The organism is Legionella navarrensis (genome assembly GCF_052527415.1).
In genome coordinates this window covers 1-57,671 of the sequence record NZ_JBNVZR010000010.1, presented here as the reverse complement: position 1 = coordinate 57,671, position 57,671 = coordinate 1, and the positions used below count along the sequence as shown (strand labels likewise).

Genomic DNA, 57,671 nt, shown 5'->3' with positions numbered 1-57,671 from the left:
AAGTTACTTTCCTGTGTGGGTTTTTCGTTTTATCCGATCGTCTTAGCATGCAGTTAACCTTCCAAATGAAGAGGGCGATGGCCTCGGTTTTATCAAAATGTTTCTAATTATAGCATGTGATTGCTTAATGAATTATGAAGTGGGCACGATTCTACGATTGTGGCCTGTTCCCCGGATTACGCTGGCGCTAATCCGGGCTACAATGGCTGAAACCGAGTAGTATAGAAGCGGATTCCCTGGCCGGATTGATTAAACTTGTTATCCAGGTGTGCAGGGCTTAGACTTTAATGTGATTGTTATTCTGATAATGGCACGTTCAATACAGTAAATGGAGGCAAATTATGCCGGATTTGGAGCAGAGGCGGGAAGCTAATCTTAATGCAATTAAAACCGCCATGCAGGGGCTGGATAGGGTAACATACGATACGGTTTCCGCTTTGCTGCCCAGGCTTTTGCTGGACGGAGCCCTCGTTCTGGATGCGTCCGCCTATCCGCCGGCCGATCCTTCTACTCAGGAGTGCCGGGGGATTGGCCGGTACCTGGTCTATGACCATGCGGATCCAGAGAATCCATTTTCGATTTGGGTTTTTGCGCTGGCCTGCGGGCAAAAAACGCCGATCCATGATCACAAGTATCGGGGTACCGTTACGGTGCTGGATGGCCCGGTGTCTGAAAAATACTACGAAGCGGTTGGTGATAATAAGGCACGGCTGATAAGGCGGGTTGATCGCTATCGGTTTCATAGTAATCGGGATGATCTCGGCGATGCGTTTTTGCATCAGCTTAAGCGTCGCAAGGGGTTGGGGGAAGGCTGTGGTGTCAGTCTTCATATTTACGAAATGAAAGCTCAGCGACTATCTCAGGATGGCGAATGGGTTGATAATCGCAATTTGAATACCATTTACACCAAAGATACCTCTCTGGACGAAAATCAGCTGCCTTATGAAAAAGAGGGCAAGGATGGTGCTTCCATGTCTGTTTGAGGTGGTTTTAATGTTGGGCCAAGGCCCAACCTACGCTGTTCGTTTTATTATTGATTAAGGAACATGGTTGTATGACATTGCGACTTAATATTATTGGTGCAGGTCACCTGGGGCAAAGCATTGCTTATCTGTTGTTCAGGCGGGGTCTTGTTACGGTGGGTGCTGTCTGTAATCAATCAAGGCAGAGTGCGCAGCTGGCGGTTGATTTTATTGGTGCGGGACAGGTTTGTGTTGGCATGGATGCTTTGCCACCCGCTGATCTGACCTTGATTAGCACACCCGATGGCTGTATTGCTGATATTTGTACAGGGCTTGCCAGCCATTCCCGTCTAAAACCTGGCAGTATCGTGTGGCATTGCAGTGGTTCTTTGGGCTCTGATGAATTGATGATTGCAAGAGAAGAGGGGTGTTCTGTTGCCAGTATCCATCCCATGAAAAGCTTTGCCCGGCCCGACCTGAGCGTGTTGAACTTTACCGACACCTATTGTGCTCTGGAAGGCGACTATGAAGCAAAAGAGGTTCTTCGTCCACTCTTTGAAGCCATTGGGGCCATAGTCTATGAGATTTCGAAAGAGAAAAAATCTCTATATCACGCCGCGGGCGTATTTGCGTCCAACTATCTGGTGACTTTATCTGAACAGGCCCTGTCCTGTCTGCAGGAATCCGGTGTAGAGCATGCTTTGGCCATGCGGATCATCACCAGTCTTATGCAGGGGACTGTGTCTAATCTGGCGACGACCCTGTCTCCAGAGCAGTCACTGACGGGGCCGGTTCAACGAGGTGATACATCAACGCTAAGCCGGCATAGGGCAGCGTTGTCTGGTACGGAAAAAGAGGCGTTGTATTCGGCATTGGGCGTCGCTACCCTTCCTTTATCTTCCGTAGCAAAAGAAAAAAAGGCAGAAATGCGAGAAGCCCTTACCTTGTGAGCAGGACACACCTGTTGAAATGTGAACAGATCGTAGCCCGGATTAGGCGCAGCCGTAATCCGGGGGGGCATGGGTGGGAACGGCGTCCCCGATTACGGTGTTACTCCGTTATGCCGGATTTCAATGCGTCCGAAGCCTTCATTTTATGCCTGTTGATCTGAAAACCTTCACGAAAGCCAACCCGGTAACCCAGGTCATGCGCGTCTTCACCATCAAGTGACTTGAGCAGCTCCCGCTCCGATGACAGTAGTTTTTCCGAGTATCGGCATTCGTTTCCTGATTCATCGCGTAACAGTATGGTACCGTTTCGATCGACATCCAGTACCCGGAGTCTGTTCTTGCGTTCCTTGATTGCGCAATCGAGGCGGGTAATGGTTACCGCATCCTGTGGACTCAGGCCCAGCATGGCTTTGGGATCGGCCAGCAGTTCCTCTGCCGTGCAGGTGGGGAACGCATTTTTGCCAACCACCTGCATAACACAAAGCTCATGACCATGTGCCTTGCTATAAATGACGTCGACCAGACGCAGTGTAAATTCTGGTTCCAGTTTACGAACCAGACTACCCATAAAGGCGATAACCTTGTTTTCCCTCATACAACATACTCCTGATACAACGTGATCTTATTAAAATTAACGTGTTGATTGCTCGTGATAATGAAACGGATTGTAATTGATCCCATAGTCAAAAACATCGCAGTGCTCGTGTTTTTTGAGCGCATGCGCCAGAATAGAAACCAGCGGCGCAGCCAAAACAGCAAATATCAGTTTGTAATACCAGATACTGAGCACAATGGCCCATATTTCCCATGGATTTTTCAAGCCGGCATAAAGGCTGACGCTGGTAACCAGGCACAGTATGAATTCACTCATGGAGCTTGAGATAATGGTTCGCATCCAGAAGTGGCGGCCATTCATCCATATTTTTAATTTCGACATAATAAAGACATTGGCAAACATGCCACAGGTGATACCCAGAGTGCCTGTCAGGCTGGTACGGATAATATGCTGAAATGCTTCACTGTAGTGCAGGTTACTCAAATCGCCTTCCGGGCTGGGAGAGTTGACGGCCAGCGTCATGCCGATGGCAAAAATAAACTGGCAGGCCATGGCATTCCAGATAAGTTTGCGTGAAACCGTATAGCCGTATACATCCGCTATCAGATCGCCCAGTGCGAATGCCAGCGGAACGATTAACCCGCTCACCGGAACGGTGGTACCAAACAGCCGGGTCATGCGAAAGGCTGTCGTATCGCAGATTAAAAACAGAGTAATAAACAGCATCATGAGAAAATGGAGATAACGATACTGATGTGCAGGGGCGTTCTGTGTTGTTTGATTGTTCATAATTTACCGCCAGGATTCAATGGACTTGATAATAACACCAAGCAGCTGAAAATGTTCATACTGTTTCATTTCACCAAAGCCCGGATTGACAGGTTTAAAGTAATAGTCGTCTCCATCCATAAACAGCTGTCGAAAGACGGGGCTGGCGTCTGGCCTGTTACCCAGAATGCATAATACGTAATCGGATTCCATGGGTTTCAGATCCGGATCGATAATGACGATGGAGTTATTCTGAAAGGCCGGAGCCAGCCTGTCACTGTTGATGGATACACCAAATACGTTGAGCCCACTGATGCCGGCTGCGGCAATAAACATTGAAACGGTGGCCTGCCCGCGGCCTTTGCCCACTTCGTCCAGGCTGAAGACCGGAATGGAGATCATGTCGCCCATCTTTTTACGGATATGCCAGTCTGGATCCGACATGTCTTCGTACAGGAAGGCGTTGATATCAACCCGGAAAAAATCCAGCAGGGGTTCTATGGATGACAGCGTTGGATTAGTGCCGTCGCGTTTGAGTCTTGCCAGGGTTGCCGTTGGAATGCCGGTTTCAGCCGACAGATGTTTGATGTCCAGGGCATTCTGAGTTAGCAGGTAATTCAGGTTTTTGCCGAGGAACAGTGGTTTTTTCCCTTTGGTAATCATCTTATGTTATCGACCAGTGTTTATTATATGGCGCAAAAAGTATCAGAATACATTAAAACATGCAATAAAATATTTTATGATAAAAATAATTATTTTATGGTTGACGATGGGCGGAAAATGTTATTTAATGCCGCTTATCAGCAGTCATCCAACAAAGACCGGCTGATCATAAGGAAAATCAGACGCCTGGCCACTACATGGAAATGTGGTCAGGTCGTCATCATGGATAGTGAATGGAATGGCAACAAGAGTAAGTCCAGGTCTGTAGTCAGGCGAAAAAGACTGATCATAATCAGTTGCACGATGCCTTGGAGGTGCGGGGATGTCATCCGACGTCATTGAGCTCGACCGCAGCTACAGATGCCCAACAACCTTGAATGGTAATGGAAAATTGCTGTAAACGAGCGTCTCGGAGAGGCGCTCGTTGAGCAACCCGCTTTGCCGGGCCAGAATAGATATCCGTAGCACATCACCCAAACCCAAACCAGTTGCTTGAAGAAGCAGGCTGAGCCGTCAGCGAAAACTGAGTTGTGGGCCTTACAGTCCAAAACATCCGGGCCTTCTCATGGCTGATTGTTCCAAGAGTATTAATTGTCTGTTTGACGTTGTTATTAAGCTCTGTCGCCAGACGTGCCGTCAAACCCTTTGCCTGGGGTTTTGGTAAGTCTTCTGGCATGAGGGTAATCTCGGTGGATTCATTTAAGGCGGTGGCGAAATCGTCAAAATCGCCCCTGCCCCTGCAGGCAAGTGTCAGCAGCGCATGAAACGCTTCATCCCGCCCATCCTGTCTGTATAGATCCAGCAATCGTCGACGATTGTTGATGAATTCATCGCTGTGAGTTCGTAGCCAGACAGAGAACTCATGCTCCTGACCCAGTGAGCTGGCATGCTGAAGCAATCGATTGAACAGATCGTCCAGACGTGGGCGTAACCGGTATTCTTCGTCTCTACCATGTTCCTGACTGTCGAAAACGCGCAGGACCTGATGCCAGTCTGTCCAGATGGATAAGGGCGCGGACACCGCAGGTGCGTTGCTGATATCCGGTGTGTTAACTGCCGTCGGTCGACGTAAAACCTGCAAGGGTATGCTGGAGCCTGGTTGTGGCTGCGCGGCAGGTTCACTGTTAAAAGGCGCAACAAACTGAGGTGGATCAGGGCGGAAAAAACCACTCCAGCCATAAAAACGACAACGTCGAAACCAGATACGCAGGCGCACGAACAAACCGCTTATGTTTTGTAATTCCTGTTCAAAACGCGCTTCATGAATGGCGCGCCAGGCACGGTTTTTCGCTGCATCAGACAGGATTGCCGTATGTTTGCTGTCGTGGCTTTCATCTTGATTCAGGGCGCTTAAGGCAATGGTCTGGAGCTGAGCATATTGTTTAGTCTGGCCAAAATGCCTGAGCAGCCTGCGCGCGTCGTACTGCAGGGCCTCGGCTGCGACCTGACCTTTCAGTACATTGGGCTGTCTGAGTAATTCGTTGAACATAAGCTCACGTTTCTCTTCAGCCAGATCGCCCTGATTCAGCAGCCAGGCGCTGAGCACCAGATCCTCTGGCAGCTGACGTTCATCATGAAGGCTGCCGAAACTCTGAAAATAATCGTGCAGGCAATCGCTCAATGCCTGACTTTTCCCCTCGAAATGGATAAGGAAATAGTTGAATGAGCTGATGCTCTGCATGTAGGACGGCTGTGTTCTGGTCGCGGCAGGCTCGAGGAGATCCTCATCCGTGTCCTGCCGGGGCATCAGGTTCACTAATGGAATTTTGGGTAATAAATAACTCAGCATTGCCCCCGCTTTCTGAAGCAGCCCAGACATCAGAGGGTTGCTGCCAGTGCTTTCCTGTTTCAGCGAAACGCGCCGTGTGACTCTGTGCGGGTTGATTTGAGCATTCTCGTAAAATATCGAGCAGTTACCGTTCATCGCATGGTGTTTAAGATAATCGCCCGTTGCCTTGCCAATGAGATCCTGAGCTGTGCTGAATGCAGGAATGTCTTCAAGCCTTATCAGCAGCCGGGTTGTATCCAGCGTTAAATCGTCAGTTCGTTCCAGTACGGATTTTATCATGGTATGCAGAAGGGTTATCAGGGCCTCGTCCTGTTGATGACCATGCCAGAAGCGAATGATGGCGTATTGCAGATCCTCCTCATCGCAGTGCCTTGCCAAATCGTCAAGCGCCGCAAATGAAAGGTACTGGCTGTTGGCAATCAACAAATGAATCAGGCGTTTGTTTCGAGCCGGTAATTCTGCAATCAGGGTCGTCAAAATCAAATCGGGGTGGTGTTTAACCAGTACCTCTAAAGGGGTATCGCTGCCTGGCATGGCAGAAAACTGACGTATCCACCAACAGACAAAATCGTCGTGCTGCGCCTCCAGCCTGCTTAGCAAGGGCAGCATGCGCTCTTCGTTGAGCAGGGTAAACTGCTTCACAGAGCAAAGCAGCGACGCGGCCGCTTCGGGGAGGCAGCAGGACAGGGCCGCAGGGGGCAGCTGAGCCATGTCAATACGTTGAACCAGCGATCTCAGGCGCGGTTTTGCTGCGTTGTCCAGTTGCTGCAGCAGAGATACGTTTTCACTGTTGAGGCTGACGAGATAATCCTCTCTGCTGAGAACATGCGTCAGCAGCAGGGTTTTCAAGGCTGGATGGATGTTTTGTTCATGCAGACGAATCAGATCATTGGGTGGCAGGTGGCAGTGGTTTAGCAAGGCTAAAAACTCTGATCTGGAGGCTTCGTCCCACAAAATGGAGCGGCAGTGCGTCTCGCATTGCAGGGCCGCCTGCAGCCAGGCCAGTCGATGATCCTCGTTACTCTGAATACGCTGCATCAGCCAGGTCCAGGTGCAGGCCAGACTTATCTCGCGAATCAGACCAGTATTGTCAGGCTGAAGGCGCAGGCTGGTTGTGAACAGCCAGTCGGCCTGATCGTCCTGAGTCAGAGCCTGTTTCTCCAGTTTCTGACACAGCGTATCAAGCAATTGTTCTTCGAGTATCACGCGTAACCATCTCTCCAGCCAGATTTGATTTTTCAACTCACTGGCAGGCAGCCCGCTCAGTCGAGACAGAAAGGTATTGAGCAGCGCCTCGTAGTTATTAGAGATAAACGCCACCAGACACACATAATGATACCAGGCGGCCGGCTGTTGAGCATTCAAGGCCTGACCGGCATCGTAATAGGTAAGAATATGTGATTTGTCCCGAAAGTACTGCAAAATGCTGCCCAGCATGCGCTCAATATAGTCCTTCAAGGCGGGGTCTGACCCCTCATCATCCCGGCTTCTCTTCAGTTGATTCAGTATATGGAATACGCTGGCATCTGCGCAGAGGAAGGCGCGGCTTTTCTCAGGTATGTCTCTGGCATGGTTGCGCCACTCTTTAAGCTCGTCAATTGGGTTAAAAAAATTCAGTAAACGCTGCAAAACCAGCAGAGGTCCAATGTCCTGTTCGGCGAGCGCGCTTAAATCCTTTCGCGTGAGCAGTGCCAGTGTCCGCGGTGCTGTTGGAAGTGTACTCAGGCGCTGCTGTATATGATTCTCAAGCATGTTCCGGTAATATTTGTTTCGATCCATTAATAAAAAATGCCGCAACAGGCCCTCATGTTCCTCGGGATTCTGCAGCGCGCAGGTCATGATGCCGGTGAGCAAATCCGGGTTTAACTGCTTTGGCAGGGAAGAGCCCAGTTCAGGGATGGTCAGTAATTGCGACAGCGTTTTCAGGTATTGTCCGATCAACGCCGGCTTGTTTTGCAGAAAGACGGTCTGATAACTGTTCAGGCAGGTGGGAAGATCGCAAAGGCTCTTGTGGCGCAGCATGCGCACCAGGCGCTCGCCATCGTTGTCGTCATTGCGATAGAGCAGACTTTCTGTCATGGCTTCTTTGCAGCGGTTGAGCCCGGTGATCTGACGCGGTTCGAGCATCACCAGCTCATTACGTAACCAGTCCATTTCCAGATTACGGCCATGGGCGGGATCCAGGCAGGCCCTCAAAACAACATCAACCGATATGCACGACTGGCTGGCCTGCTGAGCCAGTGACAGGAGTGCCTGCAGACAGGGCAATTGCAATAAGCGACTGATTTCAAGGCATTGGGTCAGCGTTTCCTGATCAAGGTGCATCAGGCGGTCAATCAGGGCGGGTAAGGGGGTATCGCTCAGAGATTGTAACAGTTTTAAGGGTATTATCTTCTGCGCATTTTTCTGAGCGCTTTTCTGCAAAAGCAGCGCCAGCAGCTCCAGTTTTTGCGTGAGCCTTTGTAAGGGCAGCAGCGAAATAACCTGATAAAGCTCCCGGCCGTGCCAGTCCGCACTCAGGGGTGAAGGCAGTACGTGCTGCACTATCCAGTCATGCCATGATTCATTACCGGTCGTCCGGGGGTGGCTGGCCATCAGAGACAAAAGATCCTGCAGGCGTTGGCCTGGATTAAGCTGCTCGGCCTGCAGCCTCTCCCTGTGATGTGCCAGAGCATTCGCCAGCACAGGAATATGGCTGTCATCAAGCCGAGGTTTGTCGGGTTGACTGGTTTGAGGATCCACAGCAAACAAATGTCTTAATGGCTGCGAGGCCACGCTTTCCTGTGTCTTACAGGCTTGCAAAAACCGGGTTCGCGCCTTCTCGATGCGTTGGTGGTGAGCTGAGCGCGCATCGGGCAGAGAGGACAGATAGTCGTCAAGCAGAGCCATCCCCTGATCCAGCAGCACGGGCGCGATACGTTTCACCGTCTGGCCGTGCCCCAGGAGCATGGGAGAGAGCAGCTCCCTGTACAGGTTCGTTTGCTCTATCGCCTGTCGCAGCGCCTCGTCCTCGCCATTGCGGTATTCGAGGAGAATGGCAAACAGCGCATCGGCCAGCAGGGGCAGATGCTGTATCCAGCGAGCAGCCAGCAGATGCTCCTCGGCACTGTGTTCACAGCCATTAAGCGGCTCATAAAACGCCGACAGCTGGTCGATAGCCTGCAGGTGTGTAAAATGCGCGAGGACAGCCTGTTGAGCACTGTCTGGATCAAGCGTGACAAAGAGATCAGGATGACAGTGCCGGCCCTGTTCCGGATGCAGCCAGGTGTGATAAAGACGGTTGCAGAGAAAGCCCCTGTCCTGAATGGGCATATCAAGGCTCGGCATTTGCAGATAATCCTGTAAGCCCTGCTGGCACCAGGATTGACTGTCGATCGCTTCCTGAAACGCTCTTTGATCCCGTGGGCTTATGGTGTAATTGGCCAGTGCAGCCAGGGTCTGCGAATCGACGTTCACGCGATTCATCCAGGCCACCAGCGATTGCCCGCTGTGTTCCAGAAACTGGAAAAGGGCATGAACAAATGCCGTTTTGATCGGCGTCGGGCTTTGGCTGTCGAGAATGCGCAGCACCTGACTGGCTGAGGTCAGCCGATGGAGCACGGTGTCTTTTTGTTCGCCCGTCAGCTGTTCAATCCCTTGTGGATGGCGAAACAGCAGATCAATAAATATGAACTGTGTTTTGCTCGTTTCAAACAACTGATACAGGCTGTCAACCGACAGCGCCCGCGACAGCGTTATCAATGAAAACCACTGCACATCGCCAAAACTGGGGCGTTGCAGGATGCTCAGCGCCAGCTGATGCTGCGAGTCCGGATTCAGTCGCGCAAACATCAGCTGGAACTGTACCTCGTCCATGCTGGCTGGAGGAGCGCTGAGCAGACCGTAGATAAAGCGCTGACAGGCCCGGCTGTTAAGCAGATGCGGGTGAACAGGAGTCTGAATGTTGTCCAGCAGAATGGTAGTAAACGGGTGAGACGCCAGTCTGTCTTCCGGCAGCTCAGCCAGCCAGAATAAAACCGAGCGTGCGAAGGTGGCGTTGTTGAGTAAACACGGTGCCCAGGCAGCATCATGTTGCGATAAGGACAAAAAGGTATTTAATACCAGTTGCTCCAGCAGATGATGCACTGCGGCGCGCTGGCTGGCATCCAGATGTCGGTCGTCAGCGATATCTTCGATAAACTGCAGATGGCTGATGACCAGCGCCTGATTGTCCGCATCGCTGGCAGCCTGATTGCCCAGACTCAGCAGCAACATATTCAGAGAGGGGGCCATGATCATGGTCTGGGTCTGAATAATGCGCTGTGCCTGGGTCAGGAACTGACGTTTTGCATCGTCTGTTTCATGGCTTACCTGGTTTATCAGAGCAATCAGATGATGTTCGCCGCCTTCGGGGAGCGGGTCTTGCTGCATCAGTGTCATAAACAGCCCGTGTCGGCGCGGTCTGAGCGTCTCGCGCTGATACAGACGGTTAAGCAGGACTGCGTCACTCGGCAATGATGTTAACAGACGCAGTATACTGCTGTCGTCGAGGCGATTCTGCTCGAGCAGGCGATCCAGCCACAAGGGAAACAGCGTTGTCAGGTGATCAGGCGGGCAATGCTCAACCAGCCAGATCAGATCCGGACAGCTCATCGCCGGTATCAGGTTGTGCGTGCGATCCTGATCGAGAATGAGCTGCCTTGTCCTGTCACAAAGCGAGGGGGGATTCTGGCGTTTCCGCGTCTGCTCGAGCAGTTCGTGCAGGAAAGACAACGAGCGGTCGCCGGCGCATGTGTGCAGATAGACGGCGGCTTTACTCCAGTTGCTCTGCGTATTGTCCTGCTCTGAGTCGAGGAGAATATTGGCCAGTATGGGATCGTCGATAGCGGCAATGGCTTCGGGTTCGATTTGCGTCAGGTAGTGCGCGCTTTGCGTGGTATCGCCGCTTTCACGCACGTTCCCCAGCAAGTGGGTCAGCAGGTAATCAAAGCGATGTGCTTTGTTCAGTTGTGACGTCAGCAGCTTTCGGCATGCATCCTCTTCATAAGCGGCGCCCGGTGGATTCAACAGATTCCAGCAATTCTGCAACAAATTCCGGTAGTAATCCTTTCCTGAATCCCTGAAAAAAGGCCGTGCATCGTAGAGGTTTACAAACAGCGTCTGCAGCTCCCTGGGACGCTGACGATAATGGCTGAGTAAACGGCGTGCCGTGTTTTGAATGCTGTGTTCATCGACAGTCGCGCGATCGATGACACAGGTAATTCTCAGCATGAAATCGAGCTGCGGCCCGCTGGTCAGTACGCCCTGCAGAGGGTTCATCACCCATTTTCCCATGAAGGTTGAGCGCGTGCTCAGGTTGGCAAAACATTCTGGTGTGCCGAGCATGCGGTCTGCGATACCTTGCTGGCTGGGCAGCTCAATCCAGCGGTGCACAGGGTGTTCGGGCTCAAATCCATGCTTCAACAGAAGCTGGCTGAGATAAATCAGGGTCTGTTCGAGAGATCCGGCATAAGCCGGATCGTCTTTTGCCCGATCGGCCAGCTGGCTGGTAATGATGAGCAGGTCGTTTTCATCCACCAGTTGCAGGAGTTGCCGGTGTTGCTCCGGGTTATGGCACGCTGTGTGGCACAACAGATAACACAGTGTTTCCCGGGTGGAGCTGTCTTTGAATAAATCGATAAAAGCTGCCGAATAATGGCCCTGCATGCCATAAAGCTGTAAGAGCAGCGTTTTATCCAGGCTTTTGAGCAGTTTTGTTTTACTGGCTGGTGCTGCCGTATCCAGTAAAATCTGACAGTAGGTCAGCAGTCGGCTATTGTCTTCGCAGGCAGACATCAAAGCCTGAATCCAGGCGGTCTGTAAATTCCTGTGCCCGTCAAAACAGAGAAAAGCCGTATGAATCTGCTCATCCTGTGCTTCTCGCGGCAGCAGGGAAATGCTGTCGGCCCAGGCGGCCATCAGGGCCTCAGGTTGTGGAGCGGCCTGAATTTTTCTGCTGAGAACGCCACAGTATTCCGTTTCCAGGGAAGCGGACTCCCTGCGTAGAATCTGTCGCAGCGCCAGAACATGACCACAGAGCGCGATTAGCTGCTGGCTGTCGAGGCGCTCAAAGAGCCGCTCGATCAACTCAGGGCTGAGAGCGCGGCTCTTGGTGATGAAATTAATGGTCAGCGTTCTGTCGGAGTTATCACAGTCGGCTATGAGCCGCAGCAGCCTGTCCAGGTGCAGGTTATTATCGTAAAAACGCTCCAGCAGATGAAGCAGCTCATCGGGATTATGATCATTAAGCCAGCTGGCGTAGCGGGCGAACAAAGGACAAAACGCATCAATGGCCATACTCAGGCCCTGCTGAAGAAAATGCTCATGGATTAACTCGCTGAATGAGCGGTCATGCCAGTTAAACTGCTGGATGCTCGACAGGAGCTCTTCCGTCAGCAGGGCTTTGCTCTGTGTGGAGGTGGAGGCTTTGATGCGTTTGCTCATCAACAGATTGGCCAGCTCGCTGTTACCAGCGACCAGACGCTGGTATTCGTGAGCGGCGCTGGTGGCTCGGACCGTCAGGGCCATAACCAGGCTGTCGTAGTGGCGGGACCAGATGTTGAAGCGTGTCTGTTCGCGTGCGTTTTCGGTGGGATGACAGGTAGCGGCCAGAGCGCGCAGGCGAAAAACAGTCTGGACCAGTTCTTCGGTGCCCAGGCACAGCGACAGCTCCCGCACATGCTGATCCTGACAGGCGGCGGCAGATAACAGAATACTGCTGGCCAGTTCCTGGGTGGTTTGAGTCTGGGCTTCGTCGTCACTGTGTCGTCCGGGGCTGTTTAATACGAATGACACCAGTGCGTCCAGCAGAGGGGTGTTGCCTTCCATGGTTTCAAACAGGCGTTTATACAATAACAGCAGCGCGTCCGGCGGCATGGACTGCAACAGATGAAACAGCGCCTCGGGTTCGGGGCAGGTGCCAATCCAGCTCTGTATTCGCGCCAGAACATCCGACCAGGCACCCGGATCCGGCGGGAGCTGGCTGATTTCCATTCGCATCGCATCAATGAACACATTGCTCATAACTCTGACCTCCCTGACCGCGGCCACTTATGGCAAGTGGCCGGTGGGAACAGGATATAACGTCCGGGCAGCCTATTTCAAGTTATGCCATGACCGAGCCTTCGTACACAAAGCAGGCCGGGCCGGTAAGAAAAATCGGGCTGCTTTCGTTTTCCCAGGAAATCAGCAGCTTACCCCCGGGCAGAGATACCTGTACCTGGGGGGCCAGCTGATGAAAGAGACGACCGGCCACCGCAGCGGCTACCGCACCACTGCCACAGGCACGTGTTTCACCACAGCCGCGCTCGTAAACACGTAATTCGATATGCGCCGGATCGCGAATCAGCATAAAACCCGCGTTACTCTGCTCAGGAAACAGGGGGTGTTCGCTGATTTCTCTGCCCAGACTTGCCACGGCGGCATGGGTCAGGTCTGATACGACGGTGATGGCATGTGGGTTTCCCACGCTAAGGGCGTGCACCATGTGTATCGAGCCGTCCGCCAGCGGCAGCGGGTAGTACTCGGCCTGGCAGTCCATCTTCAGGGGGATTTGTGCAGGCACCAGCCTCGGCAGACCAAAATCCACGGTGACGCTGTCGTCGTCATTGATCTGCAGGATCATTTCCGTGGTGGGGGTGGCAACCCGGATGCGTTTTTTCTGCGTCAATCCATAATGGGAAACAAAGCGGGCAAGACAGCGTGCGCCGTTTCCGCACTGGCCGACTTCCTGACCATCCGCGTTAAAAATACGATAGTAGAAATCCATGTCCGCGCTTCGCCCTGGCTCGACTATCAGACATTGATCAAAGCCAATTCCTGTGTCGCGCCGGGACAGGGCGCTGATCTCTTTCTGGCTGAGGCGTACCTGCTGATTGACCGCGTCAATCACCATGAAGTCATTACCCAGTCCATGCATTTTAGTGAAGCGCAGCGTCATTGATTTTGTCCTTGCGTAGTGGCAGGTTTGTTTTCAGGCAGATACAGGGGGCCCTTTTGTCCGCAGGCCGTCAGGCTCAGCAGGCATAATAAGGGGAGGAAATAGCCGCGAAGTGGTTTCATGTCGGTGACTCCAAACGATAATGTTGACGAGTATAGCCTGATTTGAGGGCTTTCTGACAATCCTTGGACGATGTCATGACGCTCCCATCCTGCCGCTGATCCATTAAACAGCAACTTAATTTGTATGCCTCCTTGCCATACTCAAAGTCATTGGCGATAATTCGCTATTGTTTCGTTCAGGAAATTGGAGACACGGTGTTAAACACGTATTTAAAAGATCCACAGGAGCCCGCTCAGGCCTGTGTCATATGGATGCACGGTCTGGGGGCTGATGCTTCTGATATGGGTGGTCTGGCCGATCACCCCGCGATTGCTGCTCTGCCCTTACGGCATGTGTTTATTGACGCGCCCGTTCGCCCTGTAACCTTGAATGCTGGAATGCCCATGCGTGCCTGGTACGATATTCTTGGCATGAAGCTCACAGACAGGGAAGACAAGGCTGGTATTAAAGAATCAGAACAGCACATCCTTGACGAAATCAATGCCCAGCTGCAGGCTGGTTTCCGTCCGGAGCAAATTGTGCTGGCAGGCTTTTCTCAGGGCGGCGCCATGGCTTTGTATACGGCACTGCACAGCGAAAAAACCCTCGGTGGTGTAATCGCCATGTCATCCTATCTGCCTCTCGCGCTGCAATGCGAAGCCATTCTCGCGCCTGAAACGCCCTTTTTTCTCGCAGCGGGCAAATTTGATCCTATGGTTTTGCCAGAGTGGTCGCGACTGAGTCAGGACTGGTTAATCGCCAGTGGTTACAAAAACATTACCTGGCGTGAGTATCCCATGGAGCACAATGTGTGTCTCGAGGAGATTCAGGATGTTGCAGCCTGGTTATCCACTCATTTCATTACAGGAGCACAGGGCGCATGACGGTCGTTAATAAATCCCGGGTCGTGCGTTTCAGTTGCGCGCAAATGTTTGAACTGGTGAATGACGTTGAGCATTATGCCGAGTTTTTACCCTATTGTTCACAGACCATCGTGCATCACCGCGATCAGGATGAGGTTCAGGCTACGATGGTAATCAGCGCGGCCGGTATGAGCAAATCGTTCACTACCCGTAACCGCCATCAAATTAATAAAATGATCGAAATTCGTCTGGTAGACGGGCCATTCAGTCATCTCGAGGGATTCTGGCGCTTTGATGAGGTGCCGGAAGGGTGCCGGATTTCTTTTGATCTGGAGTTTGAGTTTGCCGGCCGTATGTTTTCGATGCTGCTGGGGCCGGTATTTGAACAGGTCACCGATAAAATGGTTGATGCGTTTTGCGACAGGGCTGAGAGCCTTTATGTTTCCGCTTGAAATCGTGTATGTAACTGCGCGGCAGGAGCTGGTTCGACTTCACTGTGACGTAGCTGAAGGATGCACTGTTGAGGCGGCTCTCAGTCAAAGCGGCATCTGGAATACTCACCCTGAAACCCGTGACATGGTGACGGGTATTTATTCAAAACGCGTAAGCGCTGATACGGTCTTAAAGCCCGGCGATCGTCTGGAAATTTATCGACCTCTGGTCATCGATCCAAAGGAAAAGCGGCGTCAGCGCGCCGCAAAATCGAAGTCTTAGGGGCGGTGTTCGATAGCCGACAGGCGATCCCCGGTGAAAAACAGACTCAGGTTACGTACTTCGAGCGGGCTGCTGCCTTTGCGCAGGGTGAAGGCATAATCCCAGCGGTTATTGTTAAACGTGGGGCTTAGCAGACTGTTACCCATTAAAATGGCAACGTCCTGGCGACTCATGCCAATATGAAGACGTGCAATTTTTTCCTGAGGAAGCAGGTTACCCTGCTGTGCCACGCGGCGGGAAAAGTCGTAGGAAGCGCAAGCAGCCAGGCTTAAGCACAGGGTGCCAGTCAAGATCAGTTTACCAAATCGCATAAGGTTTTGCCTGTTATCAGAAAATTCGCCATAATACCATGCCGTTAATAGAAACACACCACCGAGGAGCATTTGTGGAAGAAAGCCAGCAGTTGAAAGATGCCGGATTAAAAATTACCATGCCACGCCTGAAGGTGCTGCAGATTCTGGAACAGGCCCGCGATCATCATCTCAGCGCTGAAAACGTCTATAAAGCCTTGCTGGATATGGGCGAAGACGTTGGGCTTGCAACGGTATACCGGGTACTGACCCAGTTTGAAAGTGCAGGTCTTGTTTCCCGTCATAATTTTGAAGGTGGTCATTCTGTGTTTGAATTGATGCAGGGGGAGCATCATGACCATCTGGTCTGCGTCAAATGCGGACGCGTAGAAGAGTTTATGGATGAGCTGATTGAACAGCGTCAGCGCCTGATTGCAGAACAGGCTCGATTTCGCATGACCGATCATGCTCTGACGATTTATGGTCTGTGTCCTGATTGCCAGAAATAATTAACTGCCTATAAAATAATCTTTTTGTGATATTATGGCCAGAATAATCCTGCTAAGAGGTGTTTCATGGCAATTTTTGGACCTTTCTGGTGTCAGCAGCAAAACAGCTGGCTGCGATTTAAAATCGATCAGGGACGGCTGGATGTGCAGCAATCCAGGCGTTCAGCAGACAGCCCAAAGTGGTCGCTGCCCTGGGAATCGCTGGAACTGTCTCCTTCACAGAAATACATCTGGACTGTGCAGGATAAGGGCAAAATAAAAACCTTTGCCTGGAATCAGAGCAAGTTTTTTGAAACCGACTGGGAGTATTCGCGACTTGCCGGGCAAAAGTCATTGGTTGTCAGTGAGTGGAATTCCGACGGCTCCAGCCGGCATCGTTATTCGTTAAACGATCCCCAACATGTGTCCCCCATCAAATCGGACTCGCAACCCGATCCTGGTTTTTATGCCGTTAATGAGGATGACCTGCCTTTGACGCCGGAGATGCAGGCTATGGCCTGTGCGCCACGGAAAGCAATCAATCTTCGAACACCGAGTCCTGTACCTGCCTCGTCCAGTAACGCGTATTCCGATCCCATTTCTTTGGTTGTGGATGATGATGAGGAGGATCGTGGGTTGTTTGAACGAACAGATGAATTGGATTTTGTACCTCAATCCGTGGTGTTGGATGATGAATACGATCAGCAAATCGCGCTTGCCGTGCAAAACTCCATGGATGAAGTGGTACGGCACAATGAGAGCCCGGGATTGATATTGGTTTCAGGCGCAACAGGGGGGCAGCGTGATTCGGACGTATCCTCTGATGACGAGGACGGTCGCGATGTATTGGCACCTTCCCGGCGTGGCCGGGTAGTGCAACGGGAGCCAGAGCTGCTATTGGCTTCAGACAAATCACCTGTCCGGGTCGCTCTTGAACTGGCTGTCAAAATGGCGGTTGCCAGAGCGCAGGGAGAGTATAGCCGCTGGTATAATCTGCCGTTCTTTGGCCAGGAGATCGTTCGTCGTAAAAACGGGTTTTTGTCGAAGATCATCACTCATACGCAGAATGGACAGGATTTTGCGCGCGATTTCAGGCGCCATATTAATGAGTCAGGAGGTGATGATGTCACGGATTTAATCAACAATTTTTTAACCAATCCGGCAACGCATTACCACGTTCATTCTTTCGCCACATTTTTGCTGGACGAATTAAGCCCGCTTAAAGGCACGCCATGGTATGGCCTGCAGGTCGATGGGCGGGGTAAATATGACCGGGAAGACGTTGCAAAGTCTATTCATTCGGCTCGTGAGCTTGATGTTAAGAGCTTCGTTCTGATGTGATAAAGTGAATGGTTCATGGCTATAAAAATGGATTGCTTCGCTGCGCTCGAAACCTTTACTGCATCGGCATTCGCAATAGCACCCTGATGAGTTATAATTAAGATTAATCTTTCCCTGAAACAAGGATGTAGGTTCATGAGCAACGACGATCTGCGTCTTCCTTACCAGGCTGGCGAGCTGCCGGTGCTTGATTTGGGCGGCATTATTCTCGATGGTAAACTGCTGGATAACGCGCCTGTCAATCTGGTGCTCAAATCCTTCAACCGCCATGGCTTAATCGCCGGTGCCACTGGCAGCGGCAAAACCAAAACCATCCAGGTCTTAAGCGAGCAGCTGTCTCAGGCCGGTGTTCCCTGTCTCGTGATGGACATTAAAGGGGATGTTTCCGGTCTGGCTGAGCCAGGTGAGGCCAGTGATTTTTTGATAGCGCGCGGCAAATCTCTGAATATTCCCTACACACCCAAAGCATTCCCTGTGGAAATGCTGACGCTGAACAGCGACAATCCCGGCGTACCCATGCGCGCAACCGTCAGTGATTTTGGGGCTCTGCTGTTTTCGCGTATGCTCGATGTTAACGACACCCAGGCCGGCGTAGTCACTATCGTGTTTGAATACGCCAGAGAAAATCAGCTGCCACTGGTTGATCTGGACGATTTCAAGGCCGTTTTACAGTTTGCCCAGTCCGATGCCGGCAAGGGCGAGATAGAAGCGCGTTATGGCGCCGTGGCCAGCACGTCTATCGGTACCATCATGCGTAAAGTGATCGAGCTGGAAGCCCAGGGCGGCAAAAGCTTTTTTGGTGAGCCTGGTTTTAATGTCCTCGATCTGTTGCGCAGCAGTCGCGACGGGCAGGGGATTATTTCTATTCTGCGTTTGATGGACATGCAGGACAAGCCCAAACTGTTTTCAACTTTCATGCTGAAACTGCTGTCGGATGTGTATCGGACATTGCCCGAGCTGGGTGATCCGGACAAACCAAAGCTGGTGCTTTTTATTGACGAGGCGCATTTGATTTTCAATAACGCCAGCAAAGCCCTGCTGAACCTGCTGGATACCATAGTGAAACTGATTCGCTCCAAAGGCGTAGGGCTGATTTTCTGCACGCAGACGCCCAACGATATCCCCGATGCGGTGCTCAGTCAGCTTGGCCTGAAAATTCAACACGCGCTGCGTGCCTTTACGGCCAAAGATCGCCAGGCCATGAAGCTGGTTGCGCAGAACTTCCCTCCGTCTGATCATTATAACACCGAGCAGTTATTGACCTCGCTTGGTATTGGTGAAGCCCTGCTCAGTGCGCTGGACGGTAAAGGCCAGCCTACCCCATTGATTCAATGCATGATTCGCCCACCGCAATCACGCATGGGGGTGTTGACTGAGACCGAAATCAAAGGTCTGGTTGCGCAGTCCAGCCTTTATTCCCAATATGGTCAGCGCAAATCAACACGCCCGGCCAGTGAGATTCTGGCGGAAAAAAAGAAAGATGCGCCGGCGCAGGCAACGGAGCCCACCGCCAAAACGGCGAAGGCAGAGCCATCAATGGTGACGGTATTAACAAAAAATACCTTGTTCCGTCAGCTGGTACGGCAGTTTTTCCGTCAATTGCTGGATGCGGCATTCAAAGCACTGGGTATCAAACGACGCTGACTGGCAACAGCTGTTTCAGGCTGTTGAAAAGCAGGATGCTGATGCTTTGCTGTTTCGCTTCATCCACGGCCAGGGCCTGATTTACCTCCACCTCCATACCCATGTAATCGTCTTTGCTGAACACCTTGCGCAAAGCCGTGGTAAATCCATCGCTGACGCCGAGATATGGATAGTTACGCCGTGTCCGGGTGTGAGGGTTCAGCAGAGCCTGCCAGCGCCTGGCCAGCGTTTTTTCCACGGGGCGGCGCGGATCGTAGAGCAGGCCAATATCCGTTGTACGGACAGTGCCGTTCCAGACCGGGGTAAAACTGTGGATGGACAGATGCCAGACCTGAAAACCATCGTTGATATAGTCCTGAATCCGTTGCTGAACGGCGGCACGGTAAGGCCGGTAAAAGGTTTCCAGCAGCCGGTTTTTTTCGTCCGTGCTCATGGCGAGAGAAAACTCAGAAAAACAGGCCTGATGGCGCAGGCTGCGGTTGCATTCGATGAGAAGACGACTGACTGTCGCAGAGTACAGCTCGCAATGAAAATGCTGACGGAGTTGCTGAGCAATAGCCAGCGCACCAAAATCAATGCCGCGATGTGAGTTCAGGGCGTCCTCATGGCCTGCGAAATAACGGGCAAAATCCGCGGGAATGTCGTTTACAGCGTGCTCACAGCTAAGCAGTAACTGTACCGGTTTCATGATGGGTTAAACATCTGATTGTTTAACAGGCAATGTCCCAGCTGGCGGTAAATCCGCGCCAGATTCGTCCGGCTGTGATCCGGGCCAGAGGCCCGCAGCAGACGTTCGGCCAGATTGCCCTGGCTGAGCAGATATTCCAGTGTTCGCTGACTGTTGATGTCAAGGCTTGAGCTGACCTGTTCGATTAACAGCGACCATAACTGGCGCATATTCGACACGGATCTATTGATTTGCCACTGGCGCAGCAGCTCTCGATCATCCACGGCCACATCAAAACCATGAACGCGGGTTTGCTCATACAGGGCTTTCAAACGCTGACGTTCGCAGGGTTTTTCCAGATAATAGGCAGACTGTTGCTGCCAGTGCTGCAAAATGGCAAACACGGCCTTAGCCAGAGCGATATCGGCATTGACGCATTCCTGGCTGTCCATAATACGTATTTCCAGAGCATGATAGTCAAATTTGGCGATGACCCCGCGTGAATTGAGCCATTCATGCTGCAGAATACCTTTGGGATCATGAGGGCTTATGTCACGATACATGGGCGCGAGCACTTTGTCCCGGTACTCGCCTTCTGACGATATAAACTCTGGAATAACGCCTCCGCAGATCGACGGAATGGCCTGCTGATTTTTTTCGTAAAAATCAAGGCGTGTATCCAGCATGCCAGTGTATCGGCCATCCAGAAATGGTGTGCTGGCGGCTATGGCGGGCAGCAGAGGCAGAATAAGACGGATGGCATTATGCAGTTGATTAAATTCATCGTCGCTGGCGAAGGGCAGGTTGATGTGCATGCTTTGCAGATTGGACCAGCCGTGCCCCTGGCAATTAAAAATACGATCGAACTGATGGTAAATATCCCGGTTTCCATGAGGCCAGCGCTGCGTTTCCAGAGCAGGATTCATCCAGGGATGCGCACCCGAAGGCAGCAGTTGCAGGCGATGATCGGCGAGCACCGGCTGCAGACGTTCGATGCCCTGTTGAAAATGTTCCGCAATGGGCGCGTCCGGTGCTTTGGGGCCGTTATTTTTTAACTCCAGCACGTGCATCACCAGTTCGTTGCTGACGGCAATGTCATCCAGTTCCACTTCGTTGCAGACAGTGCCTGCCAGTGCCTGCAGAATAAGGTCACTTTCGGGCCGAACATTCAGGGTATCACGGTCGACCAGCATGTATTCAATTTCAATGCCCATAACCGAAAACAGGGGAAAGCTAGACATATCCGTGTTTCCTGCGAATACGTTGTAAAAACACGCTCATGACCTGCTCATAAAGCGACTCACCGAGAATGCGGTCTTCAATGCCAAAATCGATGTTGGGATTGTCATTGATTTCGATGACGTAGTGCTTGTCGCCATGACTCTTCATATCGACCCCATACAGACCGTCTCCAATCAGGCGCGTGCTTTTCATGGCGGTTTTTAAAATGGGATCGGGCACTTCGTGTATCGGGATGGTTTCGTGCCCGCCCTCACGCTGTTCCTGGCTGGCATCCCAGTTGTAGATTTGCCAGTGATTTTCGGCCATATAATAACGGCAGGCAAATATTGGCTTATTATCCAGAATACCAATACGCCAGTCGTACTCCGTCGGAATAAAGGGCTGGATGAGCACCAGATCCGATGTTTTAAAAAACTGCGTCAGATATTTCTGCAGGGTTTTCAGGTCGTCCACTTTAACTACGCCATGAGAAAACGCTGAGTCCGGTCGTTTCAGGACGCAGGGAAAATGGATTTCCGGCAGTTGTTTGTCGTATTTGCTGATGAACTGAGTTGCAGGTGTCAAAATCTGATGTGAGCGTAATAGTTCGGCCAGATAAACTTTGTTGCTGCATTTGATAATCGACTGCGGATCATCAATCACCACCATGTTTTCCTGAGCGGCCCGCCTTGCCATCCGATAGGTGTAGTGATTCACCGAGGTGGTGGCTCTGATGAACAGAGCATCGTACTCAGCTATCGACTTACTGTCGTTCTTTTCAATAAAATCGACGTTCAGGCCCATGTCTTCGCCTATGTGTGCGAAATGATCCAGCGCTTTTTTATTGGACGGCGCATTTAATTCCGTTGGATCGACGAGTATGGCCAGATCATGGTAGCGTTGTTTTTTCCGCCATTGATGAAAGCGTTTTTTGGACAAATAGCTTTCTGCGGATTCCCGCATAAAATCCATATGATGAGCGGGCACGTCGGCCAGTGCGATGGGTACCAGATGCTTGATTCGCCATTGTTTTTTCTTTTCCATGGTGAAGCGAATCATCGGCAGGGGGAAAAGATTATGCAGTTTTTTGGCCAGCGTCGCATGCCGTTTGGCCATGTTTTGCCCGAAATACAGGCTGAACACAAATTCATCGTGCTTGATGTCTTCGAGGCTGTGCTCAATTTCTTCATCCACTTCCTGCGATATCAGCTTGGAAATGCTGGTGTTGAGAACATCCTGAATGCTGTGCACCGATGGAATCGTTTTATGGTCGCGCGCGTGGGCGAGGAGAGAAACGTAATAACCTATGGTCTGGTGATGATAAGACTGACACAGGTTAATGATCCGCAGGGCCTGATTCATGCTGTAATGTTCGCTCGACAGGTATTCCGTAGCGGGTACAATGGCAGCCAGCGGGCTTAAAAACTCCCAGCCAGAAGGGTCATCCGTAACGACGATAGTTTGCATTAGGTTGCCTCAAGGTTATTAATTATTAAATTAGTCGTCATCAGGGGCTTTGTCAAATGCACGCCTGCAGAACAAACACATCTTAGTGCAATCCTTGAGATGGCTACGATCAAGAAGATGGAACAATGTTGACAGAACGCAGGTTAAACTGCGCTCTGTCCTCAAGCGTCAGGGATGAAATCCTCGCAGGCTTTGTTGCAAATCCCCCTGTTTTTCGAGTTTTGACAACTGCTGAACGATAAGTGCAAGGGCAAACAATCTGTCTATGGCAGCTTCCATCTTTGGTTGATAGTTGGTCCTGGCAAACACATACTCGGGTCTGTCTGATCTTCCCGCGTAATGGCGAACAGAAAAAGTTTTTTCAAACGAAGGCTCGGCTTTATCTCGCTTGTCAACTCTTGCAAACGCTTCCTGACAGGTCTTTCGAAAAATATTCTGGAATTGATTGAGCGGAGATGGAGTAACGTAAATATAAACTGGACACTTGACCCTCTGTGGCAGTTGAAACTCCTTAGCGGCTTTCGCTGTGTTAAAAAAGTAATATTGTGCCGGTAAAGGTTCTGCTCTATAGAAATTATATTTGTTTGATGCCAAATTGAATAAATTGCTCCGGGCCTGTCTCTCTTGATTGCTTTGGGAGAACCGGGATCTCGGGGGGGCGGCATACCTTTGTCGAGCTGGAAGAGGCTCTGGCTTTTCTGTCCGGGGAGCGGGTCGAGGTGGCACAGATTGGTGGCTACCGGCATTTGGACGAGGCTGCTTAGCCTGAGCCTCTGGCTGACGTCTCCCTGAATGCTGTCGAGGAGAGGGCTCAGCGCTTTGGCTGGGTTTTGGAGCAACTGCTGGCTCCCCTTTCTCATCAATTTGCCCCGCATCATATTGCCTGCGCTTGTCGGCATCACTCAGAATTTTGTTCGCGTTGTTTATACGCTTGAACATGATTTCTGCTTGTTCCTTATTGTCCGGATTACGATCTGGATGCCATTTCACCGCCAGTTTCCTATACGCTTTTCGAATGCCGGCCTGATCAATACTGGGATCGGATATTTCCAGATGTTCATAGAGTGGTTTGGGCATGATGATCGATTCCTTAAAAGAAAGATTCTGATATATTTTAGCACTATAAGTTTATTTAGCAAACAATTATGGGCAGGAATAGCGCTTCTTTTTATTCAGGCGAGGCCGGGTGCTCGTGAGCCTTGCTCTGTCGACTTACTTCAATTCGCCCTCATGCTGCTCCATCCAGCGCAGCAATTCCTGCATGGGCATGGGGTGGGCGAAATAATAACCCTGAATAATGTTACAACCCCATTGCTCAAGTAAATCCAGTTGCGCCATTTTCTCTACGCCCTCGGCAATGGTGGTGATACCAAGACCATGTGACAGTTGAATGGCGGTCAGTACAATCATGGCATCGTCTGGATTAACGTCGATATCCTTTATAAATGACTGATCGATTTTGATGGAGGACAAGGGGAGTTTTTTCAGTAAATGAATTGATGAGCTGCCTACGCCAAAATCATCCAGTGAAAAGTGTATACCAAGACTTTTTAAACCCATCATCATGTCGACCAGCAGATCAGAATCCTTATTGAAGGAGTTTTCGGTTATTTCAAAAAATATTTTTTTGGGATTGACCTGATACTGCTCAATCAAAGCCTGAATTTTCTCGTTAAACAAGGGATTTTTAAATTGTTTGATGGATACGTTAATGGCAAGCTGCATGCCATTTCGGATGTTGGACAGGTCGCGAAACTCCCTGAAGGCCTGCTCCAGAATCATTATCCCAAGGTCATGAATATAACCTTTGTCTTCTGCGACAAAAATGGAGTCAGTCAGAGGAACGTTTTTAAGAACGTCGTCGCTCCAGCGTAACAGCGCTTCAACGCCCAGTATCTGGTGAGTACCGGCGTGAATCATCGGCTGATAATAGACCTGATAACTCTTTTCCCTGATGGCTGTCTGCAGTGCGGATTCAATCTGATTGTAGATGAGTATTTTTTCGTTGGCTTCCTTGCTGTAAAAGGCAAAGGTTGATTTGCCCATTTTTTTCGCCTGATACATGGCGATATCTGCGTTTTGGAGCAGCGTTTCTATCTGGTGGCCATTGGCGGGATACATGGCGATGCCAATACTGATGGATGCGCTGATTTCGTTATCATCAATGCTGAGTGGTTCTTTAAATGCCTGTAAAATCCGTTCGATTACTTTGGTTAAATCCGTGCTTTTCGGAGTATCTTCAAAAATCAGGCCAAATTCATCTCCACCGATTCTCGCCAGATAATCAATGTCACGCAGGTGAGGCATGATAAGGCCCGGCAAAACGGTCAGGAGCTTATCACCATACAAATGGCCAAATGTGTCATTGATGTACTTGAAATTATCAACGTCTATGAAGCAAATGGCCAGCTGGGATTGATTGCGGCTGGCCCGCCCAAGCGCGTACTCCAGGTGCTCAAAAAAGCTCAGACGGTTAGGCAGTTTGGTCAGCGGATCAAAATGAGCCATTCTCATCAGCTTATTTTCATTGTCCAGTCGCTCGGTAATATCGCTGAAGATGATGGCAGCACCTTTGACCTGATCGCTGATAATAATGGGAATACAGGTATATTCCACCCAAAAACAGGAGTTGTCTTTTCTCCAGAACATGGCTTCCTTGATTTTTATGACCGTTTTTTCCCGGATAGCCTGATAAACAGGTGATTTTTGTATGTAGAAAGAGGGCTTTTCGTGGTTGGCCTCATATAATACCTTCATAATCGATTGATCTTTCAACTCATGGCTGGAATAACCCAGCAGATTTTCAGCTGCCTGATTAATAAAGGTGATGTTATAGTCTGTGTCTATCCAGAATATGCCTTCTCCTGCGGCATTCAGTAACAGCAGGTTCTTGGCTTTTTCCGTGCGCAGCTGGATGGTTTTGGCATCGGCAAGGTATTGAATCAGGTAACGCTGACCATACAGGATAAATAAAATGATATTCATCAGGGCACAAAACAGCAGTGTTGCGGTCAGTGATGACCAGACCAGCCAGGAGTATTCCCGGTTCAGGAAATGCGTGTAGGATGTTGAACTGGTGTCAAGACCGGAATGCATCTGCTGATGGCTCATGATGGAAAATTTTTCATTAACGCGATTCAGTTCGGATTGTCGGTAAAAAAAATGAGCGAAAATAACAACAAAAAAAGTCAGGCATAATGGCATTAAAATGGGGATAATTCGGTTTCGCCATAGTTGTCTGGGCCTGGCAAAGAGGATCAAAAAAACAGGCGTCATGATGAGCACGCCGATAATGTCACCTATCCACCAGGTAATCCAGCTGGCCATAATATTTTCAGGAGGCATGATGCCAATCGCATAAAGTCCTGCGTTACTTACACTCGTCGCCACCACACAGGAAACCGGGCCGCTCAACAACGCAAACATCAGAATATCTTTTGGAATGTGCAGGGGATTATGAAAACCAACGTAGCGTTTGATTAACCACCAGCCGGTCAGTGCCTGTAGTACCGCTCCCGTACCGGTTATGCCCCCCGTGAGCAGTGTTACCAGGCTGAAACCGGCAGGCGCATTAACCAGCGTTACATAAAAATTAAGAAGAAAAGAACCGGCAAAAATCCCCGGCAACGTACGCAGACCCCATACCAGTACGGCTCCCAGAGCGATACCGGAGGGTGCCCAGATAGCGGTGGCATAGCCCGGAGGCACGGCCAGCATCAGTCCCAGATAACCACTGGTTACGTAAAAGAACATAACCGTCAGATTATACAAGGCTGTATTTCCAGATCCGCCTCGTGTTCTCATGTTGGCTGCCGCCTCCACGAAAAAAGACAGGCGTAGATCGATGGTTCGGTTTTAGCCATATTTCCTTATAACAGACGTTAAGCGTTATTTCTGCTTAATTATAGCTCAATATTACGCTATTACCTCTGTACTGGACAAAACTCCGATCGGTCATTCCCGCGCAGGCGGGAAACTATCCTGGTGCTGGCGCCGAGCCTGATATGACCATGGGTCCCCGCCTGCGCGGGGAGGACAAATGAGGCGCTGAGAGGACAAATGAGGCGTTGAGAGGACAACTCATACAAAGATAAAAAATTGTCCGGCACAGAGCGCTATTACCGGTCTGTGGTATATGGGCTGTGTATTCAGATTACGCCTGAACCTTAATGGACAGTTCGAGTAGAAAATCGGCGACCAGCTCGCCGGGTTCTGCCAGGCTGACGAAGTGCGTGTAGGCTTTAATGGGCAACTGTCTGTTGATGCGCAGCCCGGTTTTTTTGGATTCATCCAGCATCGCCTTCACGGCATCACCCTGTTCACAGACAAAATAGACATCTGATTCCGGGCGTTTAAGAAATTGCGCCTGAAATGACTTGAACACCAGCGACGGATTTAATCCCGCCTGTCTGGCATGATAAAAGCCATGCAGACCGCCGGCCAGATCAGCACCCACGGCAAGCGCACCGAAATACATGGACTTAAAATGATTGCGGCTGCGGCGGCGCAGGGGCAGTCTGATTACGATAACCTGATCGTTAAGAGTGATTAATCTGGGGCGTAAATGGCCAATCAAAGGGACCTGGAAATGGCCAAAATACCAGAGAAAAAAACGAAACCGGGTGAATACGCTCATTTATGCGTCCTTGACAACGGTCAGTTGAGAAATGATTTTTTTCACGCCATGTACCGCATTCACGCGTTTGATGATGGCGAGTATCGATTTGTCGTGTTTTACCTTGCCACTCAGGGTGACTTCGCCATTAGTGGTTCTGGCGTTAATGCCTACCAGCGGGATCGATTCATCATCGAGCACTTTCGCTTTGAGTACGGCAGCCTCAACCTTGGCGGTGATATAAGTGTCGGTGATGGCCGTGTTGACCTGTTTAATTTCCAGATCATTACATTCTACCTGTTTAACGCCGGTGGTGGACCTGGCCAGTCGAATAGCGGCTATCAGCGCCTCTTTGTCTTTGACATGTCCCTTGAGCGTAACCACACCATTTTGTGTACTCACAAAAATTTTCAGGGGATTCAGATCGCGGTTTTTCGTGTATTTGGCTTCAATTTTCGTTGTGATAACCGAGTCTTCTATCTGCCGCTCCATGGAGCGCAGGTCATCGGCGTGAGCAATAGCGGCACAGATAAGCAGAATGCTGCTGAGTATCAGACGTAAGGCAGGGTGCATGGGACTCATCCTTCTCAAAACAGGGTAGCATGGTTCATCCTACCTGAAGACACGGTGTTTTTACAACATGATATAATTAACAAACTTATCCACAGGCAGATAGGGTCACAAATGTGAACGATTCACAAAAAACTTTACAATATTGTTATATTTATCAAGAGATTAAAGAAAACCTGCTCATTGAGCCATAGACTGTCTGTCATGGTTCAAAATAAGTTATCCACAGATAAGTTTTGGGAATTACTCTTAGGAGGACTGCCAGTATAGCTTAAAAAAAAATAAAATCCAGTGTAAGTCGGAAAATTTTTCTCTTTATTGCTCGCCCTCTCAGTGCATTATTTGTCCTCTCCGCGCAGGCGGGGATCCATGGTCATTTCAGGCTCGAGGCCAGCTCCAGGATAGTTTCCCGCCTGCGCGGGAATGACAGTGTGTCAATGGAGGCGCTTATCTCCTTACCTCGGAGCCGCATTAGGCTGAGGAGGGGCAAACGGGCGCTATCGCCTCCACGATTCGTTGGCTGACGTCCTCTGCCGCTCGTCTGGCCGCATTCTGATGAGCCGGGCTCAGAAACACATAACGGCTCTTTTGACTGACCTCGGCAACGGATGTTCTCGTTCGGCGGGATTGATCGAGAAGCCTGGTTTTAATATCCTCTGGATTTTCGGTCTGCTCCAGATCGCGTTTTATGTCGGCAAGCGATTTTTTCAACTGGCGCGCCTCTTCCAGCAATAAGGCTTTGTCATGCATAACATAGCGAAAAAAGGTACGGCTTAAAAACAGATTCACGGGGCGGAAGAAATCAATGAATTTCACCAGTCCTTTATTGTGAGTGCTGATAAAATCTTCCATATGTTTCTCCAGAACCAGAACCGAATTTAACACGGCCATTTTGCCCTTCAGGCGCAGCAGCTCCTCTGGATTGGCCTGGTGTGCATGGTCTAGAGTGAGACCATTGTCTGCTGTAATCAGGTTTTGAGCGACCGTGTTGTAACGTTGATTCGCGAAATTATTCAACTCAAGCCGGGTAAGGCTCTCCACGGTCTGTACGCCGATCCGTGAAGCGATGCCTGTGGCGACACGCTCAGTCGTGCTGGTACTGAAATGATAAACGGCCTGCGTTATGTCTGTAACCAGAGCAGGAGACCAGGGTTTGAAAAGCTCACCGGTTCCCTCCAGCATCCATTTACCAAACGACCAGGTCGTACTGACCAGGCTGGCGGCTTTTTCCTTCAGATTGCCGCCGACGGGTTGGGCTGCCGCCTGAAGAGCCGCATCTATTTTGGCTCGCCACTCGTCTCGTTCGTCAACAGGCAGGTCATTCAAAAAGTCCGTTACGTATTCTTCGTTGAGATTCCCGAGTCGTGTATCCGGCTGGTTCAGAGCATCAACCAGGCGTTTGATATGATACATTTGGGTAATGGTGCTTTCTTTTTCCACGAAATGTGCGCGCAGATTTGTGACAATTTCCAGGGCGTCGCCACCGTTTGAAATAATCTGCTCAAATTCCTGCTGAATGACAGGAGCCATCCGGCTTTCGAATGAAGAGGCATTGGCTGTCTGCAGCAAGGTGCGGATGCCGTCGACTGTATGGCCAGGTCTTGCCGTCATCAATTGATCGAGGCTTTCCTGATGTTGAGCGTAATATTCGCGGATCAGATGATGCAATGCGGCGGCATTTTGTGCTTCCTGTGCTTTTAGTCCCTGCAAGTTTAGATCGACCACTCTTGATGAGGACACCACATCGGCAAAGCGTTGTTGATGCTGGAAATAAACTGCGGCAAAAAAGAAATCGCGGTGATCGTTCAGCCTGGGTTGATGCAGGTTCTGGCCTGGAATCGGGTCGCCAATCAGTGCTTCCTGTTCGCGGATACTGGCTTGAATGCCAAGCAGTGTTGCGGCTCCAAATATCGGATTTATGCCTTCGATGCGACTGCCCTCGGCAACCATGACATGTGCCGCATTCACAGGAGCATAGTTTTGATAATCAAAAACCTCTCCCATTTCCTCTTGTAAATTCGTAAGATCGCGCCTCAGGTCTTGCCAGTATTTGGTTAACGTCATTATAAATCTCGCCTTAAATCATAACGCCCGAGGTAAAACTGTAAAAATTTTACCTTATCTGGACTCGATAATACCACCGTAAGCTTAATGTTTTCTTAAATAAACCACAATAAATTACAACGTTGTCACATTGACACGTTGTATCAGATAGGGTGGTTTGGCGGCTTTGATAAGCTCTACGGAGAAGGTCGGATTCATTTTCAGTTCAGGAATGCGGATGGCTTGCACAATGTTCCAGTGCATCACACCATCCACATGACCGGATGTGATGATTTGCCCGGGGCCGGTAGCCTGAGGATGCAGGCTCAGTCTGCCATTACGAATGGTGCTGGTACTGTCACCAAAAAAGCGGATCAAATCCGACCAGGCTGACGGCAGATACTTACTTTCCGCCTGTTTCAGCCGGGCGTCCATGTTGTCATGCGTCAGTCTGAAGGTATCGATCAGGGTTTGTCTGGTCCACGCCAGCGCAGACTGGGTAGCGGCGTACTGCGGGCCAGGATAGAGGAGGGGGGATAACAGGATAACGCCTGCGGTCTGGCCGATTCGTGTCATGACGGGCTCCTTGTCATCATTTGCTGAGAGTATAGCAGAGCCTGAGACCGATCCTTCGCTGCGTTTCAGCTGCCATTTTAATGTATAATGCCCTTTTCGCATCAACTTGGTCGTATATCATGACGGTAATCAGCATTCAGGGCGCGAGAACGCATAATCTTAAAAACATTAATGTCGAGATTCCCCGTAACCAATTGACGGTGATTACGGGCCTGTCGGGCTCAGGAAAGTCATCGCTGGCTTTTGATACCCTCTACGCGGAGGGGCAGCGGCGTTATGTGGAGTCTCTGTCGGCCTATGCCCGGCAGTTTTTATCGATGATGGAAAAGCCAGACGTAGACTCTATCGAAGGACTGTCGCCCGCCATCTCCATTGAACAAAAAGCGACCTCACATAACCCGCGTTCAACCGTGGGTACGATCACAGAAATTCATGATTATTTACGTCTTTTGTTCGCCCGGGTTGGAGAGCCGCGTTGTCCAACGCATAAGCTGGTTCTGCATGCTCAGACCATCAGTCAAATGGTGGATCAGGTGCTGGCATTGCCTGCCGACAGCAAGGCGATGATTCTTGCGCCTGTGGTGCGCGAGCGCAAGGGCGAGCACCAGCAGCTGTTACAGCAACTGCAGGCTCAGGGTTATGTGCGTGCCCGTATCGACGGCGAAATCTGCGAACTCGATTCGCCTCCTAAAATGGCTTTGCGCCAGAAGCATACCATTGAGGTCGTAGTAGATCGTTTTAAAGTGCGTCCGGATATCGCGCAGCGTCTGAGCGAATCGTTTGAAAATGCTCTGAACCTTGCCGATGGTATTGCCAACGTCGTATCTCTGGACGATACGTTTGAACCGCTCGTTTTTTCTTCAAAATTTGCCTGTCCTGAATGCGGATACAGTCTGAGCGAGCTGGAGCCACGCCTGTTCTCCTTCAATAATCCCATGGGCGCCTGCCCGTCCTGCGATGGTCTGGGCCTTGATCAGTTTTTTGATCCCGACCGGGTCATTCATAACGAAACCGCCAGTCTGGCAACGGGAGCCATTCGTGGCTGGGACAAAAAAACCACTTATTATTACCCGATGCTCGAATCCCTGGCCCGGCACTATCGATTTGATATTAACACGGCTTTTTGCGATTTACCGGACAGAATCCGGCATATTGTGCTGTATGGCAGTGGCAGCGAGGAAATAGAATTTCATTATCAGCGCCCTCGCGGTGGCTATATGGTCAAATGTCATCCCTTTGAAGGCGTAATTCCCAATATGCAGCGCCGATATCGGGAGTCTGATTCGTCACTGGTGCAGGAGGAACTGGCAAAGTATTTGTCTTCACGTCCCTGTCAGACCTGCTTTGGCACGCGTCTGCGTGAAGAGGCGCGCAATGTATTCATTGACGATAAAAGTCTGCCGGAAATTTCCTCTTATTCGATTGAAGCGTCCTATGAGTTTTTCAAACATTTGAAACTGGCGGGAAATCGTGGGGAGATCGCGGCCAAAATCAACAAGGAAATTGTGGAGCGTCTTGGCTTTCTGGTAAATGTCGGTCTGGACTACCTGTCTTTGACGCGCAGCGCGGAAACCCTGTCTGGTGGTGAGGCGCAGCGTATTCGTCTGGCCAGCCAGATTGGTTCTGGCCTGGTGGGGGTGATGTACATTCTTGACGAGCCATCCATCGGTCTGCATCAGCGTGATAACGAGCGCCTCCTGAAAACCCTGCGTCGTTTGCGGGATCTGGGCAATTCTGTGATTGTGGTTGAGCACGACGAAGACGCGATTCGCTCGGCGGATTTTGTTCTGGATATTGGCCCTGGTGCCGGGATTCACGGTGGCCAGGTCGTGGCGGCTGGGACGCCGGCTGAAGTGATGGCCAGCAAATCCTCTCTGACCGGGCAGTATTTGTCAGGCATGCAGCGCATTGAAATTCCCGCGCAGCGCAAAGCCGTTGATCCACAGCGCATGCTGCATTTACGGGGCGTTAACTGTAATAATCTGGTGAATGTAGACGTCAGTATTCCTCTGGGCCTGATTACCTGTGTGACCGGCGTATCCGGATCGGGAAAATCCAGTCTGATTAACGATACCCTGTATCCTCTCGCGGCTAATAAACTGAACCGGGCCTCGCTGTTAACCCCAGGGCGCTTGACGGAGATCAGTGGCCTTGATTTATGCGATAAGGTGATTGATATCGACCAAAGCCCGATTGGACGCACGCCGCGCTCCAATCCGGCGACCTACACAGGCTTGTTCACGCCCATCAGAGAGTTGTTCTCCGGAACGCCGGAAGCCCGCGCCCGAGGCTATCAGCCTGGCCGTTTCAGCTTCAACGTTCGCGGCGGTCGTTGTGAGGCCTGTCAGGGGGATGGTCTTATCAAGGTGGAAATGCACTTTCTGCCGGATATTTACGTTGCCTGCGACGTATGCAAAAGCAAACGCTATAACCGTGAAACCCTGGATATCCTCTACAAAGGAAAAAACATCCACGAAGTGCTGGAACTGACCGTGGAGGATGCCCGGCAGTTCTTTGATGCCATTCCCGTGCTGGCACGCAAATGCCAGACACTTATCGACGTTGGTCTGTCGTACATTCGCTTAGGGCAAAGTGCCACAACGCTGTCGGGCGGTGAAGCTCAGCGCATCAAGCTTGCGCGTGAGCTGTCGAAACGGGATACCGGACGAACCCTGTATATACTCGATGAACCCACCACCGGTCTGCATTTTCACGATACCCGGCAATTGCTGGCGGTTTTGTTCCGTCTGCGTGAACAGGGCAACAGCATTGTGATCATCGAGCACAATCTCGACGTGATCAAAACGGCCGACTGGATAATAGATCTTGGCCCGGAGGGAGGCAGCAAGGGGGGCACGATTCTCGCTACCGGTACCCCAGAGGAAGTAGCCGAGTGCCGGCACTCCTATACCGGTCAGTTTTTGAAACCCCTGCTCAAGGGTTGAGCGTATGGCTGGCCGGATTACCGTTCACGTGCCGTTTGTACTGAGTCGACTTTGCACTGATGGTCCCCCTACCTTTTTTGCAGATTTAGAGCTATAACTATAAAACGAAAGAACAAAAAGGAATGAATCATGGGTAATTTCTTGTTATTGGTCTTGATAATCATTGTGGTGGTGGCGTTTCTCGTCATCGGCATCTACAACAGTCTGATTGGCCTGATTGAAGCAGTGAATAACAACAAGCGGCAAATCGATATTCAGCTCGACAGACGATTCAAAGTCTTTGAATCGCTGATTGCTGCGGTCAAGCAGTCTATGGACTACGAAAAAACGACCCTGAAAGATGTAGTAGCCTTACGAAATCAGGCACAGGCAGCCAAGGCAGCAGGCGACGAAAAAGGGCAGATTGCGGCTGAAAATGGTATTTCGCAAATTGCAGCCGGGTTAAATGTGGTATTTGAGCAATATCCCGATCTTAAAGCCAATCAAAACGTGCTGCAGCTGCAGGAAGAAATCGTAAACACGGAAAATAAACTGTCTTATGCCAAACAGGCATACAATGACAGCATTGAGCGCTATTACGCCAAGAAAAAATCGTTCCTGGAGGCGATGGTGGTCAATTTTTTCCCCGCGGCTCTGGACAAGCAGTTTGAATACTGGTCGCTGCCCGATGAAACAATCAAGGCGCATGAAAATTATACGGTCAAATTCTGAGGATCGACATGCCTCTCTCAGACTATCAGGCCAGCGCCGGCAATTGGCGTGAACAGTTGCGAATCAATGAGCGCAAAACCCGCACGGTGATTGCGCTTTTCCTTCTGATCTATGTTTTTGTCGGTCTGCTGGTGGATGTATCAATCGTACTCGGCGAGTATCCACAGCTCACTATTGGCCAGGCCATGTACGTTCTGGTTACGTTCAGACTGATACCTTACGCGACCCTGATCCTGCTGGGAATAGCCGTCGTATCCTTACTGGTTACGTATTCCATGTACGATCGCATCATGCTGCTTGGCACAGAATACGTCGAAATCACACCCGAAACCGCGCGCACGCTACAGGAAAAGCAGTTGTATAATGTGGTCGAGGAAATGAAGGTAGCTGCCGGGCTGAAATACATGCCGAAAGTTTTTCTGATAGAAGCCAATTACATGAATGCCTTTGCCAGTGGTTACAGCGAGAAATCCGCGATGGTGGCCATTACCCGCGGTTTGATTGAAAAACTGGACAGGGCCGAGCTGCAGGCCGTGATGGCACATGAGCTGAGCCATATCCGCCACCATGACATCAAATTAACCCTGATGGTGGCCGTGCTCAGTAACATTATCCTGATTGTGATTGATTTTCTGTTTTACTCCATGCTGTACAAGCGCGATCGCCGGGACGACAACCGCCTGTTGATGGTGATTGTCGTTTTGCGCTACGTTTTGCCCCTGGTAACGGTGCTGTTAACCCTGTTTTTAAGCCGGACGCGTGAATACATGGCTGACTCTGGTGCCGTAGAACTGATGCGCGATAACGAACCCATGGCGCGCGCACTGCTGAAAATCAGCTCGGATCATCAGCAACACGCGGAACAATACGCAAAGGACTATGGACAAACGGCGCATGAGGAAGTCAGGCAGGCATCTTACCTGTTTGATCCATCCAGCATTGATCCGGTGAAGTCGCTCTCCAGCGCGTTTTCCACCCACCCGGAAATTGATGACCGCCTTCGAGCGATAGGGTTTAAGCGCAACAACTAGCTTGGATTCACTCAAGGTGTCTTCCGAAAATTAGGGCTGGTTCAATTCCCATGTTTTGGAGTGGGTAATGGGTAAATTTGATTTGAAACGATAAATTAATTCTTATTAAGAAGTTTGGGATTAGCTGTTAGTATCGGAATATTTTGATTTTTAAAATCTCCATCATCTGTTAATAGAGTCAACCCCCTGCTATTACATAAAGCCGTTATTATTTGATCATTAAAATCTGAGTTTCCCTCTCTATATTCTTTCAATAGATTACCCATGTTTATTGTTTCAAAGCTACACTCAATTCGACGACAGTATCCTAAAACTCGAGAAGCATCATCAGCGATTGAACATGCAATTTCTTTGAATGCATCACTTTTTCTAAAATCTTTAAATTTTTTTTCAGGAGCAAGTACTCCTTGTTGTATTCGTGCATAACGATTAATAAATTCAGAAACGATCAAGGCATCAATGAATATCTGGCATCCAGCCTCAAGAATTTTTTTAAATGCCTGTGAATATTTATTAATTCTCGAATTATTGATTATTGGACCATATAAAAACAGCCAGATATTTGTATCTAATAAAAATTGGTCGGTTGACTTAAATATGTAACTTTCAACGGATTCAATTTTTTTCATTCTGATTACTCTCGATAACGTCATGAATAGCTTTTTCGAATTTATTCGGATCAGCAAAATATTGTTTTGCTGTATCAATAACTCTTTTTAACAAAGCTATATCATCAGCCTGCATATCTTCCACATGAAGCAAAGAACGTATTTTTTCTTCAGACATTGTTCCATACAATTGGCCAATTGCTGTATTTAAAAAAGCTGAAGTTAATATAGTGACGTTTCCGAAAGAAAGAATAATCTCTCGATTATCATTAAGCGCAGCAACAAGACGAGAGAATACTTTTTGCCCATCACCAGAAGCAACGCACAGAGGACTTCCAACAATTTCAAATACAGAAATTGTTAATTTTTTTTTCATGATAAACCCTTAGAATATGTTTTCTGTAGTTATTTCAGCAGCCAACATATAGGATGCTGTATCATTACTATTAATTTCAATATTAACTACTGTACCGGGAAACGGGGCTATTAATTTTTCAGTTTTAATTTTACCCTGTTTCCTGCTCCAATATCCGCATTCTGACACAATTTGAATACAACCTCCATTAATGTCAATAAATTCACTAAGTAGCTTTAAACCCAGTCCTCCGGGCACTTGACCGCGCTTAGTTGTATTTCTATCAGATGTCGCCCAAATAATAGCTTCTTCATCTGTTAATTTTAGTCCAATATTATTTTGAATATTTTGCCGAATACCAATGCCTAAATCTACGATAGAAAAATTCAGAGTGTGGCGATTAGGGAAATATTGACCGCAACTAAATATCCCCAATTTTGTGTTAGAATGTGTTACTGAATTATTAAAAATTTCAAAAATATTTTTTTGAAATCTATTTCTCAGAAGTGGAGACATTGTTGGAATTTCAGGGCGCTGTAAAAATTCATTAACAACATATTCTGCAAAGGCACGATCATCCTTCACATCAAAACGATGATAAGAAATAGTCGTACCCCAGTTATCAGAAATTTGCCTGTAACCAAAGTGGCTAAGAAATCCATTTTTGGCAAGTATCTTTTCAATTTGAGAGGACATATTGGTGAATTGAATGGTGTTTAATTTATCTCCCAGGTTATAGAGAATCGCACCAAATGCAGCGCACATATCCGCATCAAACCAGTTGACATCTTGAAAATTTATTTCAATAGTCTCAAATAAGCATGCTTTTACTTTTGAGTTAAACTTAGCCAGTTCTTCATAGCCAGCTTTATTGTGCTCTATATTTTTGAGTATTATCTTCAAATTTTATCCCGCGTAAATTGCCCTGCAATAGGGCTATCTTTCTGTTCATCATCAATCCTGTTGGTTATAGCATGGCTATATGCAGATCATGATTTTGCATCTATCAAACACTAAAATTGATTGTAGATCAGTTAAGTTATTGTTTTCCTCATTCCCGCAGGCCAACGCCCTTATTTAATAAACGCATGTTAAGCCCTGTCAGCAACAGCAGCATCAGCACAATAATTCCCATGGACAGGCTTATGTCCACCTCCTCCTGACCAATCATCGCATGGCGCATGGCATTGACCATGTACAGGATAGGATTGAAATGCGAGACTTTCTGCCAGAACGGAGACAACATGCCCGTCGAGTAAAATACGCCACCCAGATATGTCAGTGGTGTGAGCACAAAGGTAGGAATGAGCATCACGTCGTCAAAATTGCGTGCCAGCATGGCGTTGGTAAAGCCGGCGAGGGAGAACACCGCTGAGACCAGCATAACCACCAGAATGCTCATAAAGACATGCTGAATCTCAAGCGTCATGAAAAAGCAGGAGATCAGAAAAACGAGTAAGGCAACGACGCTGCCGCGTATGACCCCGCCCATCACATAACCAAACAGTATCAGCCCATTACTCATGGGGCTGATGAGCAGCTCTTCTATACTGCGCTGAAACCGCAGAGAAAACAGGGACGTAGATACGTTGCCATAGGCGTTGGTGATTACCGACATAATGATAAGACCAGGCGCAATAAACAACGGGTAACTGATGCCCTGGATATCGCCAATCCGCTGACCAATCAGGCTGCCAAAAATCAGAAAATACAAACCTGTGGTAATCACGGGCGGTAAAAAAACCTGGCTGGATATACGCAGCATTCTGACGACTTCCCGTCGCAGCAGGGTATAGAGGGCGATTAATTGCTGTTTAATGGTCATGGCTAATCAAATCCATAAAGAGTTCTTCGAGACGATTGGTTTTGTTACGCAGGCTGTGCACGATAACCTGATGTTCGTTCAGTGTTTTAAACACATCGTTCAGACTGACCTGATTATCCACGCGCAGTTCGAAGGTATTGGCGTCTATCAGGGTGGCTTCAAACGGCGGAATGGCAAATGGCTCGCTCAGGGTGTTTTCCGTGCTGATGACAAATGTCTGATGTTTGAGGGTGCTGAGCAGGTTTTTCATGGACGTGTTTTTAATGATTTGTCCCTGATTGATAATGGCAATGTTTTTACACAGCTGCTCGGCTTCTTCCAGATAATGCGTGGTTAAAATGATGGTGGTGCCAGCCGCGTTGGTCTGAGTCAGAAACTCCCACATGCTGCGACGGATTTCGATGTCCACCCCGGCCGTGGGTTCATCCAGAATCAGCACCCTGGGCTGGTGAATAAGGGCGCGGGCTATCATCAGACGCCGCTTCATTCCGCCGGAGAGGTGACGGACTATGGATTTACGCTTGTCCCACAGGCCCAGCTGCTTCAGCAGCTCATCAACCCTGTCGCGAACAGCTGCCCGTGAGATACCGTAATATCCAGCCTGAGTCAGCAGTATCTGTTCACAGTTTTCAAAAATATTGAGATTGAATTCCTGCGGAACCAGGCCCAGGCAGGTTTTGACCTGTTCTGGCTGGGTATCCAGATCATAACCATGCACTCTGATGCTGCCAGAGGTTTTCGTCAGCAAGGTTGTAATTAAGCCGATCGTGGTTGATTTTCCGGCGCCATTGGCGCCAAGAAGGGCGAAAAAATCGCCGGATTTGACAGTTAGATCGATACCTTTCAGGGCATCGACACCATTGCTGTACGTTTTACGCAGTTGGCGTATTTCCAGTGCATGCATGACGACTCTTGAGATACGTAATTTAATGTGTATTAACATAGCATAGAATGGCGCATAACTAGAAGGATAAGAGGGGGTAGAACCAGGGCTGTCCCATCTTAATTTGAACTGAAGTTAATCAGTTGAGACGATCTGCTCCCTTCTCCCTTGAGGGAGAAGGGCTGGGGATGAGGGTGGTGGGTGTGGCACGGCCTGAATAAATACATTGAAATACGGTACTTGATTGGTTTATCCGTCTGTTTCCAGCTCATTTGAGTCTCATTAGCATAGAATGGCGCGTAACTAGAAGGATAAGATGGGACAGCCCCAGGGGTAGAACGAAGTATACGAAAAAATCTGTGCTCAGATTCAATCCGGGATAACTATTAAAAAACTATAGGGTGCAAATGATGCTGCTCATCCATACTCTCGTCATCCGAAGACGATTCAATATCCCGACGCAGGCTTCTTAATCTTTTGAGCAGGTCAGAGTCTATGTCAGAGCATTTTTTTTTAGTTGATCCTCATCGTCTCCAGCGGCCACGGTTTTTCTCAGATTTGGATTTTTTATCCGCTCCAGCAATTCGGTTGAAAATGACGATACGGTTGGCATAGGCTTGAACAGTCTGCTGCTCTGGCTGCTGGATGATGCCGGCTGCTGCCTGAGTTCGGGTAATGGCGGTGCCAATGGAGGTATGCTTTGTGCTGGTGCGTCTGGAGCCGCGACGGGTTTCGGCGCTTCCTGCCTTGCTGCCTCAGGTGCGGGTAGAGGCATCTCCTGTACAGGCTCGATGCTTAAGGAGCTGGCCGGCTCTGTGTGCTCAACTGTGTTGATTACATTGTTTAATTCAGAGATCAACCGCCTGACGTGATCGAGCCGCTCAAGGTTGACCCTTGTTCTGGACAGCTGCTCCTGTTGCGCGAGATGCTCGCAGCGTTCTTTTAACTCTGCATTCTCCTGTTTCGCGGCATCAAGCTGTGTATTCACGACCGACAGCTGTACTTCGTAAGCGTTTTTGGTCAATTCAAACGCTTTTTGTAATTGATTCAACAAATCCAACGGTGCTAACGGATCCAGGTCTATCGAAAATTTGAAAAATGGGGAAAGTCTGTCCGTTTCAGCCTGCCAGGCACTCATGAACTTATGTAAGGTCTTTGCAAGAGCCGGTGCATCATAAAGCATGGCTATGGCTGTCGTAGCGAGATAGCCGATAACGGCACGATCCGTGAATGACTCCCGGTTGTATTTAATGGTCAGGTACAGGGCGGTCAGCAGATTACAGATAGGTTCGTAACGAACCCCGTTTTTAATATAACCGGCACCGCCATACTGGTAATCTTTTATAAACTGCTCGAATGACTCTATAAAACTGTCCGTGATAGCCATGCCTGTCTCCCTGAATTTCTTCCCACATTTAATACCACCAGGGAGCAGGCGTCAATCAATCGTGATGACTCACAGGCTTGCTTCGGCCATCCTGGCAGATTCGCCGCTCACTGCCGGGATTTCAAACAGGGGTACTGGTTCAACTGAAGCAAGATACCGACCCTGTCCCCAGACTACGCCCGCTTTGTTCAGGGCCGCCCATTGTTCCTCGTTCTCAACCTGCGTCGCAATAACCGGAATTTCCAGTGTTTTTGCCATCACGGTAAAATGACGGATAAAGGCGTCTTTGCTTTCGTTGTCAACCAGATCCTTGACGATGCTGGCATGCAGTTTAAAATAGTGAACAGGCAGATCCTCCAGATAGTCCATGGAACCAAAATGGATCCCGGCCTGATCAATACCTGCCCCAACACCGAGCTTCTGTAATTCCATAATACAGGCTTTAACGGTATCGGGTGATTTCATCATCAAGTCTTCCGACACGTCGATGCGTATGTTCCGCCTGAGCGCACCCGGCAGGGTGGACAGGGTTGTCAGGTATCCGTTCAGATTTTCTTTATCCAGAATGGTATTGCTTGACAGGGTCAGAGAGAAGGGTTCCAGCAACTGTGGATCCACGCTGTTCATGGTTTTCAGAATCATATCATCAATCCGCCATGCGAGACCCGCCTGTTCAGCGATGGGGAGCAGGGTTCCCGTACCAAATTCTTCACCCTGCGAGCTGATAATGCGGGCGTATAGTTTTCGATGTAACACCCGCTGATTGTTGGTGATGCACTGCCAGTACAAAGCCAGCCTGCCGTTATTGAGTAAATCGTCAAGCAGGTCAACGCTGGGCAATCCAGCGGCATCATGGAATATATGCACGGCATTTTTGCCTGTCCGCGCGATTTGTAAGGCTTTGTCTGCCTCACTTAACAACGAATCCAGCGGCTGTAGAAAACGGCAGGGGGCTCCGCCAATATAGGCTTTGCAATGCCCGACTTTTTCCAGGCGTTCCGCCAGATTCTGTTGCAGACTGACTACGGCATTGGTCAGTTCATCTGCATCGCGTGCCAGAACCAGAATACCAAACTGGCTGCCACCCACCCGGGCAATACAGGATGCCGGAATGATTTTAATGAAGCTGGAAATAGCCTTGTGTGCTTCGATAATCGTTTTATCGCCCTGCACATAGCCTTCCTTCTCATTGAGTTCCCTGAGTCCGTCAACGGCAATAAAGAGCAGATAATAAGGAACAAAATCCTCAACATCACTGATCAGTGCGGTAACCTGATGCAGGAAAAAACGGCGGTTGCCAAGCCCTGTAAGTGGATCCTGAAAAGCCTGTTGTCGCAGAACTTCAACCTGCCTTGACTGTTCCTGGAACAGAGCCTGTACTTTGCGTACCATCTTATTCATGGCCAGCGTCAAATCGCGCAACTCAGGTGTAGCAGGGATAGCGCTTTGTATGTTGTATTCGTCATTGAGCAGATTACGAGCCTGAGAGGTGGTTTTGCGCAGAGGATTGAGTAATTTACTGACAAAGATTAAGACCAGGGCGCTGGCCAGCGTAAGTGAAATCAGGCTCCAGGTCAGCAGCTGCAGACTGTAGGTCCAAAGGGATTCAATGGCCTTGTGATTGTCAGCTGTGACTTCAACCACGCCGTCTGGCTGCCCATTGCGGATGACGGGGATGCTGGCTGTTGGCATCGGCATGGCGGTCAGTGAGGCAAACAGTGCCGGGGCTTTGATGCCTGCCGCTTCGTGACTCATGGCGCTGTCCACGGAGCCACCTGCGTCGCGTACATCTATTCGTGCGGTATCACCATGATCAATTCGTCTTTGCATCATGCTGCGCAAATGATTTTTGTCCAGCTGTCGTTCGTGGCTCTCAAGCGCGCTGGCCAGAACAGTCGCTGTTTCTTCCGTGTTGTGCTGCATTTGACCAATATAAAAACTGCGCGCATTTTGAAAGGAAAGCGCTATCATACCCGCGCAGGCAATAAACCATACAACCAGTACCCATAAGGCAATTTTTTTTGAAAGATTCATAATCGAAGCCCGTCCCTGTTGCCACGTTTATTCATCTATATGCAATTTTTGCGCCAGTGTGTTACCAGGCCGTCCGCAGAGAGCGCGCCTTCATCCAGCCGGCAATACTTAGCCGGGTTTGCCGGGTCTCACAGACTTCATGCGGCAAATCGCTGCGAAAACAGATCAGCCGATTGCCCGTGGGCATGACATCAGCCAGCAGGCTATCGTCGTGATCGTAGAGCCGCAAATATCCACCATAGTGCTCCTGCCAGTTTTCGTTGAGGTAATAAACGCAGGAAATGCGCCTGTCATTGTTGTTGTTAAACTGGTCAACATGCTTTTTGTAAAACGCGCCTGGCGGATAGATGGCAAAATGCGTTTCAAAATCGCTCAGCCCCAAAAACAGCTGCTGGTTTAAGGCGGTAGAAATAGCGCTCATGGCTTGAAAATAGGCAGTAATGGTGTCATTCCCGCTGCGTTCATCCAGCCAGTAACGTTGATCGCGTCGGATGGTCTGGTTGTTGACCGCCTGCTGGCTGCTGCCAATTTTACCTTGTTCGTACTGGCCACGTTCAGCCAGGTCGAGGGCTAAGCCGCGCAAGGCCTCGGCATACATCGGCGCAAGGAAATCATCAATCAGATGAAACCCCTGCTGATGAATATTGTCGACCAGTTGCCTGTAGCAAATCATAATAAAGTCACAGCGAATGGAAAAAGCGAATTGTACGTCAAAGCGCGTATCTGCGGTAGCATGGGCCTGGGTTCAATGGCACTACCTTAAGGAATTTTGGATAAAATTTACCAAGCCTACGTCCCGCGACTTGTTCGCGGGATCCATGAATCTTGCTCTGTGCGTAGATTTCTGGATCCCGCGAACAAGTCGCGGGACGTTGGAGGATAGGATTTTATCCTTAAGGTAGTGCTATCAGGCCTTGGTCAAACGTCAGCGGTTTGCCGGAATACAAGGGCTGTCGATGTATTGCCCGTTAATTTTCAGTACCATATTAACGCTTCGCCGTTGATAATGCGCCAATTGATCAAACTGTGCCTTGCTAAGGTAGCCGTAGCTGTTTCCGCAATACACCAGCGATGAAGCCTGTGCCGATGGTCGGACCTTGAGCGGCAGATCGCAATCCCAGCGAAAACGGCTTAAATCGCAGTTGGCCTGTGCCATGCTCAGTGGTGCCAGGATCAACAGTAAAGCTATACTATGATTTTTCATGAGTTGTTACTCTGTTTGGGTTTCTGTCTGTATTATCGACCAGAACAACAGAACCTTTAGTGCCATTGCAATACCCAGAGGGGAGGAGTGACATGTCTACCGAAATCATGCTGCAAAAGCTGCGAAGTGGGGATTGTTTGTATGTTCAGGAGTGGTTGGCATCTCTTCAGACCCGTTACGCATTGCGTGACGATCAATTTAATTCTGATACCTTGCTGCCACTGGCCACCTATGAACTGCTCAATCATGGCTTTTGCAAAGAGGACGAGGTCTTAATCAGGGTACTACATGCCATGATCGATGAGCCAGATTTGTATGATCTGTCCGGAACATCCAGTTTTGCCATCGTTACCCTGATCAGCGCGTCACTTAAATGCCTGGTGTATCTCGATGCTGGTTTAGGCAACTATTATCAAGGCAAGGCACCGGACATATCTGTTTCTGCCTGGATGCATAGAGAGCCTCCTGATTTTGATTCTCTGGCAAATGCCCGGGCAGTCGGCAGAAAAATAAAGGCGCTCGATGAGTCTATCCCGGTCTGCCGGGCAAATATTATGAGAAAACGCAGCTGTCTGAGCCTTTGTCAACGGTATCTTACTCAGCTACAAACGCAGGGTGTGCCGGGAATGCAGCGTGATATACGCCTGGGCGTTCTGAGTGCGCTGAAGGACATGCTGGAGTGTTCACTTGCCATGACACCGGAACTGGAAGAGAGCATGCGGGGTTTTATCGACAGTCTTAAAAAACTCGAGCCAGAGCCGTGGGAAAATAATATTCTGCTTCAGCTTTTTCCCCCGACGATTGCGGATAAATTCCGTTTTTTTGCGTGGGATCTTTTCAAATCGATCGCTGGATTTCCTGATGAGCCGGCCGAACCGAAGCTCCTCGACTATTCCACTGAGACACCGTCAAAATCGGTATAGATGAATGAGCGCAGCACGAATCTTAAACTTGCTCATGCGCCAGCAGCGCCTGCTTAAAATGTAGAGCATCTTCGCGTCCCATATAACCACCAAGACCTGTTTTCGCCACCACGCGGTGACAGGGTATAAACAGAGCGATGGGATTTTTTTTACAGGCCTGTCCCACGGCACGCGGGCTGGATTGCAGCTTAGCGGCCAGCTCACCATAACTGAGCGTACGCCCGGCAGGGATAACCATCAGGGCATTCCAGACGCGTTGCTGGTAAATACTCCCTTCGGGTTTTAGAGACAATTGAAAACGATGATTCTGGTTAGCAAAATAGCAATCAAGCTCCTTGCGCAGTAATTGATATTGTGCGCAGGGAGCCTGAGACAAAGCAGGTGTATCTGAAAAAACTGCCCGATAAATATAATGCTCATCAAACGTTACGTTAATCCAGCCCAGAGGCGTGTCAAACGCGTAAGTTTCGAGCGTCATTATTATCCGTTGTCTTTTTTGGAAGTCAGTTTTTCCTTGATACGGGCAGCACGGCCAGCCAGATCACGCAGGTAATACAATTTCGCACGACGAACATCACCACGGCGTTTGACGGTAATGCTGTCTACAACCGGGCTGTATGTTTGAAATACACGCTCAACACCAACGTTGTGAGAAATTTTACGTACGGTGAACGCAGAGTTCAGGCCGCGGTTACGCTTTGCAATGACAACGCCTTCAAAGGCCTGCAGACGCTCACGCGTACCTTCTTTTACCTTGACCTGTACCAGAACAGTGTCACCGGGATTAAAGTCAGGAATGGCTTTGCCTTGCATTTGCTCGGCATTCAATTGGTCAATAATGTTCATGGATCACTCCTAAAATTGGCTCTTCCCTTTAATCAGGAAACGCCGTGTTCGCGTTTAAACTCGACAAGTAATTGCTTGTCTGACTCATTCAGTTCTGTCTGTTCCAGCAAATCCGGGCGTTTCAGCCAGGTTGCTCCCAACGATTGTTTTCGTCGCCAGCGCATGATATCCCGATGGTTTCCACCGAGGAGCACCGCTGGTACGTCCATTCCGTCTACTGTGGCAGGCCTCGTGTAGTGAGGGCAATCCAGCAGGCCGTGCATGAACGAATCCTGTTCGGCGGATCCGGCATGTCCCAGGCTTCCTGGAAGCAACCTGAGAATGGCGTCTATAAAAACCATGGCGGCCAGTTCGCCACCACTCAATACGAAGTCTCCGAGTGACCATTCTTCATCGACGTAGCGATCAATGATCCGTTCATCAATGCCTTCGTAGCGCCCGGCAATAAAAAGCAGGGCCTGTTTTTTCTGTGCCAGACTGTTCAGATCGGCCTGACGAATTACTCTGCCCTGTGGGCTAAGGTAAATCGTTTTGCAATCGATCGGCATCGTCTGCTTCGCGTGTTCAATCGCTCCCTGCAAAGGCTCGTACATCATAACCATGCCAGGACCGCCACCATAGGGCTTGTCGTCGATGTGACGCGAGGCTTTATCTGACCAGTCACGCGGGTTCCAGTGATCAATTCTGGCCAGACCCTGTGCAATGGCTCGGCCCGATACACCCAGTTCTAAACCGGAAAATATCTCGGGCAGCAAACTGATTACGCCCAGATGCAGCATTAAAAATCCGGATCCCAGTCAACCACAATCTGACCTTTGTCTGTGTCTACACTCAAGACAAACCGCCCGGGTAAATACGGAATCAGCATCCGTGATTCCCCCTGAACAACCAGCACGTCGTTGGAGCCGGTTGGCATTATCTCAAGTACCTTACCCAGTACATCGCCCTGTTGATTGATGACCTGCAGACCACAAAGCTGGTGCCAGTAATAGTCACCTTCTTCCAGTTCAGGCAGCTGATCGCGCCGAATACCAATTTCAATGTTGGTCAGACTGGCTGCCTGCTCACGTTCGGTATAGCCCTCAACCTGAACAAGGATATGCTTGTCTGTCACCTCGGTACGGGTGATATTCAACGCCTGCCACTGGTGATTAATCAGCGCATGCCAGTTGCTGTACCTCAGGATATTGTCGCGTGGCTCGGTAAATGAAATCACGGTGATGAGACCTTTGATACCATGTACCTTACCGAAACGGCCTACAACAATCCTGTCTACAACGTCACTCACATTATGCCGCAGCTGCAGTTTTGCCAAATTCCTTAACCAGCGATTTTACGCGATCAGACAATTGGGCGCCGTGACCAAGCCAGTGATTCACTTCATCCATTTCCAGGTGCAGGCGTGTTTCCTGACCACGGGCAACAGGGTTGAAGTAGCCAACGCGCTTAATGTAATTTCCATCACGGCGTTTGCGGCTATCGGTAACAACGATATGGTAAAAAGGGCGTTTTTTGGCGCCAGCTCTTGATAAACGTATAACGACCATTATTTTCCTCTTAGGAGTGGTTACGTAAAAATGCCGTGTATTGTACGAAAATTAACTCGGCATTGGAAGGGTTTAATGTAATTATTTCAGGTCTCCCGGAAACATTCCTTTCAGACCGCTTAAACCACCCAGTCCACGCATCATTTGTTTCATGCCGCCTGGCTTGGTGAATTTTTTCATCATCTTCTGCATTTGTTCATACTGTTTGAGCAGACGATTGACGTCCTGGATCTGTGTGCCGGAGCCCTGTGCTATTCTTTTCTTGCGTGAGCCGACGATAATTTTAGGAATCCGTCTTTCGCGAATGGTCATGGAGTTGATGATGGCAATAGTCTGAGCCATGGCCTTGTCGTTCACATGATTCATGGCATTTTGCGGAAGCTGACTCAATCCGGGCAGTTTGCTCATCATACCGCTTACACCGCCCATATTGTTCATCTGCAGCAGCTGTTGCTTGAAGTCTTCCAGGTCAAAGCCTTTGCCTTTCTTCAGTTTTTTCGCCAGTTTCTCGCTGGTCTGTTTGTCGGCCTTGCGCTCCACTTCTTCAATCAGCGTAAGGATATCGCCCATGCCGAGGATTCGGGAGGCTATCCGGTCTGGATGGAAGGGCTCCAGCGCGTCAATTTTCTCGCCACTTCCGAGAAACTTGATGGGCTGACCTGTGATTTGTTTGACCGACAGTGCCGCACCGCCCCTGGCATCGCCGTCTGTCTTGGTCAGGATAACGCCGGTGAGAGCCAGCGCTTCGTGGAAGGCCCGGGCTGTGTTGGCGGCGTCCTGTCCGGTCATGCTGTCGACCACAAACAGGGTTTCAACGGGATTTAAAGCCTGATGAAGCGCCTTGATTTCATCCATCATCTCGCTATCGATGTGCAGGCGGCCGGCGGTATCGAAAATGACTACGTCCATGTACTGCTTTCTGGCGCTGTCAAGGGCACGTCTGGCAATATCAAGAGGTTTGTCGTTGATATCTGACGGGAAAAAGGCCACGTCAACCTGTTCTGCCAGCAGGCGAAGCTGCTCGATGGCGGCAGGGCGATAGACGTCGGCGCTGACCAGCATGACCTTTTTGTTTTCGCTGTCTTTGAGGTAGCGGGCCAGTTTGGCAGAGCTGGTGGTTTTACCGGAACCCTGGAGACCGGCCATCAGGATAACCGCTGGCGGCTGGGTTTTAAAATCCAGCTCAGCACGGCTGTCGCCCAGTAAATGCACCAGTTCGTCGTGAACAATCTTGATGAGCGCCTGATCGGCCTTCAGATTGATGTTGACTTCCTGACCCAGGGCCTTGCTTTTAACCTGCTCAATAAAATCCTTGATGACGGGCAGGGCAACATCCGCTTCCAGTAGCGATTGACGAACGTCACGCATGGCCTGCTGGATATTTTCTTCCGTAAAACGGCTCTGGCCTGTAAGCGCTTTGAATGTGCGCGTCAGGCGTTCGGTTAAATTTTCAAACATGATATGCCTGTCTGTTGAAAAAAAGCCGATTATAACACAGAGCGTTGGGGCTGTAACGATTATATGATTTGTTTCTACCCGGCAGGGGAGGCTTCGTATATATCGTGCTTTTTTGTTATGATGAAACAGATGATAACTTAAGGAATATAACCGGTGCATTTTCCCTTGATTTCTCTGCTGATCGTGTTGCTTATTCTGATTTTGGTGTCCGGTTTTTTTTCCGGTTCTGAAATTGGCATGATGTCGCTGAATCGTTATCGTTTACGGCATCTGGTGAAAAAAAAGAATAAACAGGCAATGCGGGTATACAACCTTCTGCAGCGGCCAGATAAGTTGTTGAGCGTGGTGTTAATTGGCAACACTCTGGCAAATATTGTCGCGTCTACCGTGGCCACCCTGATTGGTCAGAAATTATATGGCAGCTTAGGCGTTGCGATAGCAACCACCATTTTGACTCTGGTTATTCTGGTGATATCTGAAATGATGCCGAAAACACTGGCGGCCATGTATCCGCAGCGCATCGCCTTTGCCGCCTCGTTTCCACTGATGATTCTGCAGAAAGTAATGGCACCGCTGGTTTACATCACCAGCCTGATGAGCAATGGCCTGCTGCGTTTGTCGGGTGTTACGCTTGATCAGGCGCAGCGTGAAGTTCTGACGGGTGAAGAGCTGCGCTCGGTCGTGAATGAAGCGGGGGTGCTTATTCCGCGTGAGCATAAAGGGATGCTGATCGGTCTGCTCGATTTGGAGCAGGCTACCGTGGAGGATATTATGATTCCGGTAGCCGATATTATTGGTATCGATCTGGATAAGTCCTGGCCGGAAATTCTTGATCAGCTGGAAATGTCGCAGCATACGCGCCTGCCGCTTTACCATGGCAGCATTGACCATCTGGTGGGCATGGTTCACGTCCGTGATGTGCTCAATCTGTCTCTTGAAGAAAGCCTGGATAAGGACAGTCTGTTGAAGATAGCGCATGCTCCTTATTATACGCCGGCTGGCACGGCGCTGAACGCGCAGATCCTGAACTTCCAGAAAGAAAAAAAACGCAGCTGTTTCGTGGTCGATGAATACGGTGAACTAAAAGGTTTGATGACCATGGAAGATATTCTGGAGGAAGTCGTCGGTGAGTTTACCACCAATATTTCGGCCCTGAGTAAAGACATTATTCAGCAGGAAGACGACTCCTATATCGTGGACGCCAGCATTACACTGCGAAATTTAAGGCGTCTGCTTGGCTGGCAGTTACCCATGATAGGTCCTCGGACGCTTAGTGGCCTTATTATTGAGCACCTTGGGTATATTCCGCCAGCTGATTGCTGCCTGCGTATCGAGTCGTTTCGTATTGAAGTATTGAAAGTCAGCGATAACATGGTAAAAACCGTGCGCATGCAAAAGCACGGCAAACCAGCGCCATCAACGCCCGCTTCTTAATCCGGACTGATTTCTCTTGTACTGATTACAGGCGATGTGAACAGGTAACCGCCGTTTCTGATGGTTTTAATCAGCGCAGGCCGTCTGGCATCGGTTTCGATCTTTTGCCGCAGGCGGCTGATTTGCACATCAATACGCCGATCAAAGGGATGCAGATCGCTGCTTTTGGTTACCTGTAATAAAAACTCGCGTCCCAGCACACGCTGCGGCTGTCGGACAAACGCAAATAACAAGTCATATTCACCTGCGCTGAGCGTCAGTTCACGCTGCTCGTTGTCAAACAGCTGTCGCGATGAGGGATACAAACGCCAGTTGGCGAACTGGATGACTTCCTTATCCTGTTCACGTTCTTTTACCGAGCGTTGCACGCGTCGACTGATTGCGCCAATACGGGCATGCAACTCGCGCGGATGCAGCGGTTTGATGAGAAAATCGTCGGCCCCGGCTTCCAGCATATGCACGCACATGTCCGCGTTTGCTTCGTTGCTGATGATGATAATGGGCAGAGTGAATCGATTATAAAGGCTTTGCAGCTGGCCTGGATCGTCTTTCAGCAGCGCCCAGTTAATCAGCAGGGCCGTAGCTGTGATACCCTGTTTGTCCAGATAAGCCAGATTGTCATAGTAGTCAATCTGGAAATCGAACTTAGAAAAATAATCATCGAGTTGTTCGTCTCTGGGATCTTTATCAATGATGATCAGATGGTTTCGAGGCGAGAGCATACAAATTTTCCTGTGCGCTGTTAATTCGCAATATTATACATTTTGTCTCTATTATTGCGAGTGTTTCAATATGTTGCCCCAGTGCTGAACCATCTTAATGTGAACTGAAGTTAAGACAGGACAGGGCTGTATGTTGCCGCAATCCTCTGTTTCTATTATCTGTTAATCTGAGAATGCCATGTTGATGTTCTTGTTTGCGCCACTATGGTCTTATAAAGATCTTTCTGTGCTATAGTTAAAAAGCTGTCGAAAGAACAGGCCAGGAGGCTCAAGGATGACAAACAAGCAGTCAACGCTGTTTCCCTGGTTGATGGACGACCACTACCATGCCAGGGCACTGGTAACTTACAATGTCAGATTACTGGATGCACGCCTGCATCAGTTAATGGCTCCGGTCTGGCGGGATGGTACCGGTTTGTATAATCAGCCTGCCAGTCTCCTGGATCAATTACTGAGCTGCTGTGCGGATCTCATCAAACGCTATGAGTGTTTGCTGGAGTCACCATCAACGGAAGCGGCTGTTTCCAAATTGAAATTTGAACCCGATCTGTCAGGGTGCTATCTGAATATTCAGCACATGAAACAACGTATGCGGGCGGCGCTTTCCGCTGATGAGGAAGAGCGTTGTGCGAGCGATTTGCTTCATCACTACAGGAACCTGGAGACCTTGCTGCTTGATTTCAGACAACTTAAAAAACACCATGAGCAGCTGCCGAATGCGTCGGCGCCTGAGGGCCGGCAGCATGAATCTATCAACAGGCTGCTGGCAGCCAGACACTGGCGTGACTGGCTGATGGCCATGGTCTTGTTTGCACAGGAGCAGTGGGAAAATGCCCAGGGCTGCCGCAACCAGCTTGAGCAGTTGAGCGACCCGGCGCTGCTCAAACTGTATCATCTATTCGATCAGCCGGATTATATTTCTCTCATTAACAGCCTGTTTCTCTATAAAATCAACCCGCAGTCACTATACGAGCAGACATTACATCCCGAAAAACTCATGTCAGTGCAGTCGCGTCTTGGTTTGATGCATGCATTTATCGAATTTGTACAGGCCAGCATCACGCAGGTACTAAGGCAGCGTGGCTATCATGCCGCTCATGACTATCTGTTGCATGGAAACAGCATGCCCAGCGGGGTTACGGTTGATAACGCACTCTCTTTTCGGGAAGGAATAGCCGAGGCGGTCAGAGAGTGGAAGGGAAGCAGGCTGCTCACTCAGAACGAGAACACCATGCCGGCGGCTATGGACGAGTTATTCCAGGCCTATAAATTCTGGTTTAATCCTTGCCGGCTTATTGATGCCGTTATGAAGCTGCAACAGCAGTTGACGGTAAACAGTCTGAATGAAACCACCAGAAGCGCATTATTTTCGTCTCAGCTTCGTCTGATTTTTTGTCGGTTAACGACGGCTCAATGCCTTGATTTGTATGGGTATTTTTCTAACAAAAGCAGCTGTTATCTCATGCGCAGTCTGCTGGCCGTTATACATGGACAGGTCAGCGGATTTTTTCCTGATCTGGATGATTCAGACAGACAGGCGGTCCGTCAGGTATATAACGCACTGGATTGTCTTATGAATACCCTGATAGACGAGCTGCGTGGACGTCATATTCTGGCCAGGGCCTATGAGAGAGAGGGGCTGGATGTGAAACCGGGACGCAGGATTGTTCAGGCCCTGCAGCGGATTCTCTACGTGTATGCGCTGGATTGGGAGAAAAAAAATGAGTGTCTGGATCAACTTTTTGATGAACTGGATGATTTAGGCTGAGGATAAGCCGCCAGATCGCGGGTATAAAACTGACGCAGCTGGCTTAGCATGACCGGGAAGGGGGATGAGTTCATAAAGTCGGAATCTGGATCGTCTGACCAGGCTCCGCTATCAAGGTTCACCAGCACAGGGATATAATTGCTGTCATCGGGGTATAAGGCGAGCAGCCATTCGTTGTATTTTACTCCATATAGCTTCATGGCATTAATAGCGGCAAACCTGTTGTCTTGAATTTCAATCAGCTTACTGACCGGATTGATGCCATAGAATAGCCTCGCGTAATGTACCATCTGCTCAGGCTTCAGATTTTGGTTGGGCATCAAACCGCTTTCCATCATCAGCATGCGATTTTGCACCGGATTACGGTGTTGCGTAATGCTCGTCAGCAGGGACAGCCCATCGGCTTTTTCTTTCAGTTGAAACTGAAAGTAGTCCGCGACCGTGGGGGCTATATCAATTAAGGCCACCGGGGTATTGAACGTCGCTCTGCTGCTGTCCATCCTGCCGTTTTTGAACAGCTTGAAGCCTAACAGACATTTGAACTGCGCCGGGCTGAGCAGATCGGAACCGTGACCGCCGCTTTTATCAAGTTCGGTTGCTGTTTTTCGCTTAAGATAATCCGCGAAGCGTCCATCTCCCTTACCCTGATAAAGCTCAGCCCTCGTATTTCGACTGCCAGGCGTATACATGGCTTCCCCATGATCGCTGAGCAGGATCAGCATACTGTTTTCCAGAATCCCTTGTTGCTCAAGAAATGTTAATAAACGTCCAACCTGTTCGTCGACCCCCCGAACTGCCTGGTCATATAGCTGTTCTCTACCCTGCTGATTAAAATCATAGGTCAGCTGTGCTACGGGGGACGGGGCCCAGGCGTAGGGCCAGTGAGGCAGGGTAAAATGAACAGCCAGAAATAATCCGTTTTTATTTTTATTTTGCCTTATTGCAGACTGTAGCTCGCGATCAAAGGTGGAGGGATAGTAGGAAAAAAAACTGGCTCGATTGTCATAGTTATAAGGTACCAGCCATTTTGCGAGAGGGGTATTGATTAGAAAATTACTCAGAGGAAAGTCGTAAAACGTCCCTAAAATCATATCGTAAATACCCGGTTTGGGGCCGATGATGTTATCGAATCCAAAATCGGTGTCGATGTTGTTAAAGCGCCTGTCATCCGTTGCAAAGAGTGTGTAATAGCCTCGCTGCTTAAAATTCCAGGCAAAGCTGGCATCAGTTTTGATGTTATGCACAGAATAAAGGTTTTCACGCGCGCCATGGTTTAGGGCGTAAAGTCCCGTCAACAGGCTGGCCCATGCAGGCGTTGTGCGGGCAAGGGGGCTGATGGTGTCCTTGAACTGAACGCTCTCAGTCAGAAACCGATAGATATTGGGGGTATCCTGCGCATTAACGCGATCCGTGTTTAATGAATCAATTCCAATCATGACGAGATTATTCTGGGGGTTAACCGTAGCGGACGAAGGAACGGTGCCATGTGGGAACAAGACAGACAGTATCAGACAGCCGCCTGCCAGCATCACGTAATGTGGTTTTTGCCTGGCGCAACGCCACAGGCTTAATAACGACAGCAGAAACAACAGGCCAATTGACAGCAACATCAGTGCCTCGTTAAAAACGGGTGGAAGTCCTATTTCAAACGGGCGGCTGAAAATACTTAATGGATAAAAATAGCGGTTCGTGCTGATGATGGCAATTAATGAGACGATAAAAATGATCGCGTGCCAGCGTTCACTATTCACTTTGAAATAATCCACACCCCAGAGCAAGGCCGTTTGCCAGCCCGATAAAACAAGGGAAAGCATGATCTGAATTCCCAGTGCAGCCAGCAGGCCAAAATAAACGGATGTGGGATAAGCGATGCTGAGGAAGGGGGTACTGTTGAGTAGAAATATGAGTATTAGTTGAATAAAAAGAAGGGAGAAATTATAGAACACAAAGTAAAAAAACTGAGTTTTATACGAGCGCGTTCTAGTCATTCTCAGGCTCAAGGGTGTTGTTTAAATGCCAGTTATAGACATAATTATCAATACCATTAATATGTTGCAGCTGATTCAGCAAAGGTTGTCTGGCAAAAAATCGCAAATGAGTGATGACGTCTTTCTGGCTGCCGCCAAAATCGTCGACAAACCAGTTATATATCTTGGATACGACCAGTTTGCCTTCTATAACCTGAACACCGCGGAACGAATTGATGTATCGGGAGGCCGCTTGATTCAGCTGTGTTTCAATTGTGTCACCACGCCAGGCCTTGCGGCTCAGATTGGCCGCGCCAATGCAGGCGTTGTTTAGGGCATAATGTGTTCGTGGATCGTTCCAGATTGGACGAATAATGCGATTCTGAATGTCATCCAGCGACATGCTATGGCCGTTTACCGTCAGTAATTGCGCTCCCCATGGGCCTACACTGAACAGGCCTGGCGATATGTTGATTTGTTCAACACTGCTGATAGGATAATAATTGGCTACCGTTCTGACCGTCTGGGCATTATACAGATTGATCCAGTAAGCCAGTTGTTCCGATCGATTGTAATGTCGGATATCAATCGTTGAGAGTTTATTGATATAACGACTCAGTAGATCAAGGTCGGCCTTTTTCAGGTCGGAGTAGTCAATCAGATTAATGCCTTCATCACTGGTACTGACGTGAGCATCCAGAAAATCCTGCCAGTCATCGTGAGAAATAGTTTCCTGCGACAGAGGATTATTCACCAGCCAGATGGGCCACAGGTTTTTATTAAACGAGGCCAGTGCGTTTCCAGATACTCCGGCAAGGCATAAGGCCAGAAAAAACAGCAAAATAAGACGGCGCAGACTACGCATGTACAAGCGCTCGATTACGAAGTGCACTGCCGATGGTTGTTCCATCCAGAAACTCCAGTTCGCCTCCCGAGGGAATACCATGCGCCAGCTGACTGACTTTCACGGGCTGCTCTCGTAACATGTCACAGATAAAGTGTGTGGTCGTCTGTCCTTCAACCGATGGGCTTAATGCGAGAATAATTTCCTGAATCCCATGTTGAACAATCAAATCGTACAGGCGCGGTAAACCAATGTCATCAGGCCCCATCCCATCCAGCGGTGAAATCTTGCCCATAAGAACAAAATAATGACCGGAAAAAGCGGCGCACTGCTCAATGGCGGCTACGTCAGAAGGACTTTCTACAACGCACAGTATCGATGGATCACGTGCTGTGTTCTGACACAGGCTGCAGAGGTCATCTTCGGTGTAATTGTTACAGCGCTGGCAATGCCCCAGTGTTTCCATAGCCTGTTGGAGGCAGGCGGCAAGCTGCAGGCCGCGCTGCCGTTGATGCTGTAACAGATGATAGGCCATGCGCTGCGCTGACTTAGGGCCAACGCCAGGCAGGCAGCGCAAAGCGGCTATGAGTCGACTCAGGGCATCCATTCGATCGGTTACTCTTTATCTGAGTCTTTCATCAGATCGCCAGGAATGTTCAGACCGGCGGTCAATTTGCTGATTTTCTCACGTGAAGCCACTTCAATTTTGCGGGCAGCATCATTAACCGCAGCAGAAACGAGATCTTCCAGCATTTCAATGTCTTCTTCCAGAAGCGTGGGAGCAACGGTTGTTTTCAGGACTTCATGACGGCCGTTCATTTCAATTTTAACCATGCCGCCTCCAGATTGACCAATAACGGTTAATTTGGTGAGCTGCTCTTGAGCTTCCTGCATGCGTTGTTGCATTTTTTGGGCTTCTTTCATCAGGTTACCCAGATTTTGATTCATATCCATGCTAGACCTCGTAATTTAAGTTGTGGTAAATAATTATACATCATATCAGAGCGGTTCGATAGAATTTTTGACCAGCTCTGCAGAGAATTCCTGTTGTAACTGCTGTAAAAAAGGATCATTCTGCAGGCTGCTTTCGGCATTTTTCTGGTTGGTGTCCCGTTCAACCTGTTTGATTTGAGCCGGTGACGCCTGCGTTGCCTCGTCATACTCCATTGAAATTTTGATTGTTTCATTGTAATAGCCTGATAAGGCCTGCGCAATTCGTTCGCATACACTGGAAGTAAACAGCGATTGATGTCCCTTGGACACTCTCAGCGTGAGTGTATTTCCAGAGCGCCCTACCATTTCTGCGTTTTCAGCGGCGGTTTGAGTCAAACCACTTAATTTTAATTTGCCAAGAATATGAAGCCAGCTTTCATCATGTCGCGGCATTTCCTGAATAACGACATCAGGAGTCGGCGCAACAGGTGCTGATTCAGGAAGCTTGACTTCTTCAACAGGTCTTACGACCGATTCTTCAGCGGCCGGCGGCAGCGTGCTGCCGGGATGTACCCGCCTGATTTCACAGGCCAGGGCAGGAACAGGTGCCAGAGATGCCGGCCGAAAGGCAAGCATTCTCAGCAGGGACATTTCAAAGCCAATCAGCAGACTGGGAGCCAGATGCATTTCATCTCGACCTTTCAACGCTATCTGATAAAACAGCTGTACGTCTTCCGGGCTCATTTGTGTGGCCAGGCGCTCGATATTGTCATCGGCCTTTAACAGAGGAGAAGGAGAGTCACCCAGACACTGGCATAATGTAATTTGATGCAGGCAGTCGAGAAGCTCGTCGAATACATAGGTGTAATAACCACCCTCGGAGGCAATCTGCCGGCTGAGTGCAAGAACCTGTCGCGTATCCGTATCACATAAGGCCTGCAGTAACTGTCCTGCATAGTCTTGCTGGGTGTATCCGAGTATGGCTCTGACTTCGCTGGCAATCAGTCGATGCTCAACACTGGCAATAGCCTGATCCAGCAGACTGAGCGCATCACGCATACTGCCCTGGGCCGCACGTGCCAGCAGTAACAGCGCGTCCTCGTCAAAGGGAATATTCTCGTCCTGCAATATAATACTTAACTGCGTCTGGATGATATCGACAGGTATGTGTCTAAGATGAAACTGTAAACAGCGAGACAATACCGTGACCGGCAGCTTTTGCGGATCTGTTGTTGCCAGCAGAAACTTAACGTGCTCAGGTGGTTCTTCCAGTGTTTTCAACAGCGCATTAAAGCTGTGCTGGGAGAGCATGTGGACCTCATCAATGAGGTAAATCTTATACCGTCCCGACGTTGGGGCGTATTGTATGTTTTCCAGAACATCACGGGTGTCTTCAACACGTGTTTTGGATGCGGCATCAATTTCTATCAGATCAATAAAACGCCCCTGTTCTATGGCAATACAGGCTTCACATTCCAGACAGGGTGTCGAACTGATACCTCGTTCGCAGTTAAGCGCTTTGGCCATGAGTCGTGCAACGCTGGTTTTTCCAACACCACGTGTTCCAGTGAATAGATAGGCATGGTGAAGGCGTTGCTGGTCGAGAGATTTGATTAGCGCTTTATTAATGTGCTCCTGCCCGATCAGTTGCGAAAAGGTTCGGGGTCGCCATTTACGCGCAAGGGCCAGATAGCTCATAGGATTTCATCAAATTGGGTGGCGGCCTTAAGAGCCTTGCCGGGCGCTCGAGTCAACTGTTACCGCTGCTCCCTTCCGGGCCTGACGGGGTTCACAGTCTATCGACGCCAGGGGACCAATAAGGCCACCATGACTGAACAACGGAATCTAACAGAAAAAAGCGCAGGTGGCTAGAGTCTGCTATAATAAAAATGAAAATTCGTTATATCACCGTCCTGCAGACCAATTCGTGATTTAACCAGTGCCTGAAAAGATAAATACATATAATGGTAATTTCAGCAGGTCAGCGCTGTTGCAGATAA

At 49.5% G+C, this 57,671-nt stretch carries 52 protein-coding genes and 1 other RNA gene (1 of these 53 running past the window's edge); 14 read left to right on the top strand and 39 right to left on the bottom strand.

The window, feature by feature from the left end; translation table 11 throughout:
- Positions 1–49, bottom strand: partial view of a hypothetical protein gene (locus ACQUTA_RS07485; RefSeq protein WP_444987611.1) — the beginning only. 176 nt of this gene lie to the left of the window's left edge; the window shows 49 of its 225 coding nt (coding positions 1–49); the start codon lies at positions 47–49; its stop codon lies beyond the left edge, outside the window.
- 292 nt (positions 50–341) lie between these two features.
- On the opposite strand from ACQUTA_RS07485, the gene ACQUTA_RS07480 reads away from it, so the two are divergent.
- A complete protein-coding gene (locus ACQUTA_RS07480; protein WP_444987610.1) occupies positions 342–983 on the top strand; it encodes a cysteine dioxygenase in 642 nt (213 codons plus the stop codon).
- 71 nt (positions 984–1,054) lie between these two features.
- Entirely contained in the window at positions 1,055–1,912 is an 858-nt protein-coding gene (locus tag ACQUTA_RS07475; protein WP_444987609.1) for a Rossmann-like and DUF2520 domain-containing protein, read from the top strand.
- A gap of 100 nt (positions 1,913–2,012) precedes the next feature.
- Here the strand turns inward: ACQUTA_RS07475 and ACQUTA_RS07470 are convergent, their stop codons facing one another.
- The 6 genes from ACQUTA_RS07470 to lptM all read right to left on the bottom strand — a co-directional run bounded on the left by ACQUTA_RS07470 (position 2,013) and on the right by lptM (position 13,767).
- Positions 2,013–2,507, bottom strand: coding sequence for a hypothetical protein (locus ACQUTA_RS07470; RefSeq protein ID WP_444987608.1), 495 nt, complete (start codon positions 2,505–2,507; stop codon positions 2,013–2,015).
- Between the two features lie 36 nt (positions 2,508–2,543).
- Entirely contained in the window at positions 2,544–3,257 is a 714-nt protein-coding gene (locus ACQUTA_RS07465; RefSeq protein WP_444987607.1) for a queuosine precursor transporter, read from the bottom strand.
- A gap of 3 nt (positions 3,258–3,260) precedes the next feature.
- Complete coding sequence (locus ACQUTA_RS07460; protein ID WP_444987606.1) at positions 3,261–3,899, bottom strand: LexA family transcriptional regulator; 639 nt, start codon at positions 3,897–3,899, stop codon at positions 3,261–3,263.
- A gap of 469 nt (positions 3,900–4,368) precedes the next feature.
- Positions 4,369–12,729 carry a hypothetical protein gene (locus tag ACQUTA_RS07455; protein ID WP_444987605.1) on the bottom strand — a complete coding sequence of 2,787 codons (8,361 nt, stop codon included), beginning with the start codon at positions 12,727–12,729 and terminating at the stop codon, positions 4,369–4,371.
- 82 nt (positions 12,730–12,811) lie between these two features.
- Entirely contained in the window at positions 12,812–13,645 is an 834-nt protein-coding gene (gene dapF, locus ACQUTA_RS07450) for a diaminopimelate epimerase (protein ID WP_444987604.1), read from the bottom strand.
- A complete protein-coding gene (gene lptM, locus ACQUTA_RS07445) occupies positions 13,642–13,767 on the bottom strand; it encodes an LPS translocon maturation chaperone LptM (protein ID WP_444987603.1) in 126 nt (41 codons plus the stop codon). The genes dapF and lptM overlap by 4 nt, the downstream gene beginning before the upstream one ends.
- A 195-nt stretch (positions 13,768–13,962) precedes the next feature.
- Here lptM and ACQUTA_RS07440 point away from each other — a divergent pair, with 195 nt between their 5' ends.
- The 3 genes from ACQUTA_RS07440 to ACQUTA_RS07430 are packed head-to-tail and all read left to right on the top strand — an operon-like array spanning position 13,963 to position 15,324.
- Positions 13,963–14,631, top strand: coding sequence for an alpha/beta hydrolase (locus tag ACQUTA_RS07440; protein WP_444987602.1), 669 nt, complete (start codon positions 13,963–13,965; stop codon positions 14,629–14,631).
- Positions 14,628–15,062 carry a type II toxin-antitoxin system RatA family toxin gene (locus ACQUTA_RS07435; protein WP_444987601.1) on the top strand — a complete coding sequence of 145 codons (435 nt, stop codon included), beginning with the start codon at positions 14,628–14,630 and terminating at the stop codon, positions 15,060–15,062. The genes ACQUTA_RS07440 and ACQUTA_RS07435 overlap by 4 nt, the downstream gene beginning before the upstream one ends.
- Positions 15,049–15,324: an RnfH family protein gene (locus ACQUTA_RS07430; RefSeq protein ID WP_444987600.1), complete on the top strand. Its 276-nt coding sequence runs from the start codon at positions 15,049–15,051 to the stop codon at positions 15,322–15,324. The genes ACQUTA_RS07435 and ACQUTA_RS07430 overlap by 14 nt, the downstream gene beginning before the upstream one ends.
- Here ACQUTA_RS07430 and ACQUTA_RS07425 read toward each other — a convergent pair.
- The gene (locus tag ACQUTA_RS07425; protein WP_444987599.1) at positions 15,321–15,635 is read right to left on the bottom strand and encodes an outer membrane protein assembly factor BamE; all 315 of its coding nucleotides are present in this window, start codon (positions 15,633–15,635) and stop codon (positions 15,321–15,323) included. The two genes, ACQUTA_RS07430 and ACQUTA_RS07425, sit on opposite strands and share 4 nt — an antisense overlap.
- 74 nt (positions 15,636–15,709) lie before the next feature.
- Here ACQUTA_RS07425 and fur point away from each other — a divergent pair, with 74 nt between their 5' ends.
- The 3 genes from fur (at position 15,710) to ACQUTA_RS07410 (ending at position 19,087) form a co-directional block, all read left to right on the top strand.
- On the top strand, positions 15,710–16,123 hold the full coding sequence (gene fur, locus ACQUTA_RS07420; RefSeq protein ID WP_444987598.1) for a ferric iron uptake transcriptional regulator: 414 nt from the start codon (positions 15,710–15,712) through the stop codon (positions 16,121–16,123).
- 66 nt (positions 16,124–16,189) lie between these two features.
- Positions 16,190–17,443, top strand: coding sequence for a hypothetical protein (locus ACQUTA_RS07415; RefSeq protein WP_444987597.1), 1,254 nt, complete (start codon positions 16,190–16,192; stop codon positions 17,441–17,443).
- Between the two features lie 135 nt (positions 17,444–17,578).
- Positions 17,579–19,087 (top strand): helicase HerA-like domain-containing protein, encoded by a 1,509-nt coding sequence (locus tag ACQUTA_RS07410; RefSeq protein WP_444987596.1) that lies wholly within the window; start codon positions 17,579–17,581, stop codon positions 19,085–19,087.
- Here the strand turns inward: ACQUTA_RS07410 and ACQUTA_RS07405 are convergent.
- The 9 genes from ACQUTA_RS07405 to ACQUTA_RS07365 all read right to left on the bottom strand — a co-directional run bounded on the left by ACQUTA_RS07405 (position 19,074) and on the right by ACQUTA_RS07365 (position 30,246).
- Positions 19,074–19,775: an N-formylglutamate amidohydrolase gene (locus ACQUTA_RS07405; protein ID WP_444987595.1), complete on the bottom strand. Its 702-nt coding sequence runs from the start codon at positions 19,773–19,775 to the stop codon at positions 19,074–19,076. The genes ACQUTA_RS07410 and ACQUTA_RS07405 overlap by 14 nt on opposite strands.
- Complete coding sequence (locus tag ACQUTA_RS07400; RefSeq protein WP_444987594.1) at positions 19,772–20,995, bottom strand: carboxylate-amine ligase; 1,224 nt, start codon at positions 20,993–20,995, stop codon at positions 19,772–19,774. Before ACQUTA_RS07400 ends, ACQUTA_RS07405 begins: the two co-directional genes overlap by 4 nt.
- Positions 20,988–22,442, bottom strand: coding sequence for a RimK family ATP-grasp domain-containing protein (locus ACQUTA_RS07395; protein ID WP_444987593.1), 1,455 nt, complete (start codon positions 22,440–22,442; stop codon positions 20,988–20,990). Before ACQUTA_RS07395 ends, ACQUTA_RS07400 begins: the two co-directional genes overlap by 8 nt.
- A gap of 168 nt (positions 22,443–22,610) precedes the next feature.
- A complete protein-coding gene (locus ACQUTA_RS07390; RefSeq protein ID WP_444987592.1) occupies positions 22,611–23,519 on the bottom strand; it encodes a J domain-containing protein in 909 nt (302 codons plus the stop codon).
- 135 nt (positions 23,520–23,654) lie between these two features.
- Positions 23,655–26,246 carry a bifunctional diguanylate cyclase/phosphodiesterase gene (locus tag ACQUTA_RS07385; RefSeq protein WP_444987591.1) on the bottom strand — a complete coding sequence of 864 codons (2,592 nt, stop codon included), beginning with the start codon at positions 26,244–26,246 and terminating at the stop codon, positions 23,655–23,657.
- Positions 26,247–26,595: 349 nt separating this feature from the next.
- Positions 26,596–27,078, bottom strand: a complete 483-nt coding sequence (locus ACQUTA_RS07380; RefSeq protein ID WP_444987590.1) for a PaaI family thioesterase — start codon at positions 27,076–27,078, stop codon at positions 26,596–26,598.
- The gene (locus ACQUTA_RS07375; protein ID WP_444987589.1) at positions 27,079–27,630 is read right to left on the bottom strand and encodes a BON domain-containing protein; all 552 of its coding nucleotides are present in this window, start codon (positions 27,628–27,630) and stop codon (positions 27,079–27,081) included.
- Between the two features lie 468 nt (positions 27,631–28,098).
- On the bottom strand, positions 28,099–29,691 hold the full coding sequence (locus tag ACQUTA_RS07370) for a hypothetical protein (protein WP_444987588.1): 1,593 nt from the start codon (positions 29,689–29,691) through the stop codon (positions 28,099–28,101).
- A 114-nt stretch (positions 29,692–29,805) separates the two neighbouring features.
- Positions 29,806–30,246, bottom strand: a complete 441-nt coding sequence (locus tag ACQUTA_RS07365) for a DotI/IcmL/TraM family protein (RefSeq protein WP_444987587.1) — start codon at positions 30,244–30,246, stop codon at positions 29,806–29,808.
- Between the two features lie 119 nt (positions 30,247–30,365).
- Here ACQUTA_RS07365 and uvrA point away from each other — a divergent pair, with 119 nt between their 5' ends.
- The 3 genes from uvrA (at position 30,366) to htpX (ending at position 34,933) form a co-directional block, all read left to right on the top strand.
- On the top strand, positions 30,366–33,191 hold the full coding sequence (uvrA, locus tag ACQUTA_RS07360) for an excinuclease ABC subunit UvrA (protein WP_444987586.1): 2,826 nt from the start codon (positions 30,366–30,368) through the stop codon (positions 33,189–33,191).
- 129 nt (positions 33,192–33,320) lie between these two features.
- Positions 33,321–33,902 carry a LemA family protein gene (locus ACQUTA_RS07355; RefSeq protein WP_444987585.1) on the top strand — a complete coding sequence of 194 codons (582 nt, stop codon included), beginning with the start codon at positions 33,321–33,323 and terminating at the stop codon, positions 33,900–33,902.
- Between the two features lie 8 nt (positions 33,903–33,910).
- Positions 33,911–34,933: a zinc metalloprotease HtpX gene (htpX, locus tag ACQUTA_RS07350; RefSeq protein ID WP_444987584.1), complete on the top strand. Its 1,023-nt coding sequence runs from the start codon at positions 33,911–33,913 to the stop codon at positions 34,931–34,933.
- A 95-nt stretch (positions 34,934–35,028) separates the two neighbouring features.
- On the opposite strand, the gene ACQUTA_RS07345 is transcribed toward htpX, so the two are convergent.
- The 9 genes from ACQUTA_RS07345 to ACQUTA_RS07305 all read right to left on the bottom strand — a co-directional run bounded on the left by ACQUTA_RS07345 (position 35,029) and on the right by ACQUTA_RS07305 (position 43,229).
- A complete protein-coding gene (locus tag ACQUTA_RS07345) occupies positions 35,029–35,562 on the bottom strand; it encodes a PIN domain-containing protein (RefSeq protein ID WP_444987583.1) in 534 nt (177 codons plus the stop codon).
- Positions 35,549–35,917 carry an STAS-like domain-containing protein gene (locus ACQUTA_RS07340; protein WP_444987582.1) on the bottom strand — a complete coding sequence of 123 codons (369 nt, stop codon included), beginning with the start codon at positions 35,915–35,917 and terminating at the stop codon, positions 35,549–35,551. Before ACQUTA_RS07340 ends, ACQUTA_RS07345 begins: the two co-directional genes overlap by 14 nt.
- Before the next feature lie 9 nt (positions 35,918–35,926).
- Positions 35,927–36,799, bottom strand: a complete 873-nt coding sequence (locus tag ACQUTA_RS07335) for a hypothetical protein (protein ID WP_444987581.1) — start codon at positions 36,797–36,799, stop codon at positions 35,927–35,929.
- A gap of 148 nt (positions 36,800–36,947) precedes the next feature.
- Positions 36,948–37,721: an ABC transporter permease gene (locus ACQUTA_RS07330; protein ID WP_444987580.1), complete on the bottom strand. Its 774-nt coding sequence runs from the start codon at positions 37,719–37,721 to the stop codon at positions 36,948–36,950.
- Positions 37,711–38,625, bottom strand: a complete 915-nt coding sequence (locus ACQUTA_RS07325) for an ABC transporter ATP-binding protein (RefSeq protein ID WP_444987579.1) — start codon at positions 38,623–38,625, stop codon at positions 37,711–37,713. Before ACQUTA_RS07325 ends, ACQUTA_RS07330 begins: the two co-directional genes overlap by 11 nt.
- Positions 38,626–39,097: 472 nt before the next feature.
- On the bottom strand, positions 39,098–39,991 hold the full coding sequence (locus tag ACQUTA_RS07320; protein ID WP_444987578.1) for a hypothetical protein: 894 nt from the start codon (positions 39,989–39,991) through the stop codon (positions 39,098–39,100).
- A 69-nt stretch (positions 39,992–40,060) separates the two neighbouring features.
- Positions 40,061–42,025, bottom strand: a complete 1,965-nt coding sequence (locus ACQUTA_RS07315) for an EAL domain-containing protein (protein ID WP_444987577.1) — start codon at positions 42,023–42,025, stop codon at positions 40,061–40,063.
- Between the two features lie 61 nt (positions 42,026–42,086).
- Positions 42,087–42,698 carry a 2OG-Fe(II) oxygenase gene (locus tag ACQUTA_RS07310; protein WP_444987576.1) on the bottom strand — a complete coding sequence of 204 codons (612 nt, stop codon included), beginning with the start codon at positions 42,696–42,698 and terminating at the stop codon, positions 42,087–42,089.
- A gap of 252 nt (positions 42,699–42,950) precedes the next feature.
- Positions 42,951–43,229, bottom strand: coding sequence for a hypothetical protein (locus ACQUTA_RS07305; RefSeq protein WP_444987575.1), 279 nt, complete (start codon positions 43,227–43,229; stop codon positions 42,951–42,953).
- Between the two features lie 92 nt (positions 43,230–43,321).
- Here ACQUTA_RS07305 and ACQUTA_RS07300 point away from each other — a divergent pair, with 92 nt between their 5' ends.
- Positions 43,322–44,152: a helical bundle domain-containing protein gene (locus ACQUTA_RS07300; protein ID WP_444987574.1), complete on the top strand. Its 831-nt coding sequence runs from the start codon at positions 43,322–43,324 to the stop codon at positions 44,150–44,152.
- A 22-nt stretch (positions 44,153–44,174) separates the two neighbouring features.
- Here the strand turns inward: ACQUTA_RS07300 and ACQUTA_RS07295 are convergent, their stop codons facing one another.
- The 6 genes from ACQUTA_RS07295 to ffh all read right to left on the bottom strand — a co-directional run bounded on the left by ACQUTA_RS07295 (position 44,175) and on the right by ffh (position 48,003).
- On the bottom strand, positions 44,175–44,630 hold the full coding sequence (locus ACQUTA_RS07295; RefSeq protein WP_444987573.1) for a methylated-DNA--[protein]-cysteine S-methyltransferase: 456 nt from the start codon (positions 44,628–44,630) through the stop codon (positions 44,175–44,177).
- Positions 44,631–44,632: 2 nt separating this feature from the next.
- Entirely contained in the window at positions 44,633–44,998 is a 366-nt protein-coding gene (gene rplS, locus ACQUTA_RS07290; RefSeq protein WP_444987572.1) for a 50S ribosomal protein L19, read from the bottom strand.
- 32 nt (positions 44,999–45,030) lie between these two features.
- Complete coding sequence (gene trmD, locus ACQUTA_RS07285) at positions 45,031–45,777, bottom strand: tRNA (guanosine(37)-N1)-methyltransferase TrmD (RefSeq protein WP_444987571.1); 747 nt, start codon at positions 45,775–45,777, stop codon at positions 45,031–45,033.
- Positions 45,777–46,286, bottom strand: coding sequence for a ribosome maturation factor RimM (gene rimM, locus ACQUTA_RS07280; protein WP_444987664.1), 510 nt, complete (start codon positions 46,284–46,286; stop codon positions 45,777–45,779). The genes trmD and rimM overlap by 1 nt, the downstream gene beginning before the upstream one ends.
- A gap of 1 nt (position 46,287) precedes the next feature.
- Complete coding sequence (gene rpsP, locus ACQUTA_RS07275; RefSeq protein ID WP_444987570.1) at positions 46,288–46,545, bottom strand: 30S ribosomal protein S16; 258 nt, start codon at positions 46,543–46,545, stop codon at positions 46,288–46,290.
- Between the two features lie 81 nt (positions 46,546–46,626).
- Positions 46,627–48,003 carry a signal recognition particle protein gene (gene ffh, locus ACQUTA_RS07270; RefSeq protein WP_444987569.1) on the bottom strand — a complete coding sequence of 459 codons (1,377 nt, stop codon included), beginning with the start codon at positions 48,001–48,003 and terminating at the stop codon, positions 46,627–46,629.
- A 153-nt stretch (positions 48,004–48,156) separates the two neighbouring features.
- Here ffh and ACQUTA_RS07265 point away from each other — a divergent pair, with 153 nt between their 5' ends.
- The gene (locus ACQUTA_RS07265) at positions 48,157–49,437 is read left to right on the top strand and encodes an HlyC/CorC family transporter (RefSeq protein WP_444987568.1); all 1,281 of its coding nucleotides are present in this window, start codon (positions 48,157–48,159) and stop codon (positions 49,435–49,437) included.
- Here ACQUTA_RS07265 and ACQUTA_RS07260 read toward each other — a convergent pair.
- On the bottom strand, positions 49,434–50,159 hold the full coding sequence (locus ACQUTA_RS07260; protein WP_444987567.1) for a winged helix-turn-helix domain-containing protein: 726 nt from the start codon (positions 50,157–50,159) through the stop codon (positions 49,434–49,436). The genes ACQUTA_RS07265 and ACQUTA_RS07260 overlap by 4 nt on opposite strands.
- A gap of 274 nt (positions 50,160–50,433) precedes the next feature.
- On the opposite strand from ACQUTA_RS07260, the gene ACQUTA_RS07255 reads away from it, so the two are divergent.
- Entirely contained in the window at positions 50,434–51,927 is a 1,494-nt protein-coding gene (locus ACQUTA_RS07255) for a hypothetical protein (RefSeq protein WP_444987566.1), read from the top strand.
- On the opposite strand, the gene ACQUTA_RS07250 is transcribed toward ACQUTA_RS07255, so the two are convergent.
- The 6 genes from ACQUTA_RS07250 to ffs form a co-directional block, all read right to left on the bottom strand.
- A complete protein-coding gene (locus ACQUTA_RS07250) occupies positions 51,894–53,915 on the bottom strand; it encodes a sulfatase-like hydrolase/transferase (RefSeq protein ID WP_444987565.1) in 2,022 nt (673 codons plus the stop codon). The genes ACQUTA_RS07255 and ACQUTA_RS07250 overlap by 34 nt on opposite strands.
- A complete protein-coding gene (locus ACQUTA_RS07245) occupies positions 53,908–54,759 on the bottom strand; it encodes a DUF547 domain-containing protein (RefSeq protein WP_444987564.1) in 852 nt (283 codons plus the stop codon). The genes ACQUTA_RS07250 and ACQUTA_RS07245 overlap by 8 nt, the downstream gene beginning before the upstream one ends.
- A complete protein-coding gene (gene recR, locus ACQUTA_RS07240) occupies positions 54,752–55,345 on the bottom strand; it encodes a recombination mediator RecR (RefSeq protein ID WP_444987563.1) in 594 nt (197 codons plus the stop codon). Before recR ends, ACQUTA_RS07245 begins: the two co-directional genes overlap by 8 nt.
- An 8-nt stretch (positions 55,346–55,353) precedes the next feature.
- On the bottom strand, positions 55,354–55,692 hold the full coding sequence (locus ACQUTA_RS07235) for a YbaB/EbfC family nucleoid-associated protein (protein WP_444987562.1): 339 nt from the start codon (positions 55,690–55,692) through the stop codon (positions 55,354–55,356).
- A 45-nt stretch (positions 55,693–55,737) separates the two neighbouring features.
- Positions 55,738–57,369: a DNA polymerase III subunit gamma/tau gene (dnaX, locus tag ACQUTA_RS07230; protein WP_444987561.1), complete on the bottom strand. Its 1,632-nt coding sequence runs from the start codon at positions 57,367–57,369 to the stop codon at positions 55,738–55,740.
- A 25-nt stretch (positions 57,370–57,394) separates the two neighbouring features.
- Positions 57,395–57,490: signal recognition particle sRNA small type (ffs, locus tag ACQUTA_RS07225), an RNA gene on the bottom strand.
- Positions 57,491–57,671 lie beyond the last annotated feature (181 nt).

Coding starts and splice junctions, on each gene's coding strand:
- ACQUTA_RS07480 (WP_444987610.1), top strand. CDS start 342: ATGCCGGATTTGGAGCAGAGGCGGGAAGCTAATCTTAATGCAATTAAA.
- ACQUTA_RS07475 (WP_444987609.1), top strand. CDS start 1,055: ATGACATTGCGACTTAATATTATTGGTGCAGGTCACCTGGGGCAAAGC.
- ACQUTA_RS07470 (WP_444987608.1), bottom strand. CDS start 2,507: ATGAGGGAAAACAAGGTTATCGCCTTTATGGGTAGTCTGGTTCGTAAA.
- ACQUTA_RS07465 (WP_444987607.1), bottom strand. CDS start 3,257: ATGAACAATCAAACAACACAGAACGCCCCTGCACATCAGTATCGTTAT.
- ACQUTA_RS07460 (WP_444987606.1), bottom strand. CDS start 3,899: ATGATTACCAAAGGGAAAAAACCACTGTTCCTCGGCAAAAACCTGAAT.
- ACQUTA_RS07455 (WP_444987605.1), bottom strand. CDS start 12,729: ATGAGCAATGTGTTCATTGATGCGATGCGAATGGAAATCAGCCAGCTC.
- dapF (WP_444987604.1), bottom strand. CDS start 13,645: ATGACGCTGCGCTTCACTAAAATGCATGGACTGGGTAATGACTTCATG.
- lptM (WP_444987603.1), bottom strand. CDS start 13,767: ATGAAACCACTTCGCGGCTATTTCCTCCCCTTATTATGCCTGCTGAGC.
- ACQUTA_RS07435 (WP_444987601.1), top strand. CDS start 14,628: ATGACGGTCGTTAATAAATCCCGGGTCGTGCGTTTCAGTTGCGCGCAA.
- ACQUTA_RS07430 (WP_444987600.1), top strand. CDS start 15,049: ATGTTTCCGCTTGAAATCGTGTATGTAACTGCGCGGCAGGAGCTGGTT.
- ACQUTA_RS07425 (WP_444987599.1), bottom strand. CDS start 15,635: ATGCGATTTGGTAAACTGATCTTGACTGGCACCCTGTGCTTAAGCCTG.
- ACQUTA_RS07415 (WP_444987597.1), top strand. CDS start 16,190: ATGGCAATTTTTGGACCTTTCTGGTGTCAGCAGCAAAACAGCTGGCTG.
- ACQUTA_RS07410 (WP_444987596.1), top strand. CDS start 17,579: ATGAGCAACGACGATCTGCGTCTTCCTTACCAGGCTGGCGAGCTGCCG.
- ACQUTA_RS07405 (WP_444987595.1), bottom strand. CDS start 19,775: ATGAAACCGGTACAGTTACTGCTTAGCTGTGAGCACGCTGTAAACGAC.
- ACQUTA_RS07400 (WP_444987594.1), bottom strand. CDS start 20,995: ATGTCTAGCTTTCCCCTGTTTTCGGTTATGGGCATTGAAATTGAATAC.
- ACQUTA_RS07395 (WP_444987593.1), bottom strand. CDS start 22,442: ATGCAAACTATCGTCGTTACGGATGACCCTTCTGGCTGGGAGTTTTTA.
- ACQUTA_RS07390 (WP_444987592.1), bottom strand. CDS start 23,519: ATGCCCAAACCACTCTATGAACATCTGGAAATATCCGATCCCAGTATT.
- ACQUTA_RS07385 (WP_444987591.1), bottom strand. CDS start 26,246: ATGAGAACACGAGGCGGATCTGGAAATACAGCCTTGTATAATCTGACG.
- ACQUTA_RS07380 (WP_444987590.1), bottom strand. CDS start 27,078: ATGAGCGTATTCACCCGGTTTCGTTTTTTTCTCTGGTATTTTGGCCAT.
- ACQUTA_RS07375 (WP_444987589.1), bottom strand. CDS start 27,630: ATGCACCCTGCCTTACGTCTGATACTCAGCAGCATTCTGCTTATCTGT.
- ACQUTA_RS07370 (WP_444987588.1), bottom strand. CDS start 29,691: ATGACGTTAACCAAATACTGGCAAGACCTGAGGCGCGATCTTACGAAT.
- ACQUTA_RS07365 (WP_444987587.1), bottom strand. CDS start 30,246: ATGACACGAATCGGCCAGACCGCAGGCGTTATCCTGTTATCCCCCCTC.
- uvrA (WP_444987586.1), top strand. CDS start 30,366: ATGACGGTAATCAGCATTCAGGGCGCGAGAACGCATAATCTTAAAAAC.
- ACQUTA_RS07355 (WP_444987585.1), top strand. CDS start 33,321: ATGGGTAATTTCTTGTTATTGGTCTTGATAATCATTGTGGTGGTGGCG.
- htpX (WP_444987584.1), top strand. CDS start 33,911: ATGCCTCTCTCAGACTATCAGGCCAGCGCCGGCAATTGGCGTGAACAG.
- ACQUTA_RS07345 (WP_444987583.1), bottom strand. CDS start 35,562: ATGAAAAAAATTGAATCCGTTGAAAGTTACATATTTAAGTCAACCGAC.
- ACQUTA_RS07340 (WP_444987582.1), bottom strand. CDS start 35,917: ATGAAAAAAAAATTAACAATTTCTGTATTTGAAATTGTTGGAAGTCCT.
- ACQUTA_RS07330 (WP_444987580.1), bottom strand. CDS start 37,721: ATGACCATTAAACAGCAATTAATCGCCCTCTATACCCTGCTGCGACGG.
- ACQUTA_RS07325 (WP_444987579.1), bottom strand. CDS start 38,625: ATGCATGCACTGGAAATACGCCAACTGCGTAAAACGTACAGCAATGGT.
- ACQUTA_RS07320 (WP_444987578.1), bottom strand. CDS start 39,991: ATGGCTATCACGGACAGTTTTATAGAGTCATTCGAGCAGTTTATAAAA.
- ACQUTA_RS07315 (WP_444987577.1), bottom strand. CDS start 42,025: ATGAATCTTTCAAAAAAAATTGCCTTATGGGTACTGGTTGTATGGTTT.
- ACQUTA_RS07310 (WP_444987576.1), bottom strand. CDS start 42,698: ATGATTTGCTACAGGCAACTGGTCGACAATATTCATCAGCAGGGGTTT.
- ACQUTA_RS07305 (WP_444987575.1), bottom strand. CDS start 43,229: ATGAAAAATCATAGTATAGCTTTACTGTTGATCCTGGCACCACTGAGC.
- ACQUTA_RS07300 (WP_444987574.1), top strand. CDS start 43,322: ATGTCTACCGAAATCATGCTGCAAAAGCTGCGAAGTGGGGATTGTTTG.
- ACQUTA_RS07295 (WP_444987573.1), bottom strand. CDS start 44,630: ATGACGCTCGAAACTTACGCGTTTGACACGCCTCTGGGCTGGATTAAC.
- rplS (WP_444987572.1), bottom strand. CDS start 44,998: ATGAACATTATTGACCAATTGAATGCCGAGCAAATGCAAGGCAAAGCC.
- trmD (WP_444987571.1), bottom strand. CDS start 45,777: ATGCTGCATCTGGGCGTAATCAGTTTGCTGCCCGAGATATTTTCCGGT.
- rpsP (WP_444987570.1), bottom strand. CDS start 46,545: ATGGTCGTTATACGTTTATCAAGAGCTGGCGCCAAAAAACGCCCTTTT.
- ffh (WP_444987569.1), bottom strand. CDS start 48,003: ATGTTTGAAAATTTAACCGAACGCCTGACGCGCACATTCAAAGCGCTT.
- ACQUTA_RS07260 (WP_444987567.1), bottom strand. CDS start 50,159: ATGCTCTCGCCTCGAAACCATCTGATCATCATTGATAAAGATCCCAGA.
- ACQUTA_RS07255 (WP_444987566.1), top strand. CDS start 50,434: ATGACAAACAAGCAGTCAACGCTGTTTCCCTGGTTGATGGACGACCAC.
- ACQUTA_RS07250 (WP_444987565.1), bottom strand. CDS start 53,915: ATGACTAGAACGCGCTCGTATAAAACTCAGTTTTTTTACTTTGTGTTC.
- ACQUTA_RS07245 (WP_444987564.1), bottom strand. CDS start 54,759: ATGCGTAGTCTGCGCCGTCTTATTTTGCTGTTTTTTCTGGCCTTATGC.
- recR (WP_444987563.1), bottom strand. CDS start 55,345: ATGGATGCCCTGAGTCGACTCATAGCCGCTTTGCGCTGCCTGCCTGGC.
- ACQUTA_RS07235 (WP_444987562.1), bottom strand. CDS start 55,692: ATGGATATGAATCAAAATCTGGGTAACCTGATGAAAGAAGCCCAAAAA.
- dnaX (WP_444987561.1), bottom strand. CDS start 57,369: ATGAGCTATCTGGCCCTTGCGCGTAAATGGCGACCCCGAACCTTTTCG.